This is a genomic window from Cellulomonas taurus (assembly GCF_012931845.1).
GTDB lineage: Bacteria > Actinomycetota > Actinomycetes > Actinomycetales > Cellulomonadaceae > Cellulomonas > Cellulomonas taurus.
Window position 1 is genome coordinate 57,672 of record NZ_CP051884.1, and the last position, 57,671, is coordinate 115,342.

The window sequence follows — 57,671 nt, forward strand, 5'->3', positions numbered from 1 at the left end:
TGGGCGGCTGGATCCTCGGGATGCGCAACATGATGATGACGGTCCTGGACGAGGACTACGTCACCGTGGCGCAGGCCAAGGGGCTGTCCCAGCGCCGGGTGCTGGTGCACTACGCCGCCCGGAACGCGGTGCTGCCGCAGCTGTCCAGCTTCGCGCTGTCCCTCGGCTTCATCGTCGGCGGGACGCTGGTGATGGAGCTGGTGTTCAGCTATCCCGGCGTCGGCAAGCTGCTGCTGGACGCCACCACGGCCAAGGACTACCCCCTGATGCAGGGACTGTTCCTGATCATCACGCTCACCGTCCTGGTGGCGAACATCCTGGCCGACGTCGCCTACGCGATCCTCGACCCGCGTACCCGTCAGACGGAGGCCTGAGATGACTGTCCCCACCTCGACCGCCGAGGGCGTCGCCGCCGAGCCGCAGCTGCCCGCCGGCGACCGGACCTCCGCCCTGGGCAAGCTCGGCCGCGGCTTCGCGATGTTCCGGAACGGCAAGTCGATCACCGGCCTGTGCATCCTGGGCTTCTTCGTGCTGCTGGCGGTCTTCGGCGACTGGATCGCGCCCTACGGCCCGCTGGAGAAGGACTTCGAGGCGCTGCGCCAGCCGCCGTCCGCCGCGCACTGGCTCGGCACCACGCACATGGGCGAGGACGTGTTCAGTCAGATCGTCTACGGCACCCGTGGCGTGCTGGTGGTCGGCTTCACCGCCGGGATCATCGGCACCCTGATCGCGGTGATCATCGGCGTGACCGCCGGGTACATCGCCGGGTGGCGCTCGGAGTCGCTGTCGGCGCTGACCAATGTGTTCCTGGTGCTGCCCGCGCTGCCGCTGATGATCATCGTGGCCTCCCAGTACGAGAACCCCTCGCTGCTGCTGATCGCCGCGGTGCTGGCGATCACCGGCTGGGCCTGGGGCGCGCGGGTGCTGCGGGCGCAGACCATGTCGCTGCGCAACCGCGACTTCGTGCAGGCGGCCCGGGCGAACGGCGAGCCGCTGCACCGGATCATCGCGGTGGAGATGCTGCCGAACCTGACGGCGATCATCGCCTCCTCCTTCGTGGGCACGGTGACCGCCGCGGTGCTCGGCCTGACCACGCTGGCGTTCATCGGCGTCATCCCGATCACCAACCTGAACTGGGGCACGATCCTGTACTGGGCCCAGCAGAACGGGGCGTTCCCGGACTTCTGGTGGTGGTACGTCCCGGCCGGTCTGTGCATCGCGCTGCTGGGCATGGCGCTGTCGCTGATCAACTTCGGCATCGACGAGTACGTGAACCCGCGGCTGCGGTCGGCGGGGGAGCGGGCACGGGCGATGCGGAAGAAGGGGCTGAGCCCGAGCAGCGGGGTGACGGTGGTGCGGGCCGACGCCGACACCGAGGCCGACCCGGGGGGTGCGCCCGCCCCGCAGGCCGATCCGCCGACATCCGGCGAACCGGCAGCCCGTGCGGAGCCGGACCCGGACGCCGTAACACCGGCACCGCCTCGCGCGACCGACTGAGGCGGGGCCGGGGCGGTGTCAGCCCCCGCCCCGGCCTCCACTGCCCGCCCGGTCCCGGCCCCCACCGCCCGCCCCGGCCCCTCGGCCCGGCCCCCCGGCCCGCCCAGGGCTCCCGACCATCCGCCGGGGCCCTTCCGCCCCTCGACCGCCCGCCCGCACGACCTAGGGTGGTCACGCTCCCACACCGCTGACCCGCGGGTCGGAGCCCACCGAACCGACCGTGGCAACGCCGCCGACGAAGGACTCATCGTGACCGTCACCAGCACCACCACCGACGCCGCCCCGTACCAGGACCCGACGCGCCCGATCGCGGAGCGCGTCGCCGATCTGCTCGCCCGGATGACCCCGGAGGAGAAGGTCGGCCAGATGATGCAGCTGGACGCCCGGGGGGACTACGCGCACGACATCCTCGACGTCCACGTCGGGTCGATCCTGCACACCTCGCCGGAGCGGCTGCTGGACGCACACCGCCTCACCGAGCAGACCCGGCTGCGCATCCCGCTGCTGGTCGGCGAGGACTGCATCCACGGGCACAGCTTCTTCGTCGGGGCGACGATCTTCCCGACCCAGCTCGGGATGGCCGCCTCATGGGATGCGGAGCTGACCGAGCAGGTCGCCCGGGCCACCGCGGTCGAGGTCGCCGCGACCGGGGTGCACTGGACGTTCTCCCCGGTGCTCTGCATCGCCCGCGACCTGCGCTGGGGCCGGGTGGACGAGACCTTCGGCGAGGACCCGTTCCTGATCGGCGAACTGGCCTCGGCGATGGTGCGCGGCTACCAGGGTGCGGGTCTGGACGACCCGACCGCGATCCTGGCCACCGCCAAGCACTTCGCCGGGTACTCGGAGACCCAGGGCGGCCGCGACGCCTCGGAGGCGGACATCTCCCGGCGCAAGCTGCGCTCGTGGTTCCTGCCGCCCTTCGAGCGGGTGGCACGGGAGGGCTGCGGCACCTTCATGCTCGGTTACCAGACCACCGACGGCGTGCCGATCACCGTCAACGACTGGCTGCTGAACGACGTGCTGCGCGGCGAGTGGGACTACCCGGGCATGCTGATCACCGACTGGGACAACGTGGGCCGGATGGTCTGGGAGCAGAAGGTCCAGCCGGACTACGCCCATGCGGCGGCCGCCGCGGTGAAGGCCGGCAACGACATGGTGATGACCACCCCGGGGTTCTTCCAGGGGGCGCTGGACGCCATCGAGCAGGGGCTGCTGGCCGAGGCCGATCTGGACGCCGCCGTCTCCCGCATCCTGACCCTGAAGTTCCGGCTGGGCCTGTTCGAGGACCCGCGCCGACCGGATGCCGCCGCTCAGGAGGCGGTCGTCGGCTCGCGCTCGCACGCGGAGCTGAACCTGGCGGTGGCCCGGCGCTCGCTGGTGCTCCTGCGCAACGACGGGGTGCTGCCGCTGGCCGGTGGACTGACCGCTGACGCCGCGACCGGAGCGGCCGGTGCCCTGCGCGCCACCTCGACCGGCAGCCCGAAGCGGATCGCCGTGGTCGGGCCGCTGGCCGACGACGCCCAGACCCAGCTCGGCGACTGGGCGGGCAACTCCGGCCAGGCGGACTGGCTGCCGGAGGGCCAGCCGGTGGAGATGATCACCACCGTGCTGGACGGGCTGCGCGGCAGCGTGCCCGGCGACTGGACCGTCACCCACAGCCGCGGGGCGGACATCCTCACCCTGGAGCCGGACCCGGAGGGCGCGTTCTTCCCGGACGGTCAGCCGCGTCCCTCGGTGGTGGTCCCGGTGCAGCCCGACCAGGCGATGATCGACCAGGCGGTGGCCGCCGCACGGGACGCCGACTATGTGGTCGCGGTGGTCGGCGACCGGATCGAGCTGGTCGGTGAGGGCCGGTCCACCGCCACCCTGGAGCTGATCGGCGGGCAGAAGGCGCTGCTGGACGCGCTGGCGGCGACCGGGACGCCGATGATCGTGGTGCTGCTCGCCTCCAAGCCGCTGGTGCTGCCCGACGCGGCGCTGGACGCGGCGGCGCTGCTCTGGGTCGCCAACCCGGGGATGCAGGGCGGTCAGGCGATCGCGGAGCTGCTGCTGGGTCTGATCGAGCCGTCGGGTCGCCTGCCGATCTCCTTCGCCCGGCACGCCGGCCAGCAGCCGACCTACTACAACCAGATCCGGGGCCAGCACGGCGACCGCTACGCCGACCTGACCCAGCGCCCGGCCTTCGCCTTCGGGCAGGGGCTGTCCTACACCACCGTGGAGTACGGCGACCTGGTGCTGGACACCACCGAGCTGGGCCGCGAGGACGTGGTGCGCGGCCGGGTGACCCTGACCAACACCGGGCGGCGTCCGGCCCGGGAGACGGTGCAGGTCTACGTCAGCGACACGGTGACCTCGGTGTCCTGGGCGGACAAGGAGCTGAAGACCTTCCGGCAGGCCGACGTCGCCCCGGGGGAGTCGGTGACGGTGGAGTTCGAGCTGCCGGTGGCCGACTGCACCATCGTGGACGCCGCCGGGGTCCGGGTGGTCGAGGCCGGGGCCTTCGAGCTGCTGGTCGGTCGGTCGTCCCGGGACGAGGACCTGCTGCGCGCGGGGTTCGTCGTCGCCTGAGCGCGGTGACGGGGCCGCTCGATCCGGGCGGCCCCCTCAGGCCCGTCAGGCCCGTCAGGCTTATCAGCCCCGTCGGCCTCGTTGGTCCACGTGGTCGGGCCGGTCCGGTCAGTTCCGGTCAGTTCCGGCGCCAGCTGGAGTCGTCGTTGACCCAGGCGTAGTAGAAGCCGATCAGCGCGCCGCCGCCGAGGAAGTTCCCGGTCAGCGCGATCCCGATGTTGCCCAGCGCCGCCCCCAGGTCCAACCCCTCGCGCAGCCCGACGATGCCGAACAGCACGCTGTTCGCCACCGAGTGCTCCAGGCCGAGGAAGGCGAAGATGAACACCGCCGTGATCATCACCAGGCACTTGACCAGGTCGGAGTCGATCAGCCCGTTGTAGACCAGCAGCATCGCCAGGTTGATGCAGAAGTTGCACAGCACCGCGCGGATCAGCAGGTCGAGCCACCCGCCGGGGCCGTCCGCCAGGTAGGCCAGCTTGTGGTCCACCGCCGCCGACATCTCGGTGATCGCGCCGCCGTCGATGATGGTGGAGAACCGCAGGAACACCGCCACCAGCAACCCGCCGAGCAGATTGCCGACCAGGCACAGGCTCAGCAGCCGCAGGGCCCGGCCGAGGCTGGTGCGGCGGTGGTACGCACCCACGCAGACGATCATCATGTTGCTGGTCAGCAGCTCGGAGCGCGAGTAGTAGATGAAGATCAGCGCCCAGCCGAAGACCACCGCGCCGATCAGCCGCCCGGGGGTGCCGAGGGCGGCGATGATCGCGTAGTTGGTGGCGTACAGCAGGCCGATGATGATGCCCGCCATCGCCGCCCGTTGCAGGTAGCGGCGGGTGAGGGCACCGGACATCGTGGTCTTGGCCTCGAGCACCTCGAGCGTGGTGGTGATGAACTGCTTGCCGGGGAACAGCGGATCAGCGGCGGTGGTGGTCACGGGGCACACGGTGGCACAGGTCGCCGCCCGCGGCGACGAGCCGCGCGTGACCGAGCGGGTGGCACCGCCGTGGCACGCCCACCGGGAGCGCCGAACCCGGGAGCACGACGCGCCCGGCTCTGCCACGCTGGGGTGGGGGTGCTCACGACACTGCCCAGGAAGCGCGAGGGGCGGATGAGCACGCAGGAACTGCCACCGATCGAGCCGGTGCCCGAGGACGATGCACCGCCGCGCGACCCCGTGACCGGCGGGATCATCGCCGCCGGGCTGGGGATGCGCGCCGCCGGAGGATGGGTCTACCGGCATGTGGACATCGAGGCGACGGCCGGTGAGGTGGTCGAGCTGGCGGGCAGCGGTGGCACCGGACGGTCCATGCTGCTGCTCACGCTCGCCGGTCGGGCGCGCCCCACCACCGGGACGCTGCGGGTGTGCGGCGCGGACCGGCCGGCGCGGATCCGGCCCTGGGTGGCACTGGCCCGGGTGCACGACGTGATCGGGCCGGAGCCGGAGCAGACCGTCGGGCAGGCGCTGGTCGAACGCGCGCGCTGGGACCGGGTGCATCCCGCCGGATCGGACGGGCTGGGCTACCGCCGGGACGAGGTCCGGGAGCTGACCGGTCTGGCGGTGCCGGACCGGGAGCGGATCGCCGCGCTTGCCCGGGTGGAGCAGACGCTGCTGGCGGTGGCGCTCGCCCTGCTGGCCCGACCGCGGGTGGTGTTGCTGGACGACCTGGACGTCGGGCTGTCGGCCACCGACCAGCACCGGGTGTGGTCGGTGCTGCACACCGTCGCCGAGGCCGAGCGGGCGGTGGCGGTGGCCAGCACGTCCGGCGCCGTCCCGGCACAGACCGCCCGGAAGATCGTCGACCTGCACCCCAGTCACGTGGAGGAGTCGTGATCCCGCTCGCGCTGTCCGAGCTGCGCCGATACCGCCTGCCGTTGCAGCGGATCGCCCTGGCGTTCCTCATCCTGCTGCCGTCGCTGTACGGCGGGTTGTACCTGTGGTCGAACTGGGACCCGTACGGCAACCTCGCCGACATCAAGGTCGCGGTGGTGAACCAGGACCAGGCGGTGTCCGTCGAGGGACAGGACGCGCCGGTGCGTGCCGGTGACCAGGTGGTCAGCGAACTGCGGGCCGATCCGATCGTCGACTGGACCACCACCGACGCCCGCGACGCCGCCAGCGGTCTGGCCGACGGCACCTACCTGATGAGCATCACGATCCCGTCGGACTTCACCGCCCGCCTGGCATCGATCCAGACCGGCGACCCGCAGACGGCCGAGGTCGTCCTGCGCCGGGACGGGGCGAACGGGTTCATCGTCGGCGTCGCCGCCCGCGGCCTGTCCATCGAGTTGCAGGAGCGGATCAACGCCGCCACGACCGCCGCGTACTTCACCGTGGTCTTCGAGCAGCTCGGCGAGCTGAGATCGGGCCTGGCCACCGCCGCCGACGGGGCGCACCAACTGGAGGACGGGCTGGTCACCGCGCACGACGGGGCGGGCACGTTGGCGTCCGGGCTGGTGACCGCGCGGGGTGCGGTCACCGAGCTGACCGACGGTGCCGGGCAGGTCGCCGACGGGAATCAGCAGATCGCCGACATCGTGGACCCGGTCGCGGACCGGCTGTTGCCGGCGATCGGCCCGGTGGCCGACGCCGCGGCCGACCTCAGCGCGAGCGCTGCCCAGCTCACCAGCACGGTGGCCGACGCGCAGGACGGCATCGGCGCGCGCACCTCCAGCGTGCTGGACCAGCTGAACGCCCTGGTCGCCGCCGATCCCGACAATGCGGCGCTGGTCGCCGCCCGGGACACGGCGGCGCTCGCGGCCGACCGGGCGGGGCAGGTCACCAGCATCACCACCACCGTGAACGACGCCGCGCAGGACCTGGCCGGGCGGTCGGCGGCCGTGGACGCACAGGTACCGGCGATCCAGCGGGACATCCGCCAGGGCCGCGACGACATCGACCGGCTGGCGTCCGGATCGCGGCGGGTCGCCGACGGGCTGGCCGAACTCGGCACCGGACTGGACACGGCCGTCGACGGGGCGAACCGGTTGACCGACGGGACCGGCGAGCTGCTCTCCGGCGCGACGACCCTGGCGGACGGCCTGGACTCCGCGGTGCAGCAGATCCCCGATCTCGGCCAGGACGACCCGGAGGGCACCGCGAACCGGGTGGCCAGCCCGACGACGATCCGCACCGAGGCGGTGCACGACGCGAGGTTCTACGGCGAGGGACTGGCACCGTTCTTCTTCGGCATCGCGCTGTGCGTGTTCGGGGTGGCGGCCTTCACCGTGCTGCGGCCGATCAACCCGCGCGGGCTGGCCTCCCGCGCCCGGCCGGTCACGGTCGCCCTGGCCGGGTACCTGCCGGTGGCCCTGATCGGGGTGGCCGGCGGTTGGGTGCTGACCGGGGTGGTCGGCCTCGGGCTCGGCCTGGACGCCCGGTCGTGGCCCGCGACCCTGGGACTGGTGACGGTGGGGTCGTTGACGTTCACCGCCATCGCGCACGCTCTGCGGACGGCATTCGGGGTGGTCGGGTCGTCGGTGGCGCTGGTGCTGTTGATGGTCCAGCTGACCAGCTGCGCCGGGATCTACCCGGTGCAGACCCTTCCCGCGCCGTTCCAGGCCGTGCACCCGCTCCTGCCGATGACCTACGTGGTGGACGGCCTGCGGATCGCGATGACCGGCGGCCCCGGCGACCGGTTGCTGCGCGACTTCCTGGTGGTGGCCGGGATCGGGCTGCTCGGCGTGGCGGCCGGGATCGCGGCGGCTGCCTGGCGGCGACGGTGGACGGTCACCCAGCTCAAGCCGGTGCTGGGGGAGTGACGCAGAACGGCCCCCCGGTGGTCTGCACCACCGAGGGGCCGTTCCTCGACCACGGGCCGGGGGATCAGCCGCTCACCGATCCCCCGCCCGTGGCGACGCGTGCGCTGCCCCCTCTCAGGCCGCGCCGCGCACCGTCCGCACCCGGCGGACGACGATCATCAGACCGGCACCGACCGCGAGCAGCAGCCAGGCGCCCAGCAGGGCGGAACCAGCACCGGAACCGGTGGTGGCGAGCACCTGGTTCGACGCGACGGTGGTCGAGGGACCGGTCGGCGTGGCACCGGGCACCGCGAGGTCGATCGTCAGCTCGGCCCACCGGCCCGAGGTGCCACCGGTGGCCACCACAGTGTGCGAGCCCACCGGCAGATCGGCCGGGATGACCGCCATCAGCCGGGCGATGCCGTCGGCGCCCGCGACGGCGGTGCCCAGGAACACCGGGTCGGAGTGCACGAAGAACGCCACCGTCTCCCCGGGCTGGAACCCGTCGGCGACCAGCTCCATCGCCTGACCCGGGACCGTGGCGGCCTTCGGGGTGGCGAGCTTGGCGGTCGGGGTCGACCCGGTGCGGTCGGGCTCACCGGCCACGGTGACGACGATGGTCCGGGTGACCTGCGCGCTGGTCGCGGTCTCCGGCAGCACCAGGGTCAGCGTGTGCGTGCCCGGCGCCAGCACAGGGATGGTGATGGTGGTCGCGCCGATCGCGTTCACCGCACCGCGGGTCAGCTCGGTGTCACCGGAGCGCAGCACGTACTCGCGCGGCCGGGCGTCGCCGGCGACCGTCAGGCTCAGGGTGGCCGGCTTCGCGACCGGGGTCTGCACGGTGCCCGGGACGGTGATCGCCGGGACCGGCTTGGTGACGATGACGCCGCCGGTGCCCGATGCCTTCCGGTACGGGTTGGCGTCCCCGCCCACGGAGGCGACCGAGGTCGACGCCGCGGAGATCCCGTAGGAGGCCGGGAGGTAGGCGGCGGTGACGGTGTAGCGACCAGCGGCCAGCCCCGACGCCCGGACGGAGGCCTTGCCGGAACCGTCCAGCGCGACGGCAGCACCCAACGACACCGGAGCGCCACCGGCGGCCGGGGTCAGGGTGACCGCGACGTCGCCGGTCGGCACCGGGCCGCCCTGCGGACCGGCGACCGTGACCGGCACCGTGGCGGTGGCGCCCAGCGTGATGGTGGACGAGCCCACGGTGACCGTCGGGTCGGTCAGCACGTTCCAGACGTAGACGTCCGCGGAACGGGTCGCCTGACCGGGATCGGTGGCGGTGGCCCGCACCCGGATGGTCTTGCCCAGGTCGGCGACGGTGGGGGTGTAGGTCGAGGCGGTCGACACCTCCTGGCCGTTCACCCACCAGACGTAGGACAGCGTCGCGGTGGGCGACCAGCCCTGCGGCTGCGGGACCAGCGGGGTGCCAAGGGTGGCGTCGTGGCCGTCCGACCCGCCCAGGGTCAACGAGCCCTGGACGCCGTCGCCGGCGCCGACCGGCAGGGTGATGGACATCGGCAGCGAACCGAGCTGCGGGTGGCTGGCCGTGACGGTCAGGGTGAGCTGCTTGCCGTAGTCGGCGCCGACCGGGGTGTAGGACTTCTCGCGGGAGACGACGGTGGGGCCGACCCTCCACTCGTAGCTCTCGGTGGTGCCCTGGGCGATGCTCGGGGTCCAGTCCCCGATGACGGTGACGACCGACGGCTTGCCGACTGTGGGCAGACCGCCCATCCCGAAGCCTTCCGGCCCGGCGATCTCGGTGATGACCCCGACGGTGACGCCGGAGGCCGACGTCGACCCCAGGTAACCGGTGCCGCCGGAGTACACGGCGGTCACGGTGGTCTCGGCGGTCACCGGCACGGCGATCGTCGCCCGTCCGCCGGTCAGCGACGCGACGCCCAGCGAGCTGCCCCCGGCCCGGAAGTCGACCGACCCGTCGACCGCACCGGGGACGGTGGCGGTGAAGGTGACCTGCTGACCGGACACGACCCGGTCGGCGGAGGCGGTGATCGTCGTCGTGCTGGCCACGGCACCGGCCCGGATCTGGAAGTCGCCGCTGGCGTTCGGGTAGGGCTGGTACCCGTTGTACTGCAGCTTGCACTCCACCCGGACGTAGTAGGTGCCGGGCACCTGGTTCGTCAGGTCGAAGGTGGCCTTGCCGGTGTAGATGTCGTTCTCGGCCCCGCCCGCGGTCATCATCGGCGTCTGGGTCTGCACGATGCTGTTGCTGCGCATCAGGCGGACGGTGGCGCCCTGGCTGTTCGGGATGCCACCGCAGGTGATGTCGAAGGTGGCGGTCTTGCCGACCACCAGCTCACCGCCGGAGAAGGTCGCGGTGCCGACCAGCTCGGACGCGGTCGCCGGAACGGCCGGCAGGATCACGGCCAGCAGCGTCGCCGCCGCTGCCCAGGCCACGGGTCGGCGCAGCCGCCCGGTGGTGCGCACTCTGTGCACGGTCTACCCCCGTCTGCGCGGGGGTCATCCCGGCATCGTCTGTCTGAACGCGTCCCTGATCGACCGGCGATGAGCATTCGGGAGAGATCGACACCGGGAGACAGGTGCTAGCACCCGGCGTGATCCACTGGGGCCATGCGCACCCGACCCGCCCTGCTCGGCCCCGTCCTGCTCGGTGCCGTGGCGCTGGGTCTGGCCGGGTGTTCCTCGGGCCCGTTGCCGACCGGCGGCGTGATCGACTACCAGCTCGGCGGCGGCTACGACCCGGCGGACGGGGTGGTCGGGGTGGTGCGCGACGCGACCGACGACCCCGCGGACGGGCTGTGGTCCGGCTGCTACGTGAACGGCTTCCAGACCCAGCCCACCGAAAGCCAGGACTGGCTCGACCAGCACCCCGACCTGGTGCTGCGGGCGCAGGACGGCACACCGGTGATCGACCCGGGGTGGCCGGACGAGCTGCTGCTGGACATCTCCACCGACGAGCGGCGCGCCGGGATCGCCGCGGTGCTCGGCCCGGTGATCGCCCAGTGCGCCGACCGGGGCTTCGACGCGGTGGAGCTGGACAACCTGGACACCTGGACCCGGTCGGACGGTCGATTGACCGAGGACGACGCGGTCGCGATGGCGACCCTGCTGGTCGCGGCCGGACACGAGGCCGGGCTGACGGTCGGGCAGAAGAACGCCCCCGGACTGGGCACCCGGGGCCGGGACGAGGCGGGCTTCGACTTCGTGGTGGCCGAGGAGTGCCAGCGCTACGACGAGTGCGGCCGGTACACCGATGTCTACGGCGACGCGGTGATCGACATCGAGTACGCCGACGACCTCGCCGGCAGCTGGCAGCAGGTGTGCGCCGACCCCGCCCTGCCGCCGAGGACGGTGCTGCGCGACCGGGCCCTGAGCACGCCGGACGACGGGGAGTACGTCTTCGACCGCTGCTGATGCCGCCTCCGGCGCACCGACCTACCGTTCGAGGATGCCCGCGCTGCTGGTGGACCTCGCCGCCCGGCGGGTGCACGTCCGGGGCCGGGAGGTGCACCTGACCCGCAGCGAGTTCGACCTGCTCGCCGCCCTCGGTCGACGGCCCAGCGCGGTGGTGTCGAAGGACGATCTGGCCCGCGCCGTGGGAGCCGAACCGGGGCGTGCCGGGCACCGTGCGGTGGAGGTGCACATCGCCAATCTGCGCCGGAAACTCGGCGACGGCCGCGACCACCCACCGACGATCAGGACCGTGCGCGGACGCGGCTACCTGCTGGAACGCGAGGCGGCCGAATTCGTCCGGTAAAACCCTTGGCACCCCGATCCGGGCGGACGTACCGTCGTCGCACACCGGAAGGAGGTGATCCGAGAAATGAAGTCTTCTTGGACGCGTGAGGTGACTGTCCGCTAGTCGCCCGAGTACCTCGGACGGATTGTCCCGATCCGCTGGTCCCCGCATCGGGCGGGCAGCTGGCGAATCCCAGGCAGTCACCGCAGCCCGTGGGAGCCGCGAAGTCGTCCCTCGCGGCAGGACCCCCTGATCAAGGGTCCGGCCCACGGGCTGTTGCCTGCCCGGATGTGCGAGGGTGGTCCGCGTGGCAGCACTGAAGACCCCGGCCGAGATCGACCAGATGCGCGCGGCCGGGCGGTTCGTCGCCGCGGTGCTCACCAGCCTCCGCGAGGTCGCCGAGGTCGGGATGACCCTCCGGGACCTGGACACCCACGCGCACGCGATGATCGACCAGGCGGGCGCGCACTCGGTCTACCTGGGGTACCACCCTTCCTTCGGCGCGATGCCCTATCCCGGGGTGCTGTGCAGCAGCGTGAACGACGCCGCCCTGCACGGCCTGCCGTCGGACCAGGTGCTGGCCGACGGGGACGTGCTGAGCATCGACTTCGCCGCCGAGGTCGACGGGTGGGTCGCCGACTCCGCGCTCACCTTCCAGCTCGGCACCCCCGACCCGGAGGCACAGCGCCTGATCGCGGTCACCGACGAGGCGCTCGCGGCCGGGATCGCCCAGGCCCGACCCGGCAACCGGATGGGTGACATCTCCGCGGCGATCGGGGAGATCGGCCGGGCGGCGGGCTTCGGGATCAACACCGACTTCGGTGGGCACGGTGTCGGTCGCAGCATGCACGAGGAGCCGCACGTGCCGAACGTCGGGCGGCGCGGCACCGGCCTGAAACTGCGCCCCGGTCTGGTGATCGCCATCGAGCCGTGGTTCATGGCGGGCGGCGACGGCTACACGGTGGACCCGGACGGCTGGACGATCCGCACCGCCGACGGGGCGAACGCCGCCCACGCCGAGCACACCGTCGCGATCACCCTCGACGGTCCGGTGGTGCTGACCGCCCGGGAGTGACCCGGACGACCCGGCTCAACGGCGCAGGTGCGCCCAGTCGCCGGGGTTCAGGTCCAGCCATTCGGCGAACGACTGGGCCGGACGGGCGGTCAACCGCTTCACGGTCGGCGACGGCGTGGCCAGCTCCCCGGCGGCGATCGCCGCATAGGACGACACCCACCCGTCGACCTCCCACTGCGGTGCCCCGTACCCGGCCCGGGAGGCATACGCCTCCTCCAGGGTCTCCGGCTGGTAGCGGATGGTCCGACCCGTGGCCCGGCTGAGCACCTGCGCGGCCTCCGCCAGGGAGAACGCCGTCGGTCCGGTCACGTCGAAGGTCTGACCGTCGAAGGCGTGCCGGTCCTCGGCGAGCAGCGCCACCGTCGCCACATCCGCGACGTCGTCGTGCGACACGGCCGCGACCACCCCGTCACCGGCCGGGCCGCGCAGCACGTCGTCCGCACCGACGAAGTGCGCGATCGCGTCGTGGTACAGGCAGTCCCGCAGGAAGGTGAAGTGCAGGCCGGAGGCGCGGATGTGCTCCTCGGTGGCCCAGTGGTCGCGGGCGAAGGTGAACGTCGCATCCGGCGCCGCACCCATGAACGACAGGTAGACGATCCGCTCGATCCCGGCATCGACGGCGGTGTCGATCGCCGCCCGGTGCTGGGTCACCCGGTCGGCGTCCTCCCGGCCGGAGACCAGGAACAGCGTGCGCGCCCCGGTCATCGCGGCCCGCATCGAGTCGACGTCGGCGTACCCCGGGCTGATCGCCACCTCGGTCTCGGTGCCGGGCAGGCGCGGGGCGCGGTCCGCCGACCGCACCACCAGGCGCTGATGCGCGCCCTCCGCCGCGAGTCGCACCGCCAGTCGTCGCCCCACTCTGCCGGAGGCGCCGGTCACCACGATCAGGTCGTCCATGCCGGTGACGGTAGTCGCCTTGGCTGGGCGTCGCCCGTACGCGAGCGATGACGGATCGTCGAGAGGACACGGGTCGACTGGCACCGGCAGCATGGGGAGGGTGGCCGACAGCCATGCGACATGAGGAGAGGAACAGCGTGACCGAGCCGTACCGGATCATGACCGTCTGCACCGGGAACATCTGCCGGTCCCCGATGGCCGAGGTGGTGCTCCGCGACCGCCTGGAACGTGCCGGGCTGGCGGACCGCGTGGTGGTCGACTCCACCGGGATCAGCGACGAGGAGCACGGCAACCCGATCGACCGCCGCGCCCGGACCGCACTCGCCGCCCGGGGCTACCCGGTGCCGCAGCGGTCCGCACGGCAGGTGGCGGCGGGCGATCTGGCGCAGCGGGACCTGGTGCTGGCGATGACGTCGCAGCACGCCCGGGCGCTGCGCCGCCTGGACCCGGACGCCCCGGTGGTGATGTACCGCTCCTTCGACCCGGCGGCGCCGCGGGTGGTGCCCGGCGAGGCGGATCACCTGCTGGACGTGGACGACCCCTGGTACGGCGGGCCGGAGAACTTCGAGCACTGCCTGGACGAGATCGAGGCGGCCGCGGACGGGGTGGTCGATCACGTGCGGCGGGCGCTGAGCGCCTGACGGACACCCAGGTCGCGGCCGGGTTAGCCTGAGTCGCGGACCTGCGCAGAGGGGGCACGGTGAAGCGTCGGATCGGCTGGACCGTCTCGGTGGCGGTGATCGCGGGTGTCTGGATGGTGATCATGTTCGCCCCGCAGCTGATGCAGTGGGTCGGACTGGTCTGGGCCATCGGGCTACCGGTCGCGGGCATCGTGACCTTCGTGCGGGCCCGAGGCCGGGGAAAGCGGCTCGCTGAGACCCTGCGACCGTACGGTCCGGACTTCATCACCCTGCAGGATGACCTGCTCGGGCGCCCGCACACCGCGGGTGCGGCGTGGTCCCACGAACGGTCGGTGCCCGCACTCGTGGAGTGGGGCCGCGAGGAGGCCGAGCCGACCAGGGAGCGCCGACCAGAGACGAGTCCCTGAGGGGCCGACCGGTCCTCAGGGAGGGCGTCAGTCCCCTTCGCTGGGTAGCGGCTCGTCGCGGTCGATGTCGAGGACCTCGAATCCTTCGGCACGGAGGGCGTCCAGGAGCGCGGTGTCCGATGAGATGTAGATCGAGTCGTGGTAGATCGGGCAGCCGAGCAGGAACCTGCGGTCTGCGGGCACGGTGAACACCGGCATCAGGTTGCGGTGCCACCACGGATCGGGGCGCATCCGCTCACTCAGCCAGGTCAGCGGGCCGGTATGCAGCACTTGCCCTGCGAAAGGGCCGGCAAGCGCTTCGAGTGAGGGCGGGTAGCTCTCCTGCTCAACACCTTCGCTGGCGTACTGGTTCTGAAACCACAGCGAGAAGAAGCACGAATCGGGGGTGGTGGTCGCGGCGGTGAGTGTTCCGACCAGGACGGCGGTCATCGCGGGAGCCAACCACCCGTGGGGCAGGTCGAGACGTTCCGACAGAGCGGGCGGTAGGGCTCTGCGGATCTCGGACCATCGGGTGGTCGGAGTCAGCGGTAGGTCGGCGCGCTCGCAGAGACTGGACCAGGACGAGGTCGAGTGGTCGTCCGGCCCCAGGATCGGGAGGAGCAGCCGAGCGCTGGTGTCGTGTGTGCTGGTGGTGAATCTGGCGACTGTCCTCGAGTCATCGCCCAGCGCCACGGGAGCGCGGTCTTCGGGTGTCATGGGCGCCTCACATGCAGGCCGTAGCTGATCAGGTCGTCCATCTAGCCCGGATCACCGACACCTCGATTGTGTCGCACGCTGGTCCGTCGCCCTCAGCGCACCTCCACCGAGTACAGCGAGTACCCGTACGCCCCCGACCGCTGCACGCCGCGCACCCGCAGCTCGCGCACCGTGCCGTCGACGGCGAGGACGTCGGTGCCGCCGTCACCGTCGGCGACCGTCGCCAGCGGTGCCCAGTCGGTCGACCCGGCCGGGCGGCCCTCGACCACGTAGGCGGCCGCGTAGGCGTCCTCCCAGGCGATGGTGACCTGGCGGACGCGCTCGGTGCGGCCCAGATCGACCGCGAGCCAGGCGTCGTCGGTCCAGGCGCTGGCCCACCGGGTGCCGGGGTCGCCGTCGACGGCGTTGGCCGGTCCGAAGCCGGACCACTCGTCGGCGGAGGAGGTGGCGGTCGCGCCCCGGGCCAGGTCGGGGGTCGGTCGGCCCTGCGCGGAGCACACCTGGAAGGCGTGCAACGAGACGCCGTACTGGGTGGTCCGGCTGTCGGCGACCACCCGCACGTACCGGGCGCTGACGCCGTCCATGGGGTGTTCGGCGTGGCCCTCGCGGCCGTCGGTCACCTCCGTGACGGTCCGCCACGGGGCATCGTCGGTGGTGCGGGTCTGGACTCGGTAGGTCGCGGCCGCGGCCCGTTCCCAGTCCAGTGCGACGTGGTCCACCGGGACGACCTCGCCCAGGTCGACGGCGAGCCACTCACCGTCGGCGGCGGCGCTGGACCACCGGGTGGCCGGGTCGGCGTCCACCGCGTTCCCGGCGCGCAGCCCGGCGTTCTCCACCGAGGAGGCGGTGACCGGCTTGCCGACCGCGATGTCCCGGACGGTGCCTGGCTCGGCGGATCCCGGATCGGCCACCGGCTGGCCGTTGTCCAGCACGGTGACCGTGGTGGTGGCGGTGAGCCCGGCGGTCGTGGCCGTGACGGTCGCGGTGCCGGGGGCGTCGGCCGCGGTGAACCGGCCGTCGGTGTCGACGGTGCCCGACCCGGTGGCCGACCACACGGCGTCGACCGGGCCACCGGCACCGGTGTCGTCGAAGGCGTAGGCGGTCAGCCCGACCTCGGCGCCGGCGCGCACCGCGGTGCCGTCCGGGGCGAGCAGCAGCCGGGTCGGGGTGATCTCCGCCGCGGCGCGGGTGCCGGTCAGCTCGACCTCCCACAGCGAGTAGCCGTAGGCGGTGAGGCGACCGAGCCCGTGGATCCGCAGGAACCGGGTGGTGGTGTCCAGGGTGAGGTCGTCGGCGGAGGCGTCCTTCTTGGTGATGGTGCTGACCGTGGTCCACGGTCCGTCGGCCGCGTCGGCGGTCTGCACGGCGTAGGACGAGGCGGCTGCCCCCTCCCACAGCAGGTGCGCGCCGGTCAGGTCGTAGCTGCCGCCGAGGTCCAGCACCAGGTCGACGTCGTCGATCCCGTGCTGGCTCTCCCACCGGGTGCTCGGGTCGCCGTCGACGGCCCGGTCGGCGGTGTTGCCACCGAGGGAGGACGAGGCGGTGGCGGTGACCGGGACCCGACGGTCGGCGGCCGGGTCGACCACGGCGACGACCGCCGTGCCCCGGGCGTCCCCGACCGTGGCGGTCACGGCGGCGGAACCGGCGGCGGGCACGGTGAGGGTGCCGCCGTCGATGGTGCCGTCGGTGGTCGACCAGGCGATCTCCCCGTCGATCGGGGTGGGGTCGCCGTACTGGTCGAGGCCGGTGGCGGTGAAGGTGGTCGGGGTGCCCGCCTTGACCCGGGTGAAGCCCGGCGCCAGGGCGAGGCTGGTCAGGCGCGGCGCGGTGTCCACCCGGACCGTCGCGGTGGCACTGACCTCGCCGTTGCGGGCGGTGACGGTGACCCGGTCGGTGGGGGTGGTGGCGGTGAACCCGCCGTCGGCGTCGATTGTGCCGCCCCCGTCGACCGACCAGGTCAGCTCCGGCATCGGCACCACGGCGCCGTACTGGTCGTAGCCGGTGGCGGTGAAGCGGGTGGTCGCCCCCGGCGCGACGGTGGTCACCTCCTGGCCGACGACGATCCGGGTCAGCACGGCGTCACCGCGGTGGGCGAGCTGGGTGTGCGCCGGGACGTCCAGGGTGCCGATCAGCTCGGTGCCCTGGTAGACGGGGTACGCCTGCTGCTGGTCGGTCGGGTTCGTGACCACGTAGGTGTAGGTCCCGTCGGCGTCCCGGTACACCTGCCCGAGCGGGGCGTCGACGTGCCGGTCCAGCGCCTCGGCGCCGAGCACGAGGTTCGTGGCCCCGGTGGCGTACACCAGCCCGGCCATCGACACCGACGTGGCGACCGCGTCACCCCGGGCGCGCAGCTCGGCGAAGACGTCGGCGTACACGTCCGGGTGTGACTGGGCCAGCATGCCCAGCACCACGTTGCCCAGCGCGTCCCCCATCGCGGAGAAGACGTCGGCGGCGCGGTCGGTGTCGCGGCCGGGCTGGTAGTCGGCGACCGAGAAGGCGTACAGCGCGTCGTTCGCGGCCGGGTCGACGGTGAAGTCGGTGGACAGGTAGGGCAGCAGCGGCGAGGCGGGGTCCCAGTCGGCGGGCTGCCGGTCGACCATCTGCTCGGAGTACTGCGCGGGCACCAGGGCGGCCGGGAAGGTGTCCGGGGTCCAGAACGACTCCGGGAACACCAACCCGCCGTCGGCACCGGGCTGGACGGAGAGGGTGTCGGTCGCGGCGTCGTAGAACGGGTTGGCCGGGACCCGGGCGGTGGCGTAGCCGGGGTGGTGCTTCTCCACCTCGCGCAGCGCCGCCTTCAGCTCCTCCAGGGCGGCGGGCCGGTCCTGGTCGATGTCGATGTCGCCGTAGGTGCCGATGCCCCACCACTTCTTGGCGAACATCTGCACCCGACCGGCGTTGCCACCCCGGGTGCCCTCCTCGCCGACGACCCGTGGCCGGTCGGCCAGCATCTCGTCCAACAGGGTGGTCGCGTGCTCGCGGTCCCAGCCCAGGTAGTTCAGCCACGGACCGGTGGGCATCCACTGGATGCCGTAGATCCAGGCCGGGTCACCGGAGAAGTAGGTGGCGTAGGCCTGGCCGCTGTCATAGAGGATGCCGGTGGTGGCGTGGTCGTACGCCGCGTCGAAGACGGTGCCGGTGACGTCCAGCCAGTACTCCCGGACCGCGGCGCGCTCGGTGACGTAGCCCATCGCGCCGGTGGCCTGCATCTCCTGGTCGCCCAGGGCGACGCCCAGCAGGTACAGGCCCGCCCAGGACTGGATCGCCTCGCTGCTCGACTCCTGGTTGTTGCCGCCGGGGGAGGAGAAGCCACCGGCGTAGGAGTGCCCGGCCCAGATGTCGAAGGTGCGCAGGTACGGGAAGTCCGGGTTGCTCCGGTCGCCGTTGCCGTACTGGTCGGCCACCAGCCCGGCGATCTCGCCGTACCCGGCCGCCCACTCCGGGTCCTCCATCGCCAGCATCGCGGCGGCCGCGGTGAAGTAGCCGTAGTGGAAGTGGTTGTCGGTGAACTGCGAGGAGCCGTAGGACTCGGCGAAGCCGATCAGCGCGCGCCAGGTGTCGTACCGGGCGAAGAAGTGCTCGGACTCCCCGGCGGTGTAGGTGAACCAGTCGGTGAGCGCGGTGCGCAGCGACGTCTTGAGCGCCTGGTAGGGCTCGGTGGCGCCGATCTGCTTGGCGACCAGCATGTACTCGGCGAGCTGGAGCACGTCCTTGCCGCCCCAGTAGGTGTCGCCGCCGTAACCGGTCTTGGCCGCGTAGTCGGTGACGAAGTCGGTCATGGTCGCCAGCACCTCGGGGTCGACCGCCGCGGCTGCCACGCCGGGGACCGGGGTCAGCCCGGTGAAGGCGTAGGTGGTGGTCCAGTCGCCGTGCCCGACGGTGGTCCGCAGGGTGCCCCGGGGCACCCGGTACTCGGCGCCGGTGAACGCGAGGTCGTGGTCGGCCTGGCGGTACTGGTGCGGCAGCCAGCCCTGCACGGTGTCCCGGCCGGTGCCCTCCAACGGCTCGGTGTCCAGGCTCCAGGTCTCGGTGACGGTCCCGGCGGCGGTGTCCAGCGCGTAGTCCATCCGGGTGTCGCGCGCCACAGCGAAGGCGGTGGTCTGCATCGTGTCCAGGTCGGCACCCTCGGTCAGGGCGCTGAGCACCAGGTGCGGGGTCCCGGCGGAGGCGACGACCACATCGCCTGCGCGCTCGAAGGTGGTGCCGGCGGGGGCGTGCACCCCGAATCGCCGACCGCCCTGTTCGACCACGAACCGGTCGGTGGTGGCCGGGAAGGTCAGCTGCTCGCCCGCCGCGTCGGTCAGCTGCGCGCCGGCTTCCAGGGTGAGCGTCGGGGTGACCCCGTCGTACTCGAACCACAGGTAGGGCACGCCCCGGGCGGCGGTGACGTCGATGTGCGGGGCGGTGGCATCGGCCTCGGTGCCGAGCCGCCAGCTCACGTTCCAGTCGCCCCAGCCGGTGACCACGGCGCTGTCGGCGGCGAACACCGGGTCGAACCGGTCGCCGACCCCGTCGGGCACGTCGGTCAGCACGATGTGGTCGACGAGCACGTGCGCCCACCCGGCGGTCAGGGAGTCGACCACCTCCAGGTGCGCGGTGCGGCCCTGCCACGGGGTCAGGTCCCAGGTGACCCAGCGCAGGGTCTCGGAGTCCTGGCCGGTGGCGCTGAGCACGACCTCCCCGTCGACGACCAGCCGCAGTTCCTCCTGGCCGGGCCGGTTGCCGCCGCCGACCATCGCGGCCAGCGCGGCGCGGTCCACGGTGAACTCCGGGGAGGTCAGCGTTCCGGTCGCACCGTCACCGGCGGCCGGGGTGAAGGAGTTGAGCAGGCCCCGGCCCAGGAAGCCGGAGACCGGCGACTGCCCGGGCGAGGTTCCCTCGGAGACGGCGGTGAAGGCGTCACCGGTCGCGGTCCACCCGTCGGGCAGACCGTCCTCGAAGTCGGCCAGCACCAGGTCGCTCGCGTCCGGCCGCGGCACGGCCAATCCGCCCGCGACGACCGGGTGGTCCAGGACCATCGCGGTGCCGTCGGCGTTGAAGTCGGTCGGGTAGCGCACGATCGCGCCCCGGCTGTCGTTCGCGACCACCAGCGGGTCGGCCCACAGGTCGCCGGAGTACCGGCTGACCAGCAGGTCCGTCCACCAGGAGTTGGTCGGCACCGGCTGACCCGCGAGGGAGGCGTCCAGGTAGAGGTGCTGGTTCAGCGTGTCCTGCACGCCCTGGCCGACCTCCGGGGGCGGGGTGGCGGCGACTGAGCCGGCACCGACCGGGACGCCGTCCCGCGTGGGGCCCGGCTCGGGTGCAGCGGGCGCGGCCGGGGCGGGGGCCGCAGCCATGACGGGGGTGACACCCGCGCCCAGCGCCAGACCGGCCAGGACGGCCGCCACCACGGCCCCGCGCACTCGCCGGTGCACCGTGCGGCGCTCCGCTGTCTGCTCGCCCATGTCGTTCCCCCTCGTCGGCGGGGGCGACACGCACACCCGCGTCGTCGCAGGCCGCCCCGCGTCCGTGCGTGGGACGGGACGGGACCCGTCGAGCGGCCCGGCGAGTATGTCCGGCGGGTCGCGGGCAGGGAACCCCTGGGACATGCCGGACCCGCGCCGTCAACAGGTGCGGCGGGTGAAATTCACCCGTCTGGCGCACAGCGGACGTACGGGTCGGTCACAGCCGGGCCCGGGAGTGGTCACGCCAGGAATGCCGCCGCCCGCTCGCCCCAGCCGTGGATTGCGGTCAGGTCCGCCGCCACCTCCAGCCGCGCGTGCGGCAGCACCCGGGCCAGCGCCCCGGCGGTCGACACCGGGTGCCCCGGGTCGGTGGTCCAGGGCAGCAGCAGCACCGGATGGTCGAGCCGGGCCAACAGGCTGGGGTCGGGCAGGTCGCTGGCCCCCGCGCCGCGGAGCACGCTCGGCAGCAGCTCGGCCGGGATCGACGGCTCGGGGTCGAAGTTCAGGTCGCCCAGCACCGCGGGGCCCGGTGCTGCCGCGGCGGCCCGCACCCAGGGTTCGATGCCGTGCGTCTCCACCGATCGGGCCTCCTCCTGGTAGGCGGCGGCCTGTGCCGCCCGGGTGTCCCAGGCGGTCGGCGGGATGCTCAGCACCAAGCGACGGAACCGGTCCGGCCGCAGCACCGCCGCCCACAGGACCGTGGCGGTGCCCATCGACGCGCCGATCGCGTCCACCGGTGCGTCCGGGCTCACCACGTCCACCAGCGCCAGCAGGTCGCCGGCCAGCGCCGACCAGGTGTAGTCGGCGGGCACCGGCTCCCCGGTGGACCGGCCGTGCCCGCGCGCGTCGTACTCCACGAGGTCGCCACCGGCACTGGTCGCCGACCAGTCGAACAGGCCCTCCCGGGCCGCCATCTCCCGGCTGGAGGTCAGGCCGTGGGCCGACACCACCACCGGGCCCGGACCACCCGGGCGCACGGAGTAGTCGAGGACGGCACGGGGGCGCTGGAGGGTGGGCATGGCGGTGACCATAGCCCTGACCACCGACAACGCCGGCCGGGCGCCCAGGGGCCTCACCGGGAGCGCGTGGCCTCGGCTCGCTCCGCCACCTCGACCGGGTCCGGCACCGGGACGACGGGCTGCCCTCCGAGGCGACGGTGCGCACGCAGCCAGCTCACGACCAGCAGGACCGCCGCGCCCGCCCACGCCAGCGGGGTGCCCCACACGACACCGACGTAACCGAACAGGCCGCCGAACACGATGGCACTGCCCAACCGCATCGCCAGCTCGATCCCCCCGGTGATCATCGGGATGCCGGTACGGCCCAGACCCTGGAGGGCGCCACGGAGCACGTACAGCGTGCCGAGCATGGCGTAGAACACCGCGTCGAGCCGCAGCCCGTACGCGGCGAGCCGCACCACCTGTTCCTGGTCCGCGCCGACGAACACCCGGATCAGCGCGCCGGCGGCCGGGACGACGACCGCGGCGAGCAGCACCGCGACGCCCACCGCGAGACCCCATGCCTGCGTCACGCCCCGACGGATGCGGTCGGGTCGGCCGCCGCCGTTGTTCTGGGCGACGAACACCGACACCGCCAGGCCGAGCGAGTTCAGCAGCGTGAGCGCGAGGTTGTCGACCCGCGCGGCCGTCGTGTACGCCGCCACCGCGTCCGGACCGAGCGAGTTCAGCCGGATCTGCACCGCGATGGACCCGATGGCGATGATCGACGACTGCAGACCCATCGGGACGCCGATCCGCAGGTGCTCCGCCAGCTCCGCCCGAGTGACCCGGAAGTCGCCGCCCCGCACCCGCAGCACCGGGATCCGCCGCCGGATCCACCCCACGCAGAGCGCCACCGCCCCGCCCTGCGCGATCACCGTCGCCAGCGCCGCACCGGCCACCCCGAGGTCGGTGCCACCGACCAGCGCCACGACCAACGCGATGTTCACCAGGCAGGACAGCGCCAGGAAGACCAGCGGGGTGCGCGAGTCGCCGATCGCCCGGATCACGGCGGTGAGGTAGTTGAAGAACATCATCGTGCCGGTGCCCAGGAACGTGACCCGGATGTAGGTCACCGCCTCCGGCATCAGCGACTCCGGGGTACGCAGCAGGTCCAGCGCCGGACCCGCCAGCAGCGGTGCGGCCACCGTCAGCGCGACGCTGACCGCCCCGGTCAGGATCACCCCGCAGGCCACCGAGCGGCGCACACCTTCCAGGTCACGGGCACCGAAGGCACGGGCGGTGGGGATCGCGAAACCGATGGTCATCCCCCAGGCGCAGCCGATGGCGAGGAAGATCAGGCTGGTCGTCGCCCCCACGGCTGCCAGCGAGGTCACGCCCAGGTGCCGGCCGACCACGGCGGCGTCCGATGCCTGATAGAGCTGCTGCACCAGGTTGCCGACCAGCAGCGGGACGGCGAAGACGCTGATCACCTGCCACGGTCGCCCGGTCGTCAGCACTGTCGCCATGCCCAGCAGTCTGGCGCTCCGGTGCTGGTGGGAGCAGCCGAATAAGCTGGTCGGCTCCGCCATCTCAGTGACAGGAGGGTCGATTGGTGCCGCCCCCTTCCCCGCCGTGGTGCCTGATCGAGCAGTGGCTGCCGGGTGCCACGCTGATCGAGGACCTGAGCTGGCCCGAGGCGCTCACCCGGGTGCTGCACCTGCGGTCGGCGACCGTGGACGCCGTGGTGAAGATCGGCGGCGAGGTGACCGGGCACCACATCGCCCGGGAGCTGACCGCCGGGCGCGAGGTGAGCGGCGAGGGACTGCCGGTGCTGATCGACGGATCGGCGGAGCACCGCGTCCTGGCGCTGCGCTACCAGCCGGGGTCCCTCGTGCAGGACAGTCCCGCCGAGGACGATCCCGGCGTGTTCCACGCGGCGGGTCGCTTACTCGCCCGGGTGCACGCCACGGCGGCGCCCCTGCTCACCGCCGACTACCCGGAGGATCGACTGGCCCGGCTGCGCCGGCTGCTGCCCCGGGTGACCCCGTTGCTGGACCCCGCGCTGGCCGAGCGGGTGGCCGCGGCCGTGGACCGGGTGCGGCCGGACCCCGAACCGGTGGTGCCGACCCACGGGGACATGCAGCCCCGGAACTGGCTGGTCGGCGACGGGCGGCCCGCGGTCCGGCTGATCGACTTCGGGCGGTACGGCAGGCGTCCGGCCTACACCGATCTGGTCCGGGTGCTGCACCGGTACCCGCCCGGCGATCCGCGGCCGGAGGCGCTGCTGGCCGGGCTCGGCGCGCCCGAGCCGTGGGGCCTGCCGGGGTGGTGGGCGGAGAACGTGTACCAGGGGGTGGCGACCGTGGTGTGGGCGACCGATGTCGGGGCACCGGAGTTCGCCGAGGACGGCCGCCGGATGCTGCGCCGCACGCTGCGCGACGGCACGATGGTCCGATGAAGGTCTCCCAGCGTTCGCACGTCCCGCCGTTCGCCGTGATGGACATCCTGGCGGCGGCCAATGCCCGGCGGGCAGCCGGGGCGTCGGTGCTGAACCTGTGCGCCGGTGAGCCGTCGACCGGCGCGTCCGAGGTGGTGCGGCAGCGCGCGGCCGAACTGCTCGCGGGCGGCGACCTGGGCTACACCGAGTCGATGGGCTCGCCCGCGCTGCGGGAGGCGATCGCCGGGCACTACCGCCGCTGGTACGACGTGGAGGTCGACCCGGCGCGGGTGGCGGTGACCACCGGCTCCTCGGGTGGCTTCATGCTCGCGTTCCTGGCGGCCTTCGATGTCGGCGACCGGGTCGCGCTGGCCCGGCCGGGGTATCCGGCCTACGCGAACATCCTGGCCGCGCTGGGCTGCGAGGTCGTCGACCTGGACTGTGGTCCCCAGACCCGGTACCAGCCGACGGTGGAGATGCTGGCGGCGCTCGACCCCCCGGTGGACGGCCTGATCGTGGCGGGACCGGCGAATCCCACCGGCACCCTGATCGACCCGACGGCGCTCGCGGAGCTGACGGCCTGGTGCTCCGAGCACGGGGTGCGGCTGATCTCCGACGAGATCTACCACGGCATCACCTACCCGGCGACGGACGGCCCGGGCGCGGCGACCGTGGCGGCCTCACCGGACGCGGTGGTGGTGAACTCGTTCAGCAAGTACTGGGCGATGACCGGCTGGCGGCTGGGATGGTTGCTGCTGCCGGAGGATCTGGCGGCGCCGGTGGACGCGCTCGCCGGGAACGTCGCCCTGTGTCCGCCCGCCCTCGCCCAGCACGCCGGGGTGGCGGCGTTCAGCCCCGAGGGCTACGCCGCGGCGCGGGCGAACGTCGCGCAGTACGCCCAGAGTCGTCGCCTGGTGCTGGACCGCCTGCCGGAGCTCGGCTGGTCGCGGGTGGCACCGGCCGACGGGGCGTTCTACGTGTACGCGGACGTCTCGGCCACCGGCCTGCGGTCGCCAGACTGGTGTGCCCGGGCGCTGGACGAGGCGGGGGTGGCCCTGACCCCGGGGACCGACTTCGACCCGGCGCACGGGGAGGACTGGGTGCGGCTGTCCTTCGCGTCCTCGCCGTCGGTGGTCGCGGAGGCGGTGGACCGGATCGTGGCCTGGCAGCAGACGCTGTGACGCTGGAACCGGGCCCCGCCGCCGGTCGTTGACCACGCACAGCCCGAGCAGAGGAGCGCGACATGAGGTGTCCCACCGACGGGGCCGAGCTGGTGATGTCCGAGCGCCAGGGCGTGGAGATCGACTACTGCCCGTCCTGCCGGGGCATCTGGCTGGACCGCGGTGAGCTGGACAAGATCCTGGAACGGGTCGCCAGCACGCCGGTCTCACCGCTCGATCCGCCGATGCCCGCCGCCGACCCGCGCCTGGCCGATCCGCGGTACGCGCCGGACCCGGGCTACGCCGCCGATCCGCGCCGGGCACCGGACCCCCGTGGCGGCTACGACACCGGCTACCGCGAGCCGCAGTACCGCGACGACCGGGGCTACCCGGACCCGCGCTACGGCGACCCCCGCGCCGCCGACCCCCGGTACGGGGACCCACGCCAGCCCTACGGCAAGAAGCGCAAGCGCCGCGAGTCGTGGCTGGAGGACCTCTTCGACTTCGACTGAGTCGACCCGACACGCGCCGGACACATCGGTGGCCTAGCCTGCTGCGTCGTGGACGTGGCGGTGCTGGGTGCGACAGGTGATGTGGGGCGGCAGGTCTGCGCCCAGTTGATCGAACGGCGGGTGCTGCCGACGACCTCCCGGTTGCAGCTGGTCGGTCGACCCGGTGGATCCTCCGGTCGGGCGTCCTTCGGGCTGCGCGCCGACCTGATCGACGCCTACGACGAGCACGCGCCGCTGATCGACGTGGCCCTGGACCCGGCGGACGTGGTCGCCGATGTGATCGTGCTGGCCGCCGGTCGGACGGCGCCCGCCCGTGCCGGGGCGGTGGCCGACCGGTCGGGTCTGGCGGCGGAGAACCACGAGGTCTTCGCCTCCTACGCCCGGGCGATCGCCGAGCACGGTTCCGGCCACGAGGTCGTGATCGTGGTGTCGAACCCGGTCGAGCTGGCCGTGGCCACCGTGGCCGCGGAGCTGGGTCGGCACCGGGTGATCGGGATGGGTGCCTGGTTGGACACCCTCCGGTTCCGGCGCGAGATCGCGGTCGCCCTCGGCCTGCGCCGGCACCGGGTCGGCGGATTCGTGACCGGGCAGCACGGGGACGACCTGGTGCCGCTGTGGTCGACGGTGCGGATCAGCGGGCTGGACGCGGAGGAACGCGCCCGGGCGGTGGCCGGACTGCGGGGCGGTCGCACCCTGGACGACTTCGGTGCGGAGATCGTCGCGGCCCAGGCGCAGGTCGCCGGGCTGATGGCCGATCACCCGGAGCGGGCCTTCGACCTGGTCGAGAGCTGGCCGCCGGATCTGCGTGCCGCCGCGCGGCCGTGGCTGACCCACCAGTCGGGTGCCAAGACCGCCTCCGGCACCGCCGCGGCGACGGTCGACCTGGTGGACACCGTGCTGGACGGCCGGGAGATCGTGGTCGCCGGCCAGGTGGCGCTGGACGGCGAGGTCGAGGTGGCCGGACAACCGCTGCGCGGGGTGCTCGGCGTGCCGCTGGTGCTCGGTCCGGAGGGCTGGACCCGGGTGATCCTGGACGAACCGGCGCCGGACGAGGCGCGCCGCCTGCTGGCCACCGCCGACCGGATCGACGGGCTGCTCACCCCGTGGGGGCTGGGCCGGGACGGCGGGGTGCCCGGTGGCGGCGCCGTGGACCGCTGGGACGCCGGGAGTCCGCGGGCGACCACCGGTCTGCCGGCCCACGGTCCCGAGCGGCGCTGGAACATGGAGCTGACCGGCGACGACCGCACCGGCACCCTGATGGCCCTGGCCAGTGTGTTCGCCAGCCGCGGGGTGTCCTTCGATTCGCTGAACACCGCCGAGGCGCACGACGGGGCGGGCGACGTGGCGGTCACCTTCTCCGCCACCGAGCGCCGTCAGCGCCTGCTCACCCGCACGGTGCAGCGGTTGCAGGCGGTCCGCACGGTGCGGGTGCGCGAGGTGGTGGCATGACCGGCGACCTGACCATCGAGGTCGACGACCTGACCCGGCCCGCCGTGCACGTCCTGCTGGCCGAGCACCTGTCCGACATGCGGGCGGGCAGCCCGCCGGAGTCGGTGCACGCCCTGGACGTCGACCAGCTCCGCCACCCCTCGGTCACGATGGTGACCGCCTGGGTGGGCACGCTGCTGCTCGGCTGCGGGGCGTTGAAGGACCTGGGCGACGGTCACGGTGAGCTGAAGTCCATGCGGACCACGGTGGCGGCCCGTGGCCGGGGGATCGGGGCGGCGGTGCTCACCCACCTGATCGAGCTGGCCGACGCCCGCGGAATGCGGCGGCTCAGCCTGGAGACCGGTGCCGAGGACCAGTTCGCCCCGGCCCGGCGGCTGTACGCCCGGCACGGATTCGTCGAGTGCGCGCCCTTCGCCGACTACCGACCGGACCCGCTCAGTGTGTTCATGACCCGAGAGGTCTGACGCTTCCCGCCGGGGCCGGTTAGGCTGTGCCGCAGTTCACAACTTCACACGCTGCTCGAACCGTGGCGGGAGAGATCACCCGCTGGTGGCGCCGAAGGAGCAAACCCTCCCCGGGAATCTCTCAGGCACCCGTACCGCCACGGCCAGGCAACTCTGGAAAGCGACCGGTCACCGACCGGTCCACCGACGGTGCAAGTCGGCGCGCCCCGGGCCCTCGCGGGCCACGGCGGACCGGCAAAACTCTCAGGTCGTGCCCGCGGGCGCGGATGACAGAGCGGGGAGGACGCCACCCGCCCGTCCCTCCCTGGAGCAGCCGCGTGACCTTCCCTCTGGACGACTTCGCCGACCGGCACATCGGTCCCCGTCGCACCGACGCCGCGGCACTGCTCGCGGCACTGTCATCGACCGGCACCTACGTCGACCTGGACGCGCTCACTGACGCCGCGGTGCCCGCCTCGATCCGGACCGCCCGGCCGCTGGACCTGCCGGCCGCACGCACCGAGTCCGAGGTGCTGGCCGACCTGCGGGCGCTCGCGGCCAAGAACACCGTGCGCACCCAGATGATCGGGTTGGGCTACTCGGACACCGTGACGCCGCCGGTGATCCGGCGGAACGTGCTGGAGTCCCCGGCCTGGTACACCGCCTACACGCCGTACCAGCCGGAGATCAGTCAGGGCCGGTTGGAGGCGCTGCTGAACTTCCAGACCGTGGTCGCCGACCTGACAGCGCTGCCGGTGGCGAACGCGTCGCTGCTGGACGAGGCCACCGCCGTCGCCGAGTCGATGGCGCTGATGCACCGCGCGGCGAAGGGTCGCACCGGGGTCGTGGTGCTGGACGCCGACTGCCTGCCGCAGACCCGCGCGGTGACCGAGGGCCGGGCGCTGGCGGCCGGGCTGGGCCTGGTGGTCGCCGACCTGACCGACGGACTGCCGGAGCTGGACGAGGACCTGATCGGCGTCGTGATCCAGGCGCCGGGCGCCTCGGGTGCCGTCCGGGACATCGCCCCGCTGATCGCCGCCGCCAAGGAGCGGAACGCGCTGGTCACGGTGGCCGCCGATCTGCTGTCGCTCACCCTGCTGACCCCGCCCGGCGAACTGGGCGCCGACATCGCGGTCGGGTCGTCGCAGCGCTTCGGGGTGCCGCTGTTCTACGGCGGGCCGCACGCCGCGTACATGGCGGTGCGCACCGGGTTGGAGCGGATGCTGCCGGGCCGACTGGTCGGGGTGTCCATCGACGCCGACGGGGCCGTCGCCTACCGGCTGGCGTTGCAGACCCGCGAGCAGCACATCCGCCGGGAGAAGGCGACCAGCAACATCTGCACCGCGCAGGCCCTGCTGGCGATCGTAGCCTCGATGTACGCGGTCTATCACGGCCCGGACGGGCTGCGGGCGATCGCCGAGCGGGTGCACGGCCACGCGGTGTCGGTCGCCGAGGGCCTGCGTGCCGCCGGGGTCGAGGTGGAGCACGCGACCTTCTTCGACACCGTGCGGGCCGTGGTGCCGGGGCGGTCGGCCGCGGTGCTGGCGGCGGCGCTGGAGCGGGGGATCAACCTCTACGCCCCCGACGCCGACCACGTGCAGATCGCCTGCGACGAGGTCACCACCGCGGCCCACGTCGACGCGGTGCTGGCCGCCTTCGACGCCACGCGGGTCGAGTCGTCGGCCTCGGTGATCCCGGCCGCGCTGGCCCGCACGTCGTCGTACCTGACCCACCCGGTGTTCCACACCCACCGCAGCGAGACCGCCATGCTGCGCTACCTGCGGTCGCTGTCCGACAAGGACCTGGCGCTGGACCGCACGATGATCCCGCTCGGCTCCTGCACGATGAAGCTGAACGCGACGGTGGAGATGGAGTCGATCAGCTGGCCGGAGTTCGCCGGGCTGCACCCCTTCGTCCCCGCCGACCAGGCAGCCGGGTACGCCGAACTGATCGACGACCTCTCCGGCTGGCTGGCCGAGATCACCGGCTACGCGGCGGTGTCGGTGCAGCCGAACTCCGGCGCGCAGGGCGAGTTCGCCGGGCTGTTGGCGATCCGCGGCTTCCACGAGGCCAACCGGGCCGAGGGTGCCCCGGTGCGGGACATCTGCCTGATCCCCGCGTCGGCGCACGGCACGAATGCCGCCTCCGCCGCCCTGGCCGGGATGCGGGTGGTCGTGGTCGCCACCGCCGAGGACGGCGCGATCCTGCTCGACGACCTGCGGGCCAAGCTGGACCAGCACGGTCAGGAGGTCGCGGCGATCATGATCACCTATCCCTCCACCCACGGCGTCTACGAGCAGGACGTCCGTACCGTCTGCGACCTGGTGCACGCCGCCGGCGGGCAGGTGTACATCGACGGCGCGAACCTGAACGCGCTGGTCGGCCTGGCCCGACCGGGGGAGTTCGGCGGCGACGTCTCGCACCTGAACCTGCACAAGACCTTCTGCATCCCCCACGGTGGTGGCGGTCCGGGCGCCGGGCCGATCGGGGTCGCCGAGCACCTGATCCCGCACCTGCCCTCGCTGGACCTCGGCGTGACCGGCGCACCGGCGGTGTCCGCGGCACCGTTCGGGTCGGCGGGCATCCTGCCGATCAGCTGGGCCTACGTCGCGCTGATGGGCGCCGACGGTCTGCGCCGGGCCACCCAGACGGCGGTCGCCTCGGCCAACTACCTGGCGGCCCGCCTCACCGACCACTTCCCGGTGCTCTACACCGGCCCGGCCGGGCTGGTCGCGCACGAGTGCATCCTCGACCTGCGCGGCATCACCAAGGAGACCGGCGTGACCGCCGAGGACGTGGCGAAGCGGCTGATGGACTACGGCTTCCACGCGCCGACCCTGTCCTTCCCGGTCGCCGGGACCCTGATGGTGGAGCCGACCGAGAGCGAGGACCTGGCCGAGCTGGACCGGTTCGTCGACGCGATGGTGGCGATCCGGGGCGAGATCGACGCGGTGGCCGCCGGGCGTTGGCCGCTCGCCGACTCGCCGCTGCGGAACGCCCCGCACACCGCCGCGTTGGTCACCGCCGACGTCTGGGAGCACCCCTACGGCCGTGAGCTGGCGGCCTTCCCGGTGGCCGCGCTCCGGGGCGGGAAGTACTGGCCGCCGGTGCGTCGGATCGACGGCGCGCGCGGTGACCGCAACCTGATCTGTGCCTGCCCGCCGATCGAGGCCTACGCCGAAGGAGCCACCCTGTGAACGACGACGCCCCGACCATCGAGTCGCCGCTGCACGCCGAGCACGTCGCGCTCGGCGCCACCCTGGTGCCGTTCGCCGGGTGGTCGATGCCGCTGCGGTACAGCTCCGATCTGGCCGAACACCAGGCGGTACGCTCGGCGGCCGGGCTGTTCGACCTGTCGCACATGGGCGAGCTGCACCTGGACGGTCCGGGTGCTGGTGCCGCCCTCGACCACGCCCTGGTCGGCAACCTGACCGCGCTGGCCGTGGGGCGGGCCCGGTACACGATGATCGTGGCCGAGGACGGCGGGATCATCGACGACCTGATCGTCTACCGGCTCGGCGACGAGTCGTACCTGGTGGTCGCCAACGCGTCGAACGTCGCCGTGGTCGCGCAGGAGCTCGCCGCCCGGTCGGACGGGTTCGACGCGGTGCTGACCGACCGTTCGCTGGACACCGCGCTGATCGCGGTCCAAGGCCCGGCCGCCGCGGAGATCGTGGTCGGCCTGACCGATCCCGCCGCCGCCGACGCGGTCCGCGAGCTGAAGTACTACGCCTCGACGTCCGCGACCGTGGGTGGGGTCGCGGCGCTGGTGGCCCGGACCGGGTACACCGGGGAGGACGGCTTCGAGCTGTTCGTCCCGGCCGCCGAGGCCCCCGGGCTGTGGCGGACGATCCTGGCCGCCGGTCAGCCGCACGGCCTGGTGCCCGCCGGTCTGGCAGCGCGGGACAGCCTCCGCCTGGAGGCCGGGATGCCGCTGTACGGCAACGAGCTGGACCGCACCACCGCACCGCACGACGCCGGGCTCGGCCGGGTGGTGAAGCTGGACAAGCCGGGGCCGTTCGTCGGTCGCGAGGCGTTGGCGTCCCGAGCGCACGCCACGCCGTCCCGGGTGCTGGTCGGTCTGGTCGGCTCCGGCCGCCGCGCCGCCCGGCACGGGTACCCGGTGGTCACCTCCACCGCCGACGACGCGCCGGTGATCGGCTCCGTCACCTCCGGTGCCCCGTCACCCACCCTGGGCGTGCCGGTCGCGATGGCCTACGTGAGCCCCGAGGTGTCCGCGCCGGACACCGAACTCGCCGTCGACATCCGCGGCCGCCGCGAGCCGGTCCGCGTGGTCGCCCTGCCCTTCTACCGCCGATCCCACTGAGGAGCACCACCATGAGCGAGACCCCCAGCCACCTGCAGTACACCGCCGAGCACGAGTGGATCGAGGCAGGCAGCCCGGCGACAGTCGGCATCACCGCCACCGCCGCCGAGGCCCTCGGCGACATCGTCTACCTGGAGCTGCCCGAGGTCGGTGCCGCGATCACCGCCGGTGCCGTGATCGGGGAGGTCGAGTCCACCAAGTCGGTCTCCGAGCTGTTCTCCCCGGTGACCGGCACCGTGGTGGAGGTCAACACCGCCGCGGTGGACGAGCCGTCCGTGGTGAACGCCGAGCCCTACGGCGCCGGGTGGCTGCTCAAGGTCGAGGTGGAGTCGACCGGCCCGCTGCTCACCCCGGAGGAGTACGCCGCGCTCGCGGCCGGGTGACCTTATCGGGTCCGCGGGCTGATCAGCGGGTGAGACGACCAACTTCACCCGCTGCGCCGAACGGGTGTTTCTCACCCGCGGACCCGGCAAGCGTTTCCCGGTGAATGACCTGGGACTTCGGGCCCAGAATCCTGGGTGTTTTGGGCGTTTTGTCCCCCATCCGGTCGGAGCGAGTTCTACCCGGAATCCGTGGCGGGCGCGCACTATTGCCGATCACAACCGGTAGACGGCCGCTGGACCCCCCGCAGCCGCGCCTCGCCACCCACCGGAGGAACCGATGAGCACCATGGAGATCGCCCCCACCACCCGGAGCGAGATCTTCGGCGAGCCCCTCACCACACGTGAGCGGATCGTGCTGGCCGAACTGACCGAGGACGTCACGCTCGAGGACATCGCGCGTCGACTGTTCGTCACCCGCAACACCGTCAAGTCCCAGGTGCGCAGCGTCTATCGCAAGATCGGCGCCTCCACCCGGTCCGAGGCAGTCGCCTGGGCCAAGGCCGCGGGCATTCGCTGATCCGTCGTCGCGCCACAGCCCCCTGCTGGCACGACGACCACACCGCTGACGGGCCGAGGTGCGCGGCCCGTCCCCGGTGGGCGATCGACGACCCGTCACCGGTCGCATCCCAGTGACTTGTCGGTCGGTGACGCCTCAGCGGCTCGTCGCGGAGACCACGTCGGCCGCGAGCTGCCGGGCGGCGGCCGACGGTTCCCGTCCCGACGACCAGACCATGCGCAGCCGCCGCCGCAGATCCACCGCGGTCGGCACCGCGACCAGGGCGCCGCGGGCGATCTCGTCCGCCACGGTGAGCTGGGACAGCACCGCGGCGATCCGCCCGGTGCGCACCATCGTCTTCACCGCTGACGTGGAGCCGAGCTGGTGCACCGCCCGGCCGAGCGCTGTCCCGGCCGCGAGCAACGCCTCCTCCAACACCTCGCGGGTGCCCGAACCCTCCTCGCGCACCGCCAGCGGCCCGGCTGCCAGAGTCGCCGGGTCCAACGGGGTGCGCAGCCGCGCCCACGGGTGATCCGGGGCGACCACCACCAGCAGCTCGTCGTCGCCCACCACCCGCTGCCGCAGGCCGTCCGCCACCCGGGGGCCTTCCACGAAGCCGAGATCGGCGCGACCGTCCAGCACCTCGGCCATCACCTCGCGCGAGTTCGCCACGGTCAGCTCGACCGCCGCGGCCTCCGGCGACCGGCCGGACAGCCACAGCGGCACCAGGTACTCGGCGATGCTCAGGCTGGCGGCGACCCGGACCCGCTCGCCCTGGCGCAGGGCGACGATCTCGCGTTCCAGCGCGTCCGAGGCGGCGAGCAGCGCACGGCCACGGTCGAGCACCGTCCTGCCCGCCGCGGTCAGGCGGGTGCCGGTGGCGGAGCGGCTGACCAGGGTCAGGCCGGTGCGTCGTTCGAGCCGCCGCAGGCCGGCGCTCACCGACGGCTGTGCGATCCCCAGGGCCGCGGCGGCTGCGGTCAGCGAGCCGTGCGCGGCCACGGCGTCCAGCAGCTCCACCGCACCCACCGAGATCCGCTCGCCCATAGCCCCAGACTATGCCCCGCCACGAGCTTGTTCGTTCCGCCAGGAGTCGGGCCTCGCGCACCCTGATCCCATGCCTCCTTCCGTCGTAGCAGCTCCTCCGACCGCCATGCATCGCGTCCGGCAGATGGTGCCCGGCGCCGTGGTCGCGGTCGTCGTGTCCGCACTGTGCGTGGCGGTGACCTGGCTGGCACCGGCGGCGCCGGCGCTGCTGCTCGCGATCCTCCTGGGGGCGGTGGCCCGGGGGGCGGGGTGGTTGCCCCCGGTGCTGGAGCCGGGGCTGGCCTGGACCGCGCGCTACGTGCTCCGGGCTGGCGTGGTGCTGCTCGGTATGCAGCTGTCCGTCGGCGACCTGACCCGGCTCGGAGTGGGCGAGCTGGTGGTGCTGGTGGCCACCGTGGCGACGACCTTCGCGGTGACCCTGTGGCTCGGCCGGGTGCTGCGGGTGCGCCGCGCGCTGACCCTGCTGGTGGCGACCGGGTTCTCCATCTGCGGGGCGGCCGCGATCGCCGGGATGAGCCCGGTCGCCGACGCTGAGGAGGAGGACGTCGCCACCGCCGTCGCCCTGGTCACCGTCTACGGGTCGCTGGCGATCGTCGCGCTGCCGGTGCTCAGCCGGGTGATCGGGCTCGACGACCGGACCGCCGGACTGTGGGCCGGGATGTCGGTGCACGAGGTGGCCCAGGTGGTCGCGGCGGCCGGGACGATCTCGGCGGCGGCGCTGACCGTGGCGATCGTGGCGAAGCTGGCCCGGGTGCTGCTGCTCGCGCCGCTGGTCGCCGGGGCGGGGGTGCTGCGGCGCCGACGGCACGACACGGTGGGGCAGCGGACGGCGCCGTGGGTGCCGGTGTTCGTGATCGGCTTCGTGGTCGCGGTGCTGCTGCGCACGGTGGGTGCGGTGCCCGACCCGCTGATCGACGTGGTGAAGCCGGTGACCACGATCGCGCTGGGGGCGGCGATGGTGGCGCTCGGCAGCCAGATCCACCTGGGGCGGCTGATCCGGACCGGCGGGCGACCGCTGGTGCTGGGTGCGCTCGCCACCCTGGTCGCGGGCGGCGTGAGCCTGCTGGGCCTGATTCTGGTCTAGGCATTCCCGGTTCTGCTGAGCGCTGACCAGCACCGGGCCGCGACCGTCGGCTGGCAGACTGCGACCGTGCCCGACTCTCCTCGCCTCGTGGTGGCCGCTGCCATCGTCGACGACCTCGACGCCCCCCGGTCGCTGCTCGCCGCTCGCCGATCCGGCCCGGTGTCGCTCGCCGGTCGGTGGGAGTTCCCCGGCGGCAAGGTCGAGCCGGGCGAGACGCCGGTGGACGGTGTGCACCGCGAACTGCGCGAGGAACTGGGCGTCGACCTGCGGCTCGGCGCGGAGCTGGTCGGACCGGACGGTGGTGCTTGGCGCCTGTCGGACGCGTACGAGATGCGGCTCTGGCTGGCGGTGGTCGTCGGCGGCGAACCGCGGCCGCTGGTCGAGCACGACGAGCTGCGCTGGCTGCCCGCGGGCGACTGGCACCAGGTGCCGTGGTTGGACGCCGATGTGCGGATCGTGGACGCGTTGGCGCAGCACGCGGAGCAGCTCGCCCGGGACTAGCACTCGACGGGTGAGAGTGCTAAAACATCTCCTGTAGCCCATCCGGTGGGACACCGGATCAGCTTTCCGGCCCCGGGCGGTCCGGGGCTCGGCATCGAAGGAGGTGACGGGCTGTGGCTACTCGTTTCGACCCGTTCCAGGAGATGGATCGGCTGATGACGCAGGTGCTCGGCGCCGACCGGGCGGCGGCCCAGATGCCGCTGGACCTGTATCGCTCCGGCGACCACTACGTCGCGCACGTCGACCTGCCGGGCGCCGACCCGGGCTCGATCGACGTGAACGTCGACGACCGCACCCTCACGATCCGCGCCCAGCGCACGCCGCGGTCCGAGGAGGGTGTGCAGTACCTGGCCAAGGAGCGTCCGACCGGCACCTACGCCCGGCAGCTCACCGTCGGCCGTGGTCTGAACCTGGACGCGATCAGCGCCTCGTACACCGACGGCGTGCTCACCCTCACCATCCCGGTGGCGGAGGAGGCCAAGCCGCGCCGGATCGAGGTGCAGACCGGCTCCGCGCCGACCAGCATCGAGGCATCGGCCTGAGCTGACGACGAACGGCCGGGCCGGAGCGGGATGCTCCGACCCGGCCGTTCGGCTGTCCAGACCCAGCAAGATCCGACAGGACCCAGCAGGGCTCAGCAGGGCTCAGGCGGTCGGCACCGCCAGGCCCGCGCGAACGGTGCCGGTGGCGGCGACCATGTGCTCCAGGGACGGGGTGACCTCGGCGTAGCGGCGGGTCTTGAGGCCGCAGTCCGGGTTGACCCACAGCTGCGCCGGGTCGATGGCGCCGACCGCGGTGCTCAGCAGCCCGGTGACCTCGGCCTCGGAGGGCACCCGCGGGGAGTGGATGTCCCAGACGCCGGGGCCGATCTGACGCGGGTACCCGGCAGCGGCGATGTCGGCCAGGATCTCCATCTTGGAGCGCGCGGCCTCGATGGAGGTCACGTCGGCGTCCAGGCCGTCGATCGCGCCCATGATCTCGCCGAACTCCGAGTAGCAGAGGTGGGTGTGGATCTGGGTGTCCGGACGCACCCCGGCGGTCGCCAGCCGGAACGAGCGCACCGACCAGTCCAGGTAGGCGGCGTGGTCCTCGGCGCGCAGCGGCAGCAGCTCGCGCAGGGCCGGCTCGTCCACCTGCACGATGGCGATCCCGGCGGCCTCCAGGTCGACGATCTCGTCCCGGAGGGCGAGCGCCACCTGGTTCGCGGTGTCGGCGAGCGGCTGGTCGTCGCGGACGAAGCTCCAGGCCAGGATCGTCACCGGGCCGGTGAGCATGCCCTTGACCGGCTTGCTGGTCAACGACTGGGTGTACCGGGTCCAGTCGACGGTGATCGGCTTCGGCCGGGAGACATCGCCCCACAGGATCGACGGACGGGTGCAGCGCGAGCCGTAGGACTGGACCCAGCCGTTGCGGGTGACGGCGAAGCCGTCCAGGTTCTCCGCGAAGTACTGCACCATGTCGTTGCGCTCCGGCTCGCCGTGCACCAGCACGTCCAGCCCGATCTGCTCCTGCAGCTCGACCACGCCGCGGATCTCCGCCTTCATCGCGTCGTCGTACTGCTCGGCGGTCAGCTCACCGGCGACGAAGGCGGCGCGGGCCTTGCGGATCTCCGGGGTCTGCGGGAACGACCCGATGGTGGTGGTCGGCAGCGGCGGCAGGTTCAGCCGGGCCTGCTGGGCGTCCCGGCGCTCGGTGTAGGCAGCGCGGCCGAAGGCCGACTCCTCCAGACCGGCGGCCCGCTCGCGCACCTCGGGGCGGACCACCCCGGCGGCCTCGGCCCGGGACCGACGGGCGTCGGCGGCGGCCAGCAGCTCGGCGTGCACCGCCTCGCGGCCCTCGGTCAGACCGGTGGCGAGGGTGACGACCTCGACCACCTTCTGGTCGGCGAAGGCCAGCCACGACTTCAGGGTGTCGGCCAGGTCCGGCTCGTCCTGCACGTCGTGCGGCACGTGGAACAGGGAGGTGGAGGTGCCGACGGCGGTCTGCTCGGCGCCGAGCCCTTCCAGCCGCTCCAGGGTGGTGAGTGCCGCGTCCAGGTCGGCGCGCCAGATGTTGTGGCCGTCGATCACGCCACCGACCAGCACCTTGTCCGCCAGGGCCGCCCGGGTCGCGTCGGAGACGGTGGGCAGCGAGCCGCGGACCAGGTCCAGGGCGACGCCCTCGATCGGTGCCTCGGCCAGCACGTCCAGTGCCTCGCGCAGCTCGCCGTAGGGAGCGGCCACCAGCAGAGCCGGGCGATCGTCCACGGCCAGCTCGGCGCCGAGCACCTGGTAGGCGCGCTCGGTCGCGGCCAACAGCCGGTCGGCGTCGACGCCGGTGGAGTCGGAGACCAGCGCGGGCTCGTCGATCTGCACCCAGGTGGCACCGGCGGCCTTGAGCGCCCGGAGCAGCTCGACGTAGACCGGGAGCACGTCGTCGAGGCGGTCGATCGGGGCGGTGCCGTCGGTGCTCTTGGCCAGGGCCAGGAAGGTCACCGGTCCGACGATCACGGGCCGGGTCAGCACGCCGTCGGCCAGCGCCTCGGCGAACTCCCGCACCGGTCGGTCCGAGGAGTAGGCGAAGGTGGTGTCGGCACCGATCTCCGGCACCAGGTAGTGGTAGTTGGAGTCGAACCACTTGGTCATCTCCAGCGGCAGGTCGTCCCCGCGGCCGCGCGCCACCGTGGAGTACCCGGCCAGGTCCAGCCCGCCGTCGGCGTCGCGCAGGTCGGCGAACCGCTCCGGCACCGCACCCAGCACGACAGCGGCGTCCAGCACCTGGTCGTAGAAGGAGAAGGCACTGGGGATCGCCGGCAGCGTGGTGCTCAGACCCAGCTCGGCGAGCCGGGTGCGGGTGCGGCGGCGCAGGTCGGCGGCGGTGGCCTCGACCTCGGCGGCGGTGGAACGTCCGGCCCAGAACGACTCGATGGCCTTCTTGAGCTCACGCCGGGGTCCGATGCGCGGGTAGCCCAGGACGATGCCGGCGGGGAACGGGTGGGTGTGGGTCATCTTCGCCTCAGCTGGTCGGGACAGGAGTGGGTGACACGCTCACCCGGGCGGCCCTCGGTGCGCCGTCGCCGCCGAGTCCGGCGCCGTCGAGCAGGTCGAGAGCAGGTCCTGCGTTGTTGAAGGTGTAGAGGTGGACACCGGGGGCGCCACCGTCGAGCACCGCGTTCACCAGGTCGATGCCCAACCGGGTGCCCACCCGGTGCCGGGCTGCCGCCTCGGTCTCCGGGTCGAAGGCGTCCAGCCGGGACAGCACCGACTCGGGCACCTCGACGCCGGTGAGCTGCTGCACCCGGCGCAGCCGCGCCGGGTCGGTCATCGGGATGATGCCGGGCACGATCGGGATGGTCACCCCGGCGTCCCGGGCCAGCGCCACCAGCTCCAGATAGGAGGGGGCGTCGTAGAACAGCTGCGTGATCGCGAAGTCGGCACCGGCTGCCTGCTTCGCCAGCAGTGCGGCGATGTCCTGCTCCCGGGTGCTGCCCGCCCCGGCGTTGCCGCGCGGGAATGCGGCCACCGCCACCGACAGCGGCCGCACCGTGGCCCGGACCGCCTGGGCCGGGCTGGAGGCACAGCGCCGGGCCTCGATCTCCCGCAGCAGTTCGACCAGGGCGCTCGCGGTGGGCAGACCGTCCGGGTGCGCCTGCCAGGAGCCGTCGGTCGGCGGGTCACCGCGCAGGGCCAGGAAGGCCCGCACCCCCTCGTCCAGGAACTCTTCGACGGTCGCCGCCAGCTCGGCCCGCGACGTCCCCACGCAGGTGAGGTGGGCGATCGGGGTCAGGGAGGTCTCGCGCAACAGTCGGCGGACCAGGGTCCGGGTGGTGTCCCGGGTGGAACCGCTCGCCCCGTAGGTCACCGACACGAAGTCGGGCCGCACGTCGGCCAGTGCCCGGACGGTGGACCAGAGCTTGGGCGCGGCGTTCGGGTTGCGCGGCGGGTACAGCTCGAAGGACACCGTGGGTCGCTCGATCGCGCCCAGACCGTCGGGGTACTCACCTGCGCTCATGCTTGCTCCATCGGTCCTGGCGGAAGCACCCGCACCCGCTCTCGCGGGGGGTTGCTGCGACGTCGACGAGCCAGGTCTCTCGGTCGCTCTGGATGGGTGGCGCAACGCTAGGTCTCCGGGGCGGAGGCTGGCAAGCATTCCTGTCATGTCAGGCCCGGGCCGTTGACACCCGGTGCCGCGCGGCCATAGCTTCGGCGCCATTCGCCCGGCCGTCCGCCCAGCCCGCGCCCGGTCATCCGAACGCCCGGCACCTCCGTGTGGAGCTCATCCACCGATCCAGGAGGTTGTCATGCGTCTGCACCGCTCCGACCCGACCGAGTCCGTCACCGTCGACGACCCGGCTCCGGCCACCCCAGCCCGTCGCAGCCTGCTCCGCCTCGGCGGGGTCTCGGTGCTCGGGGCCGCCGCCGTGCTCGGCACCGCGTCCACCGCGCAGGCGGGCGGGGGCGCCGGTGCCGGATCCGCGCGCAGCGTGCCCACGGTCGCCGACCTGCGCGCCCTCAATCCGAAGAAGGACGACGTGGTGCTGGTCATCGGCTACGCCGCCGCCGGTGACGGTGGTGCCCTGCTGATGCGCTGGGATGCCGCCTCCACCGCCGAGCCGAACGGGGGCACCGTGATCGCCCGGGCCACCTCCCCGGCGACCGGCCGCTGGCACCTGGTGCACGAGGGCACCGTCGACTTCCGGCAGTTCGGCGTGCTCGGCCCGGACACCCCGGCCGACGACGCGCTGGATGCCCTGGTCGCCGACCCGACGGTGCGGCGGATCGAGGCGCACACCGACCTGAACTTCGTCCGGCGGCACCGGTTCAGCCGCTCCGACCTGGTGCTCGACTTCGGCAACCACCTGGTCACCACCGAGGGGATCGAGCCCGCGGCGGCCAACGACCCGTTCGCTGCCGTGCTGTTCTTCCAGGGCGCCGTCACCGATCAGGTCGTCACCGGTGCGCTGCCCTCGGACCTGCCCGAGCAGGTCGACATCCTGCCGGTGCCCGACTCCGCGGCCTTCACCGTCGGGCAGTGGTGGGCGGTGCAGACCAACCCCCGGCCCGGTGGCGGCAGCGCCGAACGGGAGCTGATGTACCTGCTGCAGATCACCCAGATCGTCGACGGCACGCATGTCCGGGTCGGCTACAAGACCGGCTGGGCGCTCACCGCCGGGCGCACCCTCACCTGGACCCGGGTGGACCCGGTGCAGCGGGTCACCGTGCAGCGGATGCGGTTCCTGGGCACCGGGTCGGACCAGATCACCGGCTCGCACCCGGTCGCCTTCGAGTACGCCACGCACTGCGACGTGCACCAGATCGACGCCGAGCGCACGTTCTGGCCGGTGATCATGCGGCGGTGGAACACCACCTACGTCACCTCCCAGTGCTCGCTGCGCAATCCGGTCAGCGTGACCCTGGGTGGTGCGGGGTACCTGACCCAGCAGATCAGCTGCCTGTACGCGCAGGTCCGGGACTGCCGCACCTCGAACGCCCGCCACCTGAACGACTTCACCTGCGCTGCGTACTCGATGGTGCAGAACTGTCACGGCGACGGGGACGTGCAGGGCCCGTTCGTCACCCACGGCCAGTACGAGCACGACCTGACCTACATCGGGAACAGCGGGCTGATGACCTTCGCCAACTCCGGGGCGACCTGGGGTGGTCGCGCGAAGCGGGTGACCGTCCGGCAGCAGGTCACGGCGCTGTTCTTCGCCCGGGTCGGGGTCATCGACCTCACCCTGGAGGACTGCCAGGTAGTCAAGGACCCGAGCATGCCGGACTACCCGAGCTGGATGTGGGTCAACGCCGACGGTCTGCAGATGCGCGGCTGCCGGGTGGACGCCCGGTTCCAGCTGTCCCAGGCCACCGCGGTGTCGGCGCGTCCGACGGTGATCGAGGACTGCGTGATCGGGTTGACCGCGGCGGATGCCACCCTGCCGTTCATCGCGGCGAACGTGACCACGCCCGTGCATCTGGTGCGCACCACGATCACCGGCCTGGACGGCGCCACGACCTCCTGGCAGGGCACCGGCCCGCTCACCCTCACCGGGTGCACGCTGCGCGGGAAGGGTGCGGACGGTGCGTCGGCCCCGGTGCCGGTGGCCGCCGGCCGGCTGACCCTGGACGGCACGGTACTGGAGAACACCGGCCTGGTGCTGAGCGGGGCTGCCGACCAGGAGTTCGCGGCGGTGGGCACCCGGGCGTCCGGTGGGCCGTCGACCGGTGCGGTGTTCGGGCGGTCGACAGGTGGCGGCCGGGTGGTGAGCTGGAGCTTCGAGGGTCACACCGGTATGGCGGGACGGGCCGATCTGGGGCACATCCGGGTCACCGAGGGGGTCAACCACTACCGGGCGACCGGGTCGACCTTCGTCGGCGGAGCCTTGCAGCTCGGCGGGTTCGCCACTGGGTCGACGCTGCTGCACACGGGTTGCGTCGAACGGGGCGTCACGCGGGAGTCGATGCCCCCGACCGGGCCCGGTGTGCTGACCGACGGGAACCTCATCGTGTGACTATTCGGCCCTACCGAACAACGCCAGGCTTTACAGAACCGTAACGCTGAGCTGTTGCCCTGGGGTCGGCCGCTTGCTTGAATGCACTATCCGTTCGGTCGTGCCGAATGGCGTTTGGAAAGCTCTTGGCGGAGCAGCAGGACCCCGGGGATGACGGTCGGGCTGGACCCCACCCCACACGAGAGGCGGCACCTCGGTGCCGCCTCTCGTGCGTCCGGGCCGGGAGACGCCGGACTCATCCGCAGACCTCGGCCAGCACCCGCGCCGTGTCCACCAGCTCGGCGCCGGTCAGCGGCCAGGCGCCCTGTCCAGCCGCCACCGCGTGGACGAAGCCCAGCAGCCCGGGGCGCAGGTACTCGTCGTCCAACGGCAGCGGCGCGTCCACCCCGGGGCCACTGATCCGCCAGCCGTCGAACGGCCCGAGCTCGATCACCGCGCGGTCCGCCCCCACCGCGATCTCCGCGACCCGGCGGTCACCGCGATCGGACACCCGCAGCACCCGAGGTGCCTCGGCCGACGCGCGCGGGGCCAGCGCCCCCAGCGCCGCCTCGACGGCATGGACCCCGAGGAAGGCGCGGCCACCGTGCGGGGAGCCCGGATCGAACGGTCCACAGACGCGCACCGTGATGCCCTCGGCCGAGTCGACGGCGTACTGCGCCCACCGGTGGCTCGCCTGCTGCACCGAGGGATGCCAGCGCAGCGCCGAGGACGAGGTCAGCAGCGCCCCGCTGCGCTCCGCCACCGCGACCAGGGCCTCCGCATCCGCGGGGTCCGCGACGAAGGGCTTGTCCACGAACACCGGCAACCCGGCGGCCAGCAGCGGTGCGGCCAGCGTGCGATGGCTCCGCGGGTCCCGGGTCGCCACGATGGCGGCATCGCAGCCGTGGGCGAGGGCCGCCCGCAGCGGGTCGGGAGCCCCGTGGTCGGACGAACCGGGCTCGTGACGGTCGGGTAGGCCGGCCGCATGCGGGCCGTGGTGGTCGGACGAACCCAGCCCGTGATGGTCGGGCAGACCGGCCGCGCGCCGGAGCTGGGTGAGCCGGTCGGCCGGGACCGGCTCGACCACCGGGGCCCAGAGCGCGCCGATCCGGGCGGGCCCCAGCCGTCCGGTGCTCGCCAGCCGGACGATCTGGTCCACGTGGGAGGACGCCAGGCCGATCACGGCGAGGCGCATGGGATTCCTCCGGGGCAGCGGTGGCAGCGGACCTGAGTGATCGTAAGCGCTTCCGGCGGGCGCGTGACCAGGTGCTTGAGTGCGAATGCACCCGGAGTTGAGTAGTGCACGCCCTGGATGCGGGGCGGGGGAGGGCGTAGGCTGGTGCGTGTTCCGGGCAGTAGCCCGGGAAAGTGGACCCGAGACCCTTCCGGACGGTTGTGGCGCTCGGGTTTCGCGCTGTCTAGACCGTTCTTGTATGCAGGATGAGCGCGCGGATCGACCGGCGGGCGGGGCCTCCGCGAGCCCAAGCCCAGGCGATGGCGTCGGGGATGGCGAGTAGTTGCTCCTCGGCGGGAGCGAGGTGCCGGTACTGGGGAGAGGGACGACCTCCCAGGGCGTCGAACAGGCGATGGCGGTCGCGTTCTTCCGCTCCTGCCTCGCGCTCGATCACCAGCAGGCGGACATCGGCACGCACGGCGTCCCGGATCAAGGCGTCGAGGCACGCGGCCCGGCGGGCCACGTCCGACCGGCCGTCGCTCACCGCCCGGTACACCGTCACCGCCGGCCCCACCTCCCGCAGCACCCCGACGATCTGCCGCTGCCGGGAGGGTGACTCCTTGACCATGTGCAGTCGCCGCTGACCGGGCCGCAGGAGCGCGCGCAGCGCTCGCCGGGCGTCGGCCAGCGCTGCCTCGGGCAGGGCGGCGGCGACCAGCAGGTAGTCGCGCTTCTTGCTCTCGTCGACGAAGACGTGGTCGGGCATGGTGCATCGTGACCTGCGAGGACACTGCTGTCGGGGTTATCCACAGGCCAGTTCCGGCGCGGTGGCGGTTCAGGCGATTCGCACCCCGTGCGCCGGCTCCGAACCCGGTGACGGCGACGCGAGGCGGGGGTATCGGCGCCGCGCCGGCAGGTGGAGTCGTCGCTCGGGACGCTTCGCCTAACCCTGGTCGGCGATGCCGAACAGCGGTTAGCCTGACGGCCCGACCACGACCAGGGGGACACCGATGGCGAGCAGCACGATCAGACCCGAGGCCGAGGAGGACTCCCGGTACTGGGTGAAGTCGGTGTCGCGGGCGGTGGACGTCCTGGAACTCCTGGCGGCGCAACCGCCGGGTGAGCCGATGTCGGTGACGGACATCGGCGCGGCCCTCGGCCTGTCCAAGAGCGCGGTCTTCGCGACCCTGCACACGCTGACCCGGCGCGGCCTGGTGGCGGACGAGGGCAGCGGGATGACCCGCCGCTACCGACTCGGGATGGCGCTGGCCCGGTTGGGGTCGCAGGCGCTGGCGCAGACGTCGCTGCGGGATGTGGCCCGGCCGCACCTGGTGGCCCTGGCCCGCGGCACCCGGTCGACGGCGCGGTTGGCGACCCTGGTGCAGGACCAGGCGGTGGTGATCGACCAGGTCGGTGGCAACGAGCGCGTGCGGCTCGACCTGCGCATGGGCTCGCACGAGCTGCCGCACTCGACCGGTCTGGGCAAGGCGATCCTGAGCTGCCTGCCGCCGGAGGAGATCCGCGCGATCGTGGACCGGGTGGGGCTGGTGCGCCGGACCGCCCGGACGATCGTGGACCCGGACAGCCTGGTCGCCCACCTGGCGGAGGCCCGGATCGCCGGGTACGCGTTCGACGACGAGGAGGACGCCGACGGGGTGTTCTGCATCGGGTCGCCGTTGTTCGGTCACGACGGGGCCTGCCTGGGTGCGATCTCGATCACCGGCCTGAAGCTGGATCAGCCGTCCTGGCACTACCAGGAGCTCGGCCGCGAGGTCCGGGACACCGCCCAGCGGATCAGCCGTGACCTGGGCTACGACCCCGAGGCCGAGGTGATCACGGTGGTCGGGGTGGTTGACGACCCCGAGCAGCAGGACTAGCGTCCTCGCAATCGCGGAACAGTCCCCAGCCCGGGACGATCCGTGCGCAGGCCAGCCCCCTGCGCTCCGCCGCTCGGTCGGCCCTCGATGGGGAGGGACGACCGGGACGCTTTCTCCCGACGCCACGACGCACGACCGCCCGACGATTCAGAGGCGGTCGGCAGCATGGCAGCACGTCCCGAGAGCGACATGTCGCCCCGGCAGATGCCGGTGGGCTCGCTGGCGCGTGCCGTCGCGGCGGGCGAGGTGCAGGCGGTCGCGCCCGCCACCGACGGCACCCCAGCAGCACACCGGACCGCCCCGGAGGCCCCCCAAGCCGCGGACGGCGCGCACTCGGCCACCCCGGTCTCCCCGACCGCCCCCGCCACCCCCGCGCCGACCCCGTGGCAGCACACCCCCGCCCCCCGGCCCGCCGACGCGGTGCGTGGCCTGCCGCCGGTGACCATCGCCCTGGTCGGCGCGGGCAACCGCGGTCAGTCCTACCTGTCCTGGGCGCAGGCCAACCCGGACCGTGCCCGCCTGGTGGCGGTGGCCGACCCGCTGGCCGAGCGGCGGGCGGCGGTGAGCAGCGGGGACGCGTCGGTGCGGCAGTTCGACGACTGGCGGGAGTTGGCGGCGCAGGGCCGGATCGCCGACATGGTGATCGTCTCCACCCAGGACCGGCAGCACGCGGAGCCGGCGAAGGCGTTCGCGGCGCTGGGCTACGCGGTGCTGCTGGAGAAGCCGATCGCGCCCACCGAGGCCGAGGTGCGGGAGATCGTCGCCGCGGTCCAGGACACCGGCGTGCTGTTCGGCGTCTGCCACGTGCTGCGGTACACGCCCTACACCGACCTGGTGAAGGAGGTCGTCGACTCCGGGGTGCTCGGTCGGCTGATCGACGTGCAGCACCTGGAGCCGGTCGGCTGGTGGCACATGGCGCACTCCTACGTGCGCGGGCCGTGGCGGCAGGAGTCGACGTCGGCGCCGATGCTGCTGGCCAAGAGCTGCCACGACCTGGACTGGCTGCGCTACGTCACCGGGCTGCGGATCGAGCAGGTGTCGAGCTTCGGGTCATTGACCGAGTTCCGCCCGGAGAACCGCCCGGCCGAGGCGGCCGACCGCTGCCTGGACTGCGTGCTGGAACCGACCTGCCCGTACTCCGCTCCCCGGTTGTACCTGGGCACGCTGCGCGCCGACGGCCCGGTGTGGCCGGTCAGCGTGATCACCTCCCGCACCGACGAGGCCGGGGTGATCGAGGCGCTGCGCGACGGTCAGTACGGGCGGTGCGTGTGGGATTCCGACAACGACGTGGTCGACCACCAGGTGGTCGCCATGCGGCTGGAGGGTGGGGCGGCGGCGACGTTCACCATGACCGCCTTCTCCGAGCAGACCCACCGGCAGACCAGGATCTTCGGCTCGCACGGCTTCGCCGAGGGCGACGGCGAACGGGTCCGGGTCGTCGACTTCCGCACCAACACCACGCACGTCCTCGACTCCGGGGTGCTGGGCGGCTCGAACGCCGCCGGTGACCACGGCGGCGGCGACAGCGGGTTGATGGACCACTTCACCGCGGCGGTCGCCACCGGTGATCGCGGCTGGGTCCGTTCGGGCCCGGTCGAGTCGTTGGACAGCCACCTCGCCGTGTTCGCCGCGGAGGATGCGCGGCACTCCGGCGCGGTGCGCACGGTGGGCCAGGTCGACGACCCGGTCCCCACGCACTGAACACCCAGCACCATCCACCGAACCCTCCCCCTGGGTTCTGATGAAGGAGATGCGATGAGACTCGTGACGAAGTCGCTGGTGGCCACCGGAGCCGCCTGCACCGTCCTGCTGGCGGGCTGTTCGTCCTCGGGCGGCGGCGGTGGCAGCACGACGGCCGACGGCGAACTGTCCGGTGAGGTCACCATGTGGACCTACCCGGTGATCGCGGACGAAGCGGCGCACCAGGCGTTCTGGGACAAGCAGGTCGAGGCGTTCACCGCCGAGCACCCGGATGTCACGGTGAAGGTCGAGATCTACCCCTGGGCCGGGCGGGACGAGTCGCTGACCACCGCGATCGCCTCCCAGACCGCGCCGGACGCCGTCTACCTGATCCCGGACCAGCTCGCCGTCTACTCCTCGTCCATCGAGCCGATCGACGACTACCTCTCCGACGAGCACAAGGACGATCTGCTCGCCAACGTCAAGGACTCGATCACCGTCGACGGGCAGATGCTCGGCTCGCCGATCCTGACCAGCGCCAACCCGCTGGTCTGCGACAAGGCGGCCTTCGACGCGATCGGCGCCACCGAGTACCCGACCACCTGGGACGACCTGATGGACGTCGCCCCGGACCTGAAGGCGCAGGGCATCTACGCCACCAACTACTGGGGATCGCCCGAGGTCACCCTGAACATGACGTTCTACCCGCTGCTGTGGCAGGCGGGCGGTGACGTGTTCAGCGAGGACGGCAGCGAGGTGGCCTTCGACTCGAAGGAGGGCGAACAGGCGTTGCAGTACCTGGTCGACCTGAACGAGGGCGGCTACCTGGAGCCGGACCTGATCACCACCACCCCCAGCATCGAGCAGACGGCGCTGGCCCAGAACAAGGTGGCCTGCACCTGGCAGTCCGGCCCGGCGGACGTCGAGCCGTACTGGGGCACGGAGAACATCGTGATCCAGCCGCCGCTGACCGAGTCGGAGACCATCGGCTACGGCACCGTCGGCTCGCTGTCGATGCTCAAGGGCTCGGACGCCAAGGACGCCACCGGCGCCTGGATCGACTTCGTGACCAGCGCCGAGCCGGTGACGGAGTTCGTCACCACCGCGAAGATGTTCTCCCCGCTGACCTCCACCGGTGAGCTCTACGCCGACGACCCGGTCTACGGCGCGATCGAGAAGACCATCCCGGACACCACCGTCGGCCCGGTGAACGAGCACGCCCGTGAGGTGATGGGCGTCCTCGCACCGGAGATCCAGGCGGCGCTGCTCGGCAAGAAGTCGGCCGAGCAGGCACTGAAGGACGCCGCCAGCTCCGCCGACGCGATGCTCGGCTGATCCATGACAGCTGCGACCGTCGAGAAGACGACGCCCCGGGGTCGCCGGGGCCGAGGCACCATGTCCCGCTGGGACGCCCGGATCGGACTGCTGTTCGCTCTGCCGGTGTTCCTGCTGTTCCTGGCGTTCCGCTTCGGCCCCGCGATCGCGGGTGTCGGCCTGAGCCTGTTCGACTACGACATCTCCGGCTCACTGGAGTGGGAGGGTCTGGCGAACTTCGACCGGATGATCCACGACCCGGTGTTCTGGCAGTCCCTGCGGATCACGGTGCTGTACTCCGTGCTGGCGGTGCCGCTGTCGGTCGGGATGTCGCTGGTGATGGCCCTGGCGGTGCGGCGACGGTTCCGCGGCGTCGGCTTCTTCCGGTCGGTGTTCTTCCTGCCGGTGATCACCTCGCTGGTGCTGGCCGGGACCGTGTTCGTCTGGGTGTTCTCCACCGGCGGCCCGGTGTCGTCGATCTCCAGCGCGCTCGGTGGCAGCGGCCAGTCCTGGCTGTCGTCGACCACGCTGGTGATCCCGGCGCTGGTGCTGGTCGGGGTCTGGTCGCGGTTCGGCTACGGGATGTTGATCCTGCTGGCCGGGCTGCAGGACGTGCCCCGTGAGCTGGAGGAGGCGGCGCTCACCGACGGCGCGAACGCCTGGGCGCGGTTCCGGTACATCGTCCTGCCGCACCTGAAGCCGTCGCTGTTCTTCCTCGCGGTGATCGAGACGACCGCCAGCTTCCAGGTGTTCGACCTGATCTTCGTGATGACCCAGGGCGGTCCGGCACGGGGCTCCTACACCCTCGTCTATCTGCTCTACGACCAGGGCTTCAAGTACGTCGACTACGGCTATGCCGCCGCGATCGGGGTGGCGCTGTTCGCGATGACCCTGGTGGTGGCGCTGATCCAGCGCCGATTCCTCGGGAGGGAACCGAAGTGAGTGCTCCGACGATGCCCCCGCCCGTGGTGGACGCGCCCGCGCCGCCGACCGCCCGTCGTCGCCCGTACCGGGCCCTGGAACCGACCCGGGGCGGGAAGATCCTGCGCGGCATCCTGCTCAGCCTGGGTGCGGTGGTGACGCTGTTCCCGTTCTACGCGATGGTGATCATCGCGCTGAAACCGGAGACCGCTGTGCAGTTCCCCGGGTCGTTGCTGCCGTGGAACCTGGACACCTCCTCCTTCGGTGAGGTGCTGGCCGGCAAGGACATGGTGCGGTGGTTCCTGAACACCGTCATCTACTCCGTGGTGTCGGTGGTCCTGGTCCTGCTGTTGGCCTCGATGGCCGGGTACGCCTTCGCCAAGAAGCGGTTCCCGGGGCGGGAGGCGATGTTCTGGTCGTTCCTGGCGATGGTCATGGTGCCGTACCACGTCACCCTGATCCCGACGTTCATCGTGCTGGCCCGGATGGGCGGGGTGAACACCTACTGGGGTCTGATCCTGCCGACCCTGGCGAATGCCCAGGCGGTGTTCCTGATGCGGCAGTTCATCAAGGGCCTGCCGGACGAATTGTTCGAGGCGGCCAAGATCGACGGCGCCGGGGAATGGCGCACCTTCGTCCAGATCGTGCTGCCGCTGTGCAAGCCGGTGCTGGCCACCCTGGGCACCTTCGTCTTCCTCTGGCACTGGAACGACTTCCTGTGGCCGCTGATCATCGGCAAGAGCGCCGACATGTGGACGCTGACCGTGGGCATCGCGTCCCTGCGGCAGCAGCAGGTGCCGCTGTCGGTGGTGCTGGCCGGATCGGTGGTCGCGCTGGTGCCGATCTTCGCCGCCTACGCGGTCGCGCAGCGGTCATTCCAAGAAGGTGTCGCGCACACCGGGATCAAGGGTTGAAACCGATGTTCACTTCGCAGAACGAGCTGGAGGACCGGCTCACCACTCCGTCACCGGCCCTGGTCGCCGACCTGTCCCGGTCCGCCGGCGACCTGGTGATCCTGGGTGCCGGCGGCAAGATGGGGCCGACGCTGGCGGTGCTGGCCCGACGGGCGCTGGACGCGGCGGGCAGGACCGGCGACGCGGTGCACGCCGTCTCGCGCTGGTCCGATGCCGCCCAGGCCGACCACCTGCGCGATCAGGGGGTGTCGGTGCACGCCGCCGACCTGCTCGCGGACGACGAGCCGGACCTGCCGGACGGTGCCGACGTGCTGTTCATGGTCGGCGCGAAGTTCGGCTCCGCCTCCGCCCCGTCCTGGGCGTGGGCGGTCAATGCGGCGCTGCCGGACCGGATCGCCCGTCGGTACGCCGGATCGCGGATCACCGCCTTCTCCACCGGGAACGTCTACCCCCTCGTGCCGGTCACCTCGCAGGGTGCGGCCGAGAGCCACCCGGTCGGTCCGGTCGGCGAGTACGCGATGTCCTGCCTGGGGCGGGAGCGGGTGTTCTCGCACGGGGCGCTCACCCGCGGCACGCCGGTCAGCCTGATCCGGCTGAACTATGCGGTCGACCTGCGCTACGGCGTCCTGGCGGACATCGGGAACACCCTGCTCGCCGGGGACCCGGTCGACCTGACCACCGGACATGTCAACGTGGTCTGGCAGGGCTACGCCAACGAGGTCACCCTCCGGGCGATGGCGCACGCGTCGCCCGAGGTGTTCACGCTCAACCTCACCGGGCCGGAGGTGCTGCCGGTGGAACGGGTGGCCCGACGACTGGCCGCCGGGCTGGGCGTGGAGCCGAGCTTCGTCGGGGAACCGTCGCCGACCGCGCTGCTGAACGACGCCACCCGGTGCTTCGACCTGTTCGGCTACCCGGATGTCACCGCAGGTCAGCTGATCGACTGGCAGGCCGCCTGGCTCGCCGCCGGGCTGCCGACCAGCGGCAAGCCGACCAAGTTCGCGGTGCGGGACGGAGCGTTCTGATGCTCGACCCGGCCCTGCACCACCTGCTGCACGACGGCGCGGTGATCCCCGCTCATCCGCTGGCCCTGACCGCCGAGCGTCGGTTCGACGAGCGGCATCAGCGTGCCCTGACCCGGTACTACGCCGCCTCCGGCGCCGGGGGCGTCGCGGTGGGCGTGCACACCACCCAGTTCGAGATCCGCGAGCCGGGGATCGACCTGTACGAACCGGTGCTCGCCCTGGCCGCCGACGTGCTGGACCGGGAGGTCGACCGGCCGTTCCTCCGGGTCGCCGGGGTGGCCGGTCCCACGGCGCAGGCGGTGGCCGAGGCCGAGATCGCCGCCGGACTGGGCTACCACGCGGTGCTGCTCAGTCCGCCCCGTCCGGCGATCGGCGCACCGGAGCCGACCGAGGACGCGATGATCGAGCGCGCCGCGGCCGTCGGCGAGGTGCTGCCGGTGATCGGCTTCTACCTCCAGGCGGCGATCCGTGGTCCCCGCCTCGGGCTGTCGTTCTGGCGGCGATTCGCGGAGCTGGAGTCGGTGGTCGCGGTGAAGGCGGCACCCTTCGACCGGTACCGCACCCTGGATGTGGCCCGGGCGGTCGCCGGATCCTCGCGCGGTGCCGACATCGCGCTCTACACCGGGAACGACGACGCCATCGTCGCCGACCTGCTCTCCGACCTGACCTTCGACGGGCCGGACGGCTCCCCGGTGACCCGCCGGGTGTCCGGTGGTCTGCTCGGGCACTGGTCGGTGTGGACCCGGCGTGCTGTCGAGCTGCTGGACCTGGTCCGGGACGCCCGCGCCGGTGACGGGGCGGCCGTGGTCGAGCTGATGTCCCGGGCCGCCGCGATCACCGACGCGAATGCGGCGCTGTTCGACCCCTCGCACGACTTCGCGGGCTGCATCGCGGGGGTGCACGAGGTGCTGCGCCGCCAGGGGTTGCTGGCCGGGACCTGGTGCCTGGACCCGGCCGAGGGGCTGTCGCCCGGGCAGTCGGCGGAGATCGACCGCGTGCTGCGCCTGCACCCCTGGCTGTCCGACGACGAGTTCGTGGCCGAGCACCTGGACGGGTGGCTGCGGTGAGCGCGCCCGGAGTCCCCCTCGGCGCGCCGAGTTCGGCACCTTCGCACCCGGATCGGTCGTCGGAGTGCCGAACTCGGGGCGGAACTGCCGACTTCGCCGCGGCGTCGGTGGTGGTTGCGGTGCCGGAGGCGTTGCGGGGGGAGTTCTTCGACGCGGAGGGGCTGGACCGGCTCGCGGCTGTGGCGGGGCAGCTCGGGGGCGGGGTGGCGTGGCTGGATGGCGGACTCGCGCTGGACGGTGGGGGCCCGTCCTGGCCCGCCGTGCGCGCGCTGGTGACCAGCTGGGGCCAACCCCCGCTCACCGCCGCCGTGCTCGACCGCCTGCCGTCGCTGGAGGTGGTCGCCCACGTCGGTGCCACCGTGCGCCCCTTCGTCACCCCCGAGCTGTACGCCCGCGGGATCACGGTCACCCAGGCGGGCCAGGCGATGGCCCGGCCGGTGGCCGAGGTCGCGCTCACCTTCACCCTGGCGCTGCTGCACCAGGTCCCCCGGTTCGACCACGCCCTGACCGCCGGTGCCCCGTGGCAGCGCGCGGAGGACGCCCCGCCTCGGCACGAGCTGCTGGACAGCACCATCGGCGTGGTCGGCGCCTCCCGGACCGGCCGGGCGTTCATCGCCCTGCTCACCGCCCTGGGTGCCCGGGTGCTGGTCGCCGACCCGTATCTCACCGACGCCGAGGCGCTCGGCGTGGAGGCGGTCGAGCTGGACGAGCTGTTCCGGCGCAGTCGGGTCGTCGTGCTGCACGCCCCGTCCCTGCCCGAGACGCACCATCTGGTCGACGCCCGCCGCCTGGCCCTGATGCCGGACGGCGCCGGGCTGGTGAACACCGCCCGGTCCTGGCTGGTCGACGAGGACGCCCTGGTCGCCGAACTGCGCACCGGCCGGATCGACGCCGCCCTGGACGTCTTCGACGCCGAGCCGTTGCCCGTCGACCACCCGCTGCGGGCCCTGCCGAACGTCCTGCTCACCCCGCACCACGCGGCCGGGACGGTGGAGGGCCGGCTGCGGCAGGGCCGGATCGTGCTGGACGAGCTCGCCCGGTCGGCACGGGGCGAGCCCCTGGAACACACCGTCACCCCGAGCGACCTGGAGCGTGTGGCATGAGCCGACTCGGTGTCTGGAGCACCCTGACCGACCCGGTGGTCGCCGAACTGCTCGGCCGCTCCGGGTACGACTACGTGTGCGTCGACCTGCAACACGGCCTGACCGGACCCGGCAGCGTGGTCCCGGTCCTGCAGGCCCTGCGGCACACCCCGGCGACCACGCTGGTCCGGGTGCCCGACCACCGGCCGGACGGCCTGATGCGTGCCCTGGACCTGGGCGCGGACGGGGTGGTGGTGCCGATGGTCGACTCGCCGGAGCAGGCGGCCGCCGCGGTCGCCGCCTGCACCTACCCGCCACACGGCTTCCGGTCCTGGGGACCGATGTGGGGCGATGTCGACGGTGCGGCCGCCGGTCCCGAGCAGGCCGACGCCGACCGCCAGGTGATCGTGATGGTGGAGACCGCCGCCGGGTTCGCCGCGGTGCGCGAGATCGCCGCGGTGCCCGGCGTGGCAGCCGTCTACGTCGGGCCGAACGACCTGGCGCTCACCCTCGGCCTCGGCCGGGAGACCTACGCGACCTCGACCGCCGTGCACGAGGCGCTGGACACCGTGCTGGCCACCACCGAGGCCGCCGGGATCGTGATGGGCCTGCACTGCGCCACCGCGGAGATGGCGTCGTACTGGCGCGAGCGCGGGGTGGGGATGCTGACCGTGGCCACGGACAGCACGCTGCTGCGCACCGCCTCGGCGGCCGCACTGTCGACCGCCCGGGGTGGGGACGGGGCGACCTGGTGAGCGCCACCCCGACCGGCACCGCCCCCGTCCTGCGCGACGTCCTGCCCGCCGTCACCACCTGGACGCCACGCGAGTCGGCGCTGACCGCCGGGGTCGCCCGCACCGACATCACCCCGCCCCCCGGCATCCGGGCGCACAACTGGGGCGCCGCCCGCACCGAGCTGGCCACCGGTGTGCACCGCCCGCTCACCGCCACCGCGCTCGCCTTCCACGACCGAGGCACCGACCGCTGGCGCTACCTGCTCACCCTGGACCTCGGCTGGTGGCGCGACACCACCTCCTTCCACCGCCTGCGCGACCCGATCCTGACCGCCCTGGACGCCGCGCCCGACGACCTGCTGCTGCATCTGGTGCACACCCACGCCGGGCCGTCGATCAGCGACCTCGGTCTGGACCTGCCCGGCGCCGAGCTGCTGCCCGCCTACCAGGAACAGCTCACCGCCGGCGCGATCACCGCCTGCCGGACGGCCCGGGAGTCGGCTGCCGCCACCGTCCTCACCTGGGCGCAGGGTCGCTGCGACCTGGCGGTGACCAGGAACCTGCCCTGTGGCGACCGGGACGTGGTGGCCTTCGACCCGGGAACGCCCGCCGACGACACCCTGCTGGTCGGCCGGATCACCGTGGACGGGGCCACGATCGCCACGCTGGTCAACTACGCCTGCCACCCGACCACGCTCGCCCACCACAACAGCCTGCTGTCGCCCGATCTGGTCGGCGCCACCCGGGAGGTGGTCGAGTCGGTCACCGCCGCCCCGTGCCTGTTCCTGCAGGGTGCCTCCGGCGAGCTGTCGCCCCGCGAGCAGTACGTCCCCGGCACCGAGCAGACCGACCGCAACGGCCGGGTGCTCGGCCACGCCACCCTCGCCGTGCTGGAACGGATGGGCGCCCCCGGCACCCGCCTGCGGTTCGACGGGGTGGTCGAATCCGGTGCGCCGCTCGGGCTGTGGCAGCGCGAGCCCGCATCGGTGCCCGACACGGTCGACTGCCTGTCCACCGTCGTCCCGCTCCCGGCCCGTCCGGCGGCGACCGCCGAACAGATCACCGCCCAGTGGTCGGACATCGACCCGGTCGCCGCCGCCGAACGCCTGCGCCGCGCCACCCGGCTCGCCGACGGCTACCTGGACGGCGACACGGCCCAGCACCCGCTCTGGGTGTGGCGGCTCGGCGACGCGGTGATCGTGGCGCACCCCGGGGAGGCGTTCTCCGCCCTGCAGACCGAGCTGCGTCGCCGCCACCCGGACCGCGCGGTGCTGGTGCTCAACCTGACCAACGGACCCGGCTTCGTCTACCTGCCGGATGCGGCGTCCTACCGGCGCGACCGCTACCAGGTGTGGCAGACCCTGCTCGCCCCCGGCGGCCTGGAATCACTGATCGACACCGCCGACCAGCTGATCGCCGGGCTCGCCCCGGCCCGTGAGGAGACCGCATGAATCCCCGCTCCGTGGTGGTCACCGGATCGTCCTCCGGGATCGGCCGTGCCATCGCCACCCGACTCGCCGCCGACGGCTGGGCGGTCGTCGTCACCGGCCGGGACACCGCCCGCACCACGGCGGTCGCCGAGCAGCTGCGCGGCACCGGTGCACTCGCGGACGCCGTCGCCGGTGATGTCGCCGACCGGTCCCTGCACCCCCGGCTGCTCGCCGCCGCCACCGCCCTCGCGCCGCTGGGCGCCTGGGTGAACTGCGCCGGGATCACGATCCGCAACGGCCTGACCGACCTGTCCGAGCCGGACACGCTCGCGATGATCCACGGCAACCAGCTCGGGTCGCTGTGGGGCTGCGAGACCGCGGTGCGGGAGTTCCTGGCCACCGGGACGCCGGGCGGCATCGTGAACATGTCATCGGTGCACGGGTCGCGGGCCTACCCCGAACACACCGTGTACGAGATGACGAAGGCGGCGGTCGAGGCGCTCACCCGCTCGGTGGCGGTCACCTACGCGGCGCACGGGATCCGGGCGAACGCGGTCGCCCCCGGGGCGGTCAGGTCACCGGCGCTCGACGACTCCTTCCGCCGCGCACCGGACCCGGCGGCCGCCGAGCGGTTCCTCGCCGACCGGTCGCCCGCCCGGCGGATCGCCGAACCGGAGGAGGTGGCCGGGGTGGTGTCGTTCCTGCTGTCCACCGACGCGTCGTACGTCTCCGGGCAGACGGTGGCCATCGACGGCGGCTGGCTGGCGGCGCTCGCGGACGACCCGGACGACCCGGAGGCGCGCCGTGCGGGGGTGCGGGCATGACGCTCCGTTCCGCCGTCTGGTTCGCCGGGACCGACGAGGTCGCGGTGCTGCACCGGGTCGCACTCCGGCTCGGACCCGACGACCTGGGCAAGCCGGTGATCGGGATCGCCGACACCGCCAGCGACCTCAATCCGTGCAACGCGGGCTTCACGGCCCTGGCGGAGCAGGTCGCCGAGGGGGTGCGCGCGGCCGGTGGCATCCCGGTCCGGTTCCCGGTGATGTCCCTCGGCGAGGACCTGATGAAGCCCTCCGCCATGCTGTACCGCAACCTGGTCGCGATGGAGCTGGAGGAGACCGTCCGCGCCTACCCGTTGGACGGCGTGGTCCATCTGGCCAACTGCGACAAGACGGTCCCGGCCGCGCTGATGGCCGCCGCGTCCGCCGATCTGCCGTCCCTGCTGCTGCTCGGCGGCGCACGGTCGGCCCCCGAGTTCCGCGGCAAGCCGCTCGGCGCGGGCACCGATCTGTGGCGCGCCCTCGACGACCGTCGGGCCGGGACCCTGGACGACCGGGGCTGGGCCGACCTGGAACGCTGCCTGTCCTGCGCCGGACCCGGTGCCTGCAACGTGATGGGCACCGCCTCCACCCTGGCGATGCTGACCGAGGCCCTCGGCATGGCCCTGCCCGGCACCGCCCTGCTGGACGCCGTCGGTCCGCGGATCGAGCAGGCGGCCCGGGACACCGGGGCCCGGGTGGTCGCGATGGTGGCGGCCGACCGCCGGCCCTCCACCGTGATGACCCAGACCGCGCTGGACACCGCGATCCAGGTGCTGGCGGCGATCGGCGGTTCGACCAATGCGGTGATCCACCTGGCGGCGGTCGCCGGGCGACTGGGCTTGGACGCGAGCCTGAGCCGGATGGACGCGCTGTGGCGGGAGGTGCCGCTGCTCGCGGACGTCGAACCCTGCGGCAGCGGACTGGTGCACCAGCTGCGCCGGGACGGGGGACTGCCCACGCTGCTGGCCGCGTTGTGCGGCACCGACCCGCTCGGCGCCCCCGATCCCGCACCTGGGCCCGGCCGCGTTGTCGACCCCGAGCGCGACCCTGGGCCCGACCACGGCCCCCGCTCCGGCAGCGACGGTGACCCGCTGGCCCAGTCCTGCGGGGACGGCCGACCGTGGCGGGAGGTGCTCGACGACTATCCCGCCCCCGGCGCCCCCGGGTCACTGATCCGCACGAGGTCCGCCCCGGTTCTCCCGGCCCCCACTCTCGCGGCGGTGGACGGCACCCTCGCCCCGTCCGGCGCCGTCATCAAGGTCGCCGCCGCCACCCCCGACCTGCTCAGCCACACCGGCCGGGCCGTGGTCTTCGACTCCTATGACCACATGCGCACCCGCCTCGACGACCCGGACTTGGACGTCAGCGAGGACGACGTGCTGGTGGTGCGCGGCTGCGGCCCGGTCGGCGTGCCCGGCATGCCGGAGTGGGGGATGGCGCCGATCCCGCAGCGCCTGGTCGAACGGGGTGTCCGGGACCTGGTCCGGATCAGCGACGGCCGGATGAGCGGCACCTCCTTCGGCACCGTCGTCCTGCACGTCGCCCCGGAGGCCGCGGTCGGCGGCCCGCTCGCCCTGGTCCGGGACGGCGACCCGATCCGGCTGGACGTGCCGAACCGGCGCCTCGACCTGGACGTCGACCCCGCCGAACTCGACCGCCGCCGCGGCACCCTCGCGCCCCCGGCCTCCGCGGTCCACCT

Annotated in this window: 47 protein-coding genes and 2 riboswitches (2 of these 49 cut by a window edge); of the genes, 35 read left to right on the forward strand and 12 right to left on the reverse strand. The window is 72.9% G+C overall.

The genetic code is table 11. From position 1 onward, the window contains the following. The 3 genes from HGK68_RS00275 to HGK68_RS00285 all read left to right on the forward strand — a co-directional run. Positions 1–374, forward strand: partial view of an ABC transporter permease gene (locus HGK68_RS00275; RefSeq protein ID WP_169164162.1) — the 3' end only. Its footprint begins 610 nt before the window's first position; the window shows 374 of its 984 coding nt (coding positions 611–984); its start codon lies beyond the left edge, outside the window; its stop codon occupies positions 372–374. A 1-nt stretch (position 375) separates the two neighbouring features. After that, entirely contained in the window at positions 376–1,497 is a 1,122-nt protein-coding gene (locus tag HGK68_RS00280) for an ABC transporter permease (RefSeq protein WP_169164163.1), read from the forward strand. Positions 1,498–1,746: 249 nt separating this feature from the next. Further along, positions 1,747–4,065, forward strand: coding sequence for an exo-beta-d-1,3/1,6-glucosidase (locus HGK68_RS00285; protein WP_246260453.1), 2,319 nt, complete (start codon positions 1,747–1,749; stop codon positions 4,063–4,065). 118 nt (positions 4,066–4,183) lie between these two features. Here HGK68_RS00285 and HGK68_RS00290 read toward each other — a convergent pair whose 3' ends face one another. Beyond that, positions 4,184–4,999 (reverse strand): formate/nitrite transporter family protein, encoded by an 816-nt coding sequence (locus tag HGK68_RS00290; RefSeq protein ID WP_246260455.1) that lies wholly within the window; start codon positions 4,997–4,999, stop codon positions 4,184–4,186. Positions 5,000–5,173: 174 nt separating this feature from the next. On the opposite strand from HGK68_RS00290, the gene HGK68_RS00295 reads away from it, so the two are divergent. Together HGK68_RS00295 and HGK68_RS00300 are read left to right on the forward strand one after the other, a co-directional pair. Continuing rightward, positions 5,174–5,896, forward strand: a complete 723-nt coding sequence (locus HGK68_RS00295; protein WP_169164164.1) for an ATP-binding cassette domain-containing protein — start codon at positions 5,174–5,176, stop codon at positions 5,894–5,896. After that, entirely contained in the window at positions 5,893–7,824 is a 1,932-nt protein-coding gene (locus tag HGK68_RS00300) for a YhgE/Pip family protein (protein ID WP_169164165.1), read from the forward strand. The genes HGK68_RS00295 and HGK68_RS00300 overlap by 4 nt, the downstream gene beginning before the upstream one ends. Positions 7,825–7,938: 114 nt before the next feature. On the opposite strand, the gene HGK68_RS00305 is transcribed toward HGK68_RS00300, so the two are convergent. After that, positions 7,939–10,254, reverse strand: a complete 2,316-nt coding sequence (locus tag HGK68_RS00305) for an Ig-like domain-containing protein (protein ID WP_169164166.1) — start codon at positions 10,252–10,254, stop codon at positions 7,939–7,941. Positions 10,255–10,398: 144 nt separating this feature from the next. On the opposite strand from HGK68_RS00305, the gene HGK68_RS00310 reads away from it, so the two are divergent. From HGK68_RS00310 to map, 3 genes are all read left to right on the forward strand, one after another. Continuing rightward, complete coding sequence (locus HGK68_RS00310) at positions 10,399–11,202, forward strand: endo alpha-1,4 polygalactosaminidase (protein WP_169164167.1); 804 nt, start codon at positions 10,399–10,401, stop codon at positions 11,200–11,202. 34 nt (positions 11,203–11,236) lie between these two features. After that, entirely contained in the window at positions 11,237–11,545 is a 309-nt protein-coding gene (locus HGK68_RS00315) for a winged helix-turn-helix domain-containing protein (RefSeq protein WP_169164168.1), read from the forward strand. Positions 11,546–11,834: 289 nt separating this feature from the next. Continuing rightward, positions 11,835–12,602 (forward strand): type I methionyl aminopeptidase, encoded by a 768-nt coding sequence (gene map, locus HGK68_RS00320; RefSeq protein ID WP_169164169.1) that lies wholly within the window; start codon positions 11,835–11,837, stop codon positions 12,600–12,602. Positions 12,603–12,617: 15 nt separating this feature from the next. Here map and HGK68_RS00325 read toward each other — a convergent pair whose 3' ends face one another. Next, positions 12,618–13,499, reverse strand: coding sequence for an SDR family oxidoreductase (locus HGK68_RS00325; protein WP_169164170.1), 882 nt, complete (start codon positions 13,497–13,499; stop codon positions 12,618–12,620). A gap of 158 nt (positions 13,500–13,657) precedes the next feature. On the opposite strand from HGK68_RS00325, the gene HGK68_RS00330 reads away from it, so the two are divergent. Together HGK68_RS00330 and HGK68_RS00335 are read left to right on the forward strand one after the other, a co-directional pair. After that, positions 13,658–14,140, forward strand: coding sequence for a low molecular weight protein-tyrosine-phosphatase (locus HGK68_RS00330; RefSeq protein ID WP_169166844.1), 483 nt, complete (start codon positions 13,658–13,660; stop codon positions 14,138–14,140). A gap of 59 nt (positions 14,141–14,199) precedes the next feature. Continuing rightward, entirely contained in the window at positions 14,200–14,547 is a 348-nt protein-coding gene (locus tag HGK68_RS00335; protein ID WP_169164171.1) for a hypothetical protein, read from the forward strand. A 27-nt stretch (positions 14,548–14,574) separates the two neighbouring features. On the opposite strand, the gene HGK68_RS00340 is transcribed toward HGK68_RS00335, so the two are convergent. The 4 genes from HGK68_RS00340 to HGK68_RS00355 form a co-directional block, all read right to left on the reverse strand. Next, positions 14,575–14,976 carry a hypothetical protein gene (locus HGK68_RS00340; protein ID WP_169164172.1) on the reverse strand — a complete coding sequence of 134 codons (402 nt, stop codon included), beginning with the start codon at positions 14,974–14,976 and terminating at the stop codon, positions 14,575–14,577. A 359-nt stretch (positions 14,977–15,335) separates the two neighbouring features. Beyond that, positions 15,336–20,687, reverse strand: coding sequence for a discoidin domain-containing protein (locus HGK68_RS00345; RefSeq protein WP_169164173.1), 5,352 nt, complete (start codon positions 20,685–20,687; stop codon positions 15,336–15,338). A 239-nt stretch (positions 20,688–20,926) separates the two neighbouring features. Beyond that, positions 20,927–21,706 carry an alpha/beta fold hydrolase gene (locus HGK68_RS00350; protein WP_206155771.1) on the reverse strand — a complete coding sequence of 260 codons (780 nt, stop codon included), beginning with the start codon at positions 21,704–21,706 and terminating at the stop codon, positions 20,927–20,929. Positions 21,707–21,759: 53 nt separating this feature from the next. Then, entirely contained in the window at positions 21,760–23,154 is a 1,395-nt protein-coding gene (locus tag HGK68_RS00355; RefSeq protein ID WP_169164174.1) for an MATE family efflux transporter, read from the reverse strand. An 86-nt stretch (positions 23,155–23,240) separates the two neighbouring features. Here HGK68_RS00355 and HGK68_RS00360 point away from each other — a divergent pair, with 86 nt between their 5' ends. The 9 genes from HGK68_RS00360 to HGK68_RS00400 all read left to right on the forward strand — a co-directional run bounded on the left by HGK68_RS00360 (position 23,241) and on the right by HGK68_RS00400 (position 32,856). Continuing rightward, positions 23,241–24,086 carry an aminoglycoside phosphotransferase family protein gene (locus HGK68_RS00360; RefSeq protein WP_169164175.1) on the forward strand — a complete coding sequence of 282 codons (846 nt, stop codon included), beginning with the start codon at positions 23,241–23,243 and terminating at the stop codon, positions 24,084–24,086. Next, the gene (locus HGK68_RS00365) at positions 24,083–25,246 is read left to right on the forward strand and encodes an aminotransferase class I/II-fold pyridoxal phosphate-dependent enzyme (RefSeq protein WP_169164176.1); all 1,164 of its coding nucleotides are present in this window, start codon (positions 24,083–24,085) and stop codon (positions 25,244–25,246) included. Before HGK68_RS00360 ends, HGK68_RS00365 begins: the two co-directional genes overlap by 4 nt. 62 nt (positions 25,247–25,308) lie before the next feature. Further along, on the forward strand, positions 25,309–25,737 hold the full coding sequence (locus tag HGK68_RS00370; RefSeq protein ID WP_169164177.1) for a TFIIB-type zinc ribbon-containing protein: 429 nt from the start codon (positions 25,309–25,311) through the stop codon (positions 25,735–25,737). A 48-nt stretch (positions 25,738–25,785) separates the two neighbouring features. After that, positions 25,786–27,186 carry a lactate/malate family dehydrogenase gene (locus tag HGK68_RS00375; protein ID WP_169164178.1) on the forward strand — a complete coding sequence of 467 codons (1,401 nt, stop codon included), beginning with the start codon at positions 25,786–25,788 and terminating at the stop codon, positions 27,184–27,186. Further along, entirely contained in the window at positions 27,183–27,650 is a 468-nt protein-coding gene (locus tag HGK68_RS00380; protein WP_169164179.1) for a GNAT family N-acetyltransferase, read from the forward strand. Before HGK68_RS00375 ends, HGK68_RS00380 begins: the two co-directional genes overlap by 4 nt. 56 nt (positions 27,651–27,706) lie before the next feature. Continuing rightward, a riboswitch (glycine riboswitch) is annotated at positions 27,707–27,797 on the forward strand. Between the two features lie 119 nt (positions 27,798–27,916). Further along, positions 27,917–30,826: an aminomethyl-transferring glycine dehydrogenase gene (gcvP, locus tag HGK68_RS00385; RefSeq protein ID WP_169164180.1), complete on the forward strand. Its 2,910-nt coding sequence runs from the start codon at positions 27,917–27,919 to the stop codon at positions 30,824–30,826. Next, the gene (gene gcvT, locus HGK68_RS00390) at positions 30,823–31,956 is read left to right on the forward strand and encodes a glycine cleavage system aminomethyltransferase GcvT (protein ID WP_169164181.1); all 1,134 of its coding nucleotides are present in this window, start codon (positions 30,823–30,825) and stop codon (positions 31,954–31,956) included. The genes gcvP and gcvT overlap by 4 nt, the downstream gene beginning before the upstream one ends. A gap of 11 nt (positions 31,957–31,967) precedes the next feature. Continuing rightward, entirely contained in the window at positions 31,968–32,339 is a 372-nt protein-coding gene (gene gcvH / locus HGK68_RS00395; RefSeq protein ID WP_169164182.1) for a glycine cleavage system protein GcvH, read from the forward strand. A 277-nt stretch (positions 32,340–32,616) separates the two neighbouring features. Further along, entirely contained in the window at positions 32,617–32,856 is a 240-nt protein-coding gene (locus tag HGK68_RS00400) for a helix-turn-helix domain-containing protein (RefSeq protein ID WP_169164183.1), read from the forward strand. Between the two features lie 135 nt (positions 32,857–32,991). Here the strand turns inward: HGK68_RS00400 and HGK68_RS00405 are convergent, their stop codons facing one another. Next, positions 32,992–33,882, reverse strand: coding sequence for a LysR family transcriptional regulator (locus HGK68_RS00405; RefSeq protein ID WP_169164184.1), 891 nt, complete (start codon positions 33,880–33,882; stop codon positions 32,992–32,994). A 70-nt stretch (positions 33,883–33,952) separates the two neighbouring features. On the opposite strand from HGK68_RS00405, the gene HGK68_RS00410 reads away from it, so the two are divergent. The 3 genes from HGK68_RS00410 to HGK68_RS00420 all read left to right on the forward strand — a co-directional run bounded on the left by HGK68_RS00410 (position 33,953) and on the right by HGK68_RS00420 (position 36,009). Next, positions 33,953–34,966 (forward strand): YeiH family protein, encoded by a 1,014-nt coding sequence (locus tag HGK68_RS00410; protein ID WP_206155772.1) that lies wholly within the window; start codon positions 33,953–33,955, stop codon positions 34,964–34,966. 66 nt (positions 34,967–35,032) lie between these two features. Beyond that, positions 35,033–35,467, forward strand: a complete 435-nt coding sequence (locus HGK68_RS00415; protein ID WP_169164185.1) for a (deoxy)nucleoside triphosphate pyrophosphohydrolase — start codon at positions 35,033–35,035, stop codon at positions 35,465–35,467. Between the two features lie 113 nt (positions 35,468–35,580). Beyond that, a complete protein-coding gene (locus HGK68_RS00420) occupies positions 35,581–36,009 on the forward strand; it encodes an Hsp20/alpha crystallin family protein (RefSeq protein ID WP_169164186.1) in 429 nt (142 codons plus the stop codon). A gap of 102 nt (positions 36,010–36,111) precedes the next feature. On the opposite strand, the gene metE is transcribed toward HGK68_RS00420, so the two are convergent. Next, positions 36,112–38,454 carry a 5-methyltetrahydropteroyltriglutamate--homocysteine S-methyltransferase gene (metE, locus tag HGK68_RS00425; protein WP_169164187.1) on the reverse strand — a complete coding sequence of 781 codons (2,343 nt, stop codon included), beginning with the start codon at positions 38,452–38,454 and terminating at the stop codon, positions 36,112–36,114. 7 nt (positions 38,455–38,461) lie between these two features. Further along, positions 38,462–39,457 carry a methylenetetrahydrofolate reductase gene (locus HGK68_RS00430; RefSeq protein WP_169164188.1) on the reverse strand — a complete coding sequence of 332 codons (996 nt, stop codon included), beginning with the start codon at positions 39,455–39,457 and terminating at the stop codon, positions 38,462–38,464. 4 nt (positions 39,458–39,461) lie between these two features. Then, positions 39,462–39,556: riboswitch (SAM riboswitch) on the reverse strand. A 190-nt stretch (positions 39,557–39,746) separates the two neighbouring features. On the opposite strand from HGK68_RS00430, the gene HGK68_RS00435 reads away from it, so the two are divergent. Further along, on the forward strand, positions 39,747–41,954 hold the full coding sequence (locus HGK68_RS00435; RefSeq protein ID WP_206155773.1) for a peptidase C14: 2,208 nt from the start codon (positions 39,747–39,749) through the stop codon (positions 41,952–41,954). Positions 41,955–42,189: 235 nt separating this feature from the next. Here HGK68_RS00435 and HGK68_RS00440 read toward each other — a convergent pair whose 3' ends face one another. Next, complete coding sequence (locus HGK68_RS00440) at positions 42,190–43,128, reverse strand: Gfo/Idh/MocA family oxidoreductase (protein WP_169164189.1); 939 nt, start codon at positions 43,126–43,128, stop codon at positions 42,190–42,192. Positions 43,129–43,351: 223 nt separating this feature from the next. Then, the gene (locus HGK68_RS00445; RefSeq protein ID WP_169164190.1) at positions 43,352–43,873 is read right to left on the reverse strand and encodes a hypothetical protein; all 522 of its coding nucleotides are present in this window, start codon (positions 43,871–43,873) and stop codon (positions 43,352–43,354) included. 244 nt (positions 43,874–44,117) lie between these two features. Between HGK68_RS00445 and HGK68_RS00450 the strand changes: the two genes are divergently transcribed. From HGK68_RS00450 to HGK68_RS00505, 12 genes are all read left to right on the forward strand, one after another. Then, positions 44,118–44,984, forward strand: a complete 867-nt coding sequence (locus HGK68_RS00450) for an IclR family transcriptional regulator (RefSeq protein WP_169164191.1) — start codon at positions 44,118–44,120, stop codon at positions 44,982–44,984. A gap of 165 nt (positions 44,985–45,149) precedes the next feature. Further along, the gene (locus HGK68_RS00455) at positions 45,150–46,685 is read left to right on the forward strand and encodes a Gfo/Idh/MocA family protein (protein ID WP_206155774.1); all 1,536 of its coding nucleotides are present in this window, start codon (positions 45,150–45,152) and stop codon (positions 46,683–46,685) included. A 54-nt stretch (positions 46,686–46,739) separates the two neighbouring features. After that, complete coding sequence (locus tag HGK68_RS00460) at positions 46,740–47,999, forward strand: ABC transporter substrate-binding protein (RefSeq protein WP_169164192.1); 1,260 nt, start codon at positions 46,740–46,742, stop codon at positions 47,997–47,999. Between the two features lie 3 nt (positions 48,000–48,002). After that, a complete protein-coding gene (locus HGK68_RS00465; RefSeq protein ID WP_169164193.1) occupies positions 48,003–48,920 on the forward strand; it encodes a carbohydrate ABC transporter permease in 918 nt (305 codons plus the stop codon). Continuing rightward, positions 48,917–49,813 (forward strand): carbohydrate ABC transporter permease, encoded by an 897-nt coding sequence (locus tag HGK68_RS00470; RefSeq protein ID WP_246260458.1) that lies wholly within the window; start codon positions 48,917–48,919, stop codon positions 49,811–49,813. Before HGK68_RS00465 ends, HGK68_RS00470 begins: the two co-directional genes overlap by 4 nt. Before the next feature lie 5 nt (positions 49,814–49,818). Beyond that, complete coding sequence (locus tag HGK68_RS00475; protein ID WP_169164195.1) at positions 49,819–50,838, forward strand: NAD-dependent epimerase/dehydratase family protein; 1,020 nt, start codon at positions 49,819–49,821, stop codon at positions 50,836–50,838. Beyond that, positions 50,838–51,905, forward strand: a complete 1,068-nt coding sequence (locus HGK68_RS00480) for a dihydrodipicolinate synthase family protein (RefSeq protein WP_169164196.1) — start codon at positions 50,838–50,840, stop codon at positions 51,903–51,905. Before HGK68_RS00475 ends, HGK68_RS00480 begins: the two co-directional genes overlap by 1 nt. 119 nt (positions 51,906–52,024) lie before the next feature. Continuing rightward, positions 52,025–53,008 (forward strand): hydroxyacid dehydrogenase, encoded by a 984-nt coding sequence (locus HGK68_RS00485; protein WP_246260459.1) that lies wholly within the window; start codon positions 52,025–52,027, stop codon positions 53,006–53,008. Beyond that, entirely contained in the window at positions 53,005–53,742 is a 738-nt protein-coding gene (locus HGK68_RS00490) for an HpcH/HpaI aldolase family protein (protein WP_169164197.1), read from the forward strand. The genes HGK68_RS00485 and HGK68_RS00490 overlap by 4 nt, the downstream gene beginning before the upstream one ends. Next, positions 53,739–55,172, forward strand: a complete 1,434-nt coding sequence (locus HGK68_RS00495; RefSeq protein ID WP_169164198.1) for a hypothetical protein — start codon at positions 53,739–53,741, stop codon at positions 55,170–55,172. Before HGK68_RS00490 ends, HGK68_RS00495 begins: the two co-directional genes overlap by 4 nt. Further along, positions 55,169–55,975 (forward strand): SDR family NAD(P)-dependent oxidoreductase, encoded by an 807-nt coding sequence (locus tag HGK68_RS00500; protein WP_169164199.1) that lies wholly within the window; start codon positions 55,169–55,171, stop codon positions 55,973–55,975. Before HGK68_RS00495 ends, HGK68_RS00500 begins: the two co-directional genes overlap by 4 nt. Continuing rightward, positions 55,972–57,671, forward strand: partial view of a dihydroxy-acid dehydratase domain-containing protein gene (locus HGK68_RS00505; protein WP_169164200.1) — the 5' portion only. It continues 127 nt past the right edge of the window; 1,700 of the gene's 1,827 nt are visible here — the first part of the coding sequence; the start codon lies at positions 55,972–55,974; its stop codon lies off the right edge, out of view. The genes HGK68_RS00500 and HGK68_RS00505 overlap by 4 nt, the downstream gene beginning before the upstream one ends.

Bases quoted from the DNA above. Each gene is read 5' to 3' on its own strand.
- HGK68_RS00380 (WP_169164179.1), top strand. From the start codon at position 27,183: ATGACCGGCGACCTGACCATCGAGGTCGACGACCTGACCCGGCCCGCC.
- HGK68_RS00340 (WP_169164172.1), bottom strand. From the start codon at position 14,976: ATGACCGCCGTCCTGGTCGGAACACTCACCGCCGCGACCACCACCCCC.
- gcvH (WP_169164182.1), top strand. From the start codon at position 31,968: ATGAGCGAGACCCCCAGCCACCTGCAGTACACCGCCGAGCACGAGTGG.
- HGK68_RS00490 (WP_169164197.1), top strand. From the start codon at position 53,005: ATGAGCCGACTCGGTGTCTGGAGCACCCTGACCGACCCGGTGGTCGCC.
- HGK68_RS00430 (WP_169164188.1), bottom strand. From the start codon at position 39,457: ATGAGCGCAGGTGAGTACCCCGACGGTCTGGGCGCGATCGAGCGACCC.
- HGK68_RS00460 (WP_169164192.1), top strand. From the start codon at position 46,740: ATGAGACTCGTGACGAAGTCGCTGGTGGCCACCGGAGCCGCCTGCACC.
- HGK68_RS00435 (WP_206155773.1), top strand. From the start codon at position 39,747: ATGCGTCTGCACCGCTCCGACCCGACCGAGTCCGTCACCGTCGACGAC.
- HGK68_RS00295 (WP_169164164.1), top strand. From the start codon at position 5,174: ATGAGCACGCAGGAACTGCCACCGATCGAGCCGGTGCCCGAGGACGAT.
- HGK68_RS00350 (WP_206155771.1), bottom strand. From the start codon at position 21,706: ATGCCCACCCTCCAGCGCCCCCGTGCCGTCCTCGACTACTCCGTGCGC.
- HGK68_RS00465 (WP_169164193.1), top strand. From the start codon at position 48,003: ATGACAGCTGCGACCGTCGAGAAGACGACGCCCCGGGGTCGCCGGGGC.
- HGK68_RS00400 (WP_169164183.1), top strand. From the start codon at position 32,617: ATGAGCACCATGGAGATCGCCCCCACCACCCGGAGCGAGATCTTCGGC.
- HGK68_RS00440 (WP_169164189.1), bottom strand. From the start codon at position 43,128: ATGCGCCTCGCCGTGATCGGCCTGGCGTCCTCCCACGTGGACCAGATC.
- gcvP (WP_169164180.1), top strand. From the start codon at position 27,917: ATGACAGAGCGGGGAGGACGCCACCCGCCCGTCCCTCCCTGGAGCAGC.
- HGK68_RS00450 (WP_169164191.1), top strand. From the start codon at position 44,118: ATGGCGAGCAGCACGATCAGACCCGAGGCCGAGGAGGACTCCCGGTAC.
- metE (WP_169164187.1), bottom strand. From the start codon at position 38,454: ATGACCCACACCCACCCGTTCCCCGCCGGCATCGTCCTGGGCTACCCG.
- HGK68_RS00475 (WP_169164195.1), top strand. From the start codon at position 49,819: ATGTTCACTTCGCAGAACGAGCTGGAGGACCGGCTCACCACTCCGTCA.
- HGK68_RS00370 (WP_169164177.1), top strand. From the start codon at position 25,309: ATGAGGTGTCCCACCGACGGGGCCGAGCTGGTGATGTCCGAGCGCCAG.
- HGK68_RS00315 (WP_169164168.1), top strand. From the start codon at position 11,237: ATGCCCGCGCTGCTGGTGGACCTCGCCGCCCGGCGGGTGCACGTCCGG.
- HGK68_RS00345 (WP_169164173.1), bottom strand. From the start codon at position 20,687: ATGGGCGAGCAGACAGCGGAGCGCCGCACGGTGCACCGGCGAGTGCGC.
- HGK68_RS00480 (WP_169164196.1), top strand. From the start codon at position 50,838: ATGCTCGACCCGGCCCTGCACCACCTGCTGCACGACGGCGCGGTGATC.
- HGK68_RS00445 (WP_169164190.1), bottom strand. From the start codon at position 43,873: ATGCCCGACCACGTCTTCGTCGACGAGAGCAAGAAGCGCGACTACCTG.
- HGK68_RS00280 (WP_169164163.1), top strand. From the start codon at position 376: ATGACTGTCCCCACCTCGACCGCCGAGGGCGTCGCCGCCGAGCCGCAG.
- HGK68_RS00325 (WP_169164170.1), bottom strand. From the start codon at position 13,499: ATGGACGACCTGATCGTGGTGACCGGCGCCTCCGGCAGAGTGGGGCGA.
- HGK68_RS00410 (WP_206155772.1), top strand. From the start codon at position 33,953: ATGCCTCCTTCCGTCGTAGCAGCTCCTCCGACCGCCATGCATCGCGTC.
- HGK68_RS00330 (WP_169166844.1), top strand. From the start codon at position 13,658: ATGACCGTCTGCACCGGGAACATCTGCCGGTCCCCGATGGCCGAGGTG.
- HGK68_RS00405 (WP_169164184.1), bottom strand. From the start codon at position 33,882: ATGGGCGAGCGGATCTCGGTGGGTGCGGTGGAGCTGCTGGACGCCGTG.
- HGK68_RS00310 (WP_169164167.1), top strand. From the start codon at position 10,399: ATGCGCACCCGACCCGCCCTGCTCGGCCCCGTCCTGCTCGGTGCCGTG.
- HGK68_RS00500 (WP_169164199.1), top strand. From the start codon at position 55,169: ATGAATCCCCGCTCCGTGGTGGTCACCGGATCGTCCTCCGGGATCGGC.
- HGK68_RS00365 (WP_169164176.1), top strand. From the start codon at position 24,083: ATGAAGGTCTCCCAGCGTTCGCACGTCCCGCCGTTCGCCGTGATGGAC.
- HGK68_RS00455 (WP_206155774.1), top strand. From the start codon at position 45,150: ATGGCAGCACGTCCCGAGAGCGACATGTCGCCCCGGCAGATGCCGGTG.
- HGK68_RS00355 (WP_169164174.1), bottom strand. From the start codon at position 23,154: ATGGCGACAGTGCTGACGACCGGGCGACCGTGGCAGGTGATCAGCGTC.